We start from the raw sequence: 48,636 nt of genomic DNA, 5'->3' as shown, positions 1-48,636 counted from the left end.
GTTCCGTTCAAATTGGCGTCATCCAAGGTAATGCCACTTACCATGTCTGGAGTTCCATCCACCGTAAAAGTGAAAGGACCACCAGATAATGTTCCTGCATTAAGACCATTTCTTGTCACCATAATGGAATTGGACAAGGCGTAATTTCCATCTAAATCGGATACATTGTTGCCTGCTTCCAAGCCAGTTAACCCATCTTCGTAAGTTAAATGCCAAATAAAGCAAATACCTGCTCCGGCTCCATCAAAATCAACACCTTCTAATGCTTCCAAAGTTGGTGGCAAGCCCAAAATGTTGTTCTGGTCATCTGTGATCACATACCTTTGATTGGCTCCGTTCAGATTAGTGTCATCCAAGGTAATTCCACTTACCATGTCTGGAGTTCCATCTACCATAAAAGTGAAAGGGCCTCCGGAAAGCGTCCCTGCATTAAGGCCATTTCTGGTGACCATAATGGAATTCGACAAATCATATTCACCAGATAAACCATTGGTATTGGCACCTGTTTCCAAGCCAGAAAGTCCAGCTTCATAAACAATATGCCAAATAAAGCAAATACCTGTCCCGGCTCCATCAAAATCAACACCTTCTAGTGCTGCCAAAGTTGGTGGCAAGCCCAAAATGTTGTTCTGATCATCTGTAATTACATACCCTTGATTGGTTCCCACTACATTGGATTCGTCCAAAGTAATTCCGCTAACCATATCTGGAGTTCCATCCACGGTGAATGTGAAGGGTCCTCCCGATAGAATTCCTGCGTTTAGTGCTAATGGCGCATCATCAGATTCTGAATCACATGAAATCAAAATCAATCCAATGCCCAATAATGTCATAATAGATCGTAAGCTGCTCATTTTCTTGTTGTTTTAAATTGCACCACAAATGAAGCGGGAAGTTGTTGCGGAAGTATCACAAAAAAATAAAGATTCATTATTTACTGATTATCAGTATTTTGAATTAAAAATCAGTATATTTTGTAAAGAATCGCCTTAAAAATTGACTGTTAATAGAATACTGTGTGAAGCTTTAGGAAAAATGGTGAACTTTCTGTGATACTTTACATTTTTATTTGTTGAACCATGAAAAAAGTGCTGATTGTTGAGGATGATCTTGAGATCATTCGTCTTTTGGAAATACATCTTAAAGATTTAGGTTGTTCGGTATTGACAGCCGACCGTGGTGATGTTGGGTTACAAAAGGCCATCAATGAATATCCTGACCTTATTATTTTGGATGTGATGCTTCCCGGAATGGATGGCATTGAAATCTGTCAGAAAATCAGGGCACGCGATATTAAATCGCCTATAATGATGCTTACGGCCCGTTCTGAAGAAATAGACAAGGTGTTGGGATTAGAAGTAGGCGCTGATGATTACTTGACCAAACCTTTCAGCGTTCGAGAGTTCATCGCTAGGGTCAAAGCCATTTTTAGAAGACAGAAAATGGATATTCCTGAGCCAACTACTGACAAAAACCCAAAACTGATGGAATTCGATATCCTTTCCATCGACATTGATATGCGCAAAGTGCTTTTGGACGGCAAAAAAATTGAACTGTCCCCTAAAGAATTTGAACTTTTGGTTTTGCTATCCACCAATCCCGGAAAAAGCTATGATCGTTCCAAACTGCTCAATATGATTTGGGGTTATGACTTTAAAGGTTATGAACATACGGTGAACTCGCACATCAACAGGCTACGTTCCAAAATAGAACCAGATATGAGCAACCCTAAATTTATTCTTACCACTTGGGGCGTGGGGTATAAATTCAACGAAGAGCTAGTGGAAGCTTAACCAGACCAAACCATGAAAAACAACATTCTTTCCATACGATTCATTCTAAAACTAACGCTTTCTTTTTTGGCCATACTGTTATTGGCAGGTATTGGATATACCATCACTTCCATTTATCTGTCCAATAAATATTTTTATGAGACCACTCAGCGATTGCATGCCAATTTAGCGCAGGACCTAATTGATGAAAAATTCAGGAATACCCATCCTTTTGATTCAACAGGAGCTGTGAACAAAGAACTTTTTGGAGATTTGATGCACGATATGATGGCCGTAAACAGAGCCATTGAAGTTTATCTTTTGGACAATGACGGTTATGTTCAGTACTCCGTTGTGCTAGATCATGATGCTCCCGAGACCCAACAGAAAAAAGTGGACCTTGCTCCAATAAAAAAATTCATCAATGAAAAGGGTAGCAACTATATTTTAGGTGACGACCCCAAGGACTTATCCAAACAGACCATTTTTTCGGCAGCCCATTTTTCCAAGAATGGTCATGAAGGTTACGTGTACATTATTTTAGCAGGAGAAGACTTTTTGGCCACAAGAAGTGACCTCTTTAACAGCTATTTTATGCGATTGGGGCTAGGCGGATCTATTCTGACCTTGATTTTTGCCACGCTCTTGGGAATATTGGCCATTTGGTATCTCACCCGAAGTCTCCGAAAAATTATCTATGCGGCCAAACGTTTTCAACAAGGGGATTTGGAATATCGCATAGAAAATGCTGAAAAAACCGATCTTGCCAATGTGGCCAGCACCTACAACAGTATGGCGGATACCATTTTATCTGATATTGAAAAAATAAAATCCGTAGAACAGTTACGACAAGAGCTGATTGCCAATATTTCCCACGACCTTAGGACACCACTATCCATTATACAAGGCTATATTGAAACACTGCACATGAAGGATTCTGAGCTTTCTGCTGAAGAACGTGCCAAATACCTTCAAACGGTAACCCGAAGCAGTGAGCGAATCTCCAAATTGGTCTCACAACTTTTTGAATACTCCAAGTTGGAGGCCAACCAGATTCAACCTGAAAAAGAACCCTTCTTGATCAGTGAATTGGCCAATGACATCCACAGAAATTATTCCCTTTTGGCCGAGAAAAAGAACATTGATCTTCAATTGAGCATGAAAGAGGGCATTCCCTTGGTTTTTGCTGACATCTCTCTTGTAGAGCGTGCCATTCAAAATCTTATGGACAATGCACTTAAATTCACTCCCGAAGGTGGCAAGGTCACTGTAAAAATTGAAACTTTGGACAACGATGTACAGGTGACCATCCAAGATTCTGGCCCTGGTATAAAGAAAGACAACCAAGCATTGATTTTTGAGCGGTACCGACAAACAAAAACCGGACAGGAAAAGGCTGGAGCTGGTTTGGGCTTAGCGATTGTCAAAAAAATCATGGAGATTCACGATAGCCGAATCAGGGTGTTCAGCAAACCTGAAGAAGGTACTTCTTTCTCTTTTAGCCTTCCGGTTTACTCCATGGCCTAATCCATTATTCACTATCTTTAAAGAGTAAAGTCGTTATCATGATTCTTACCGATTCCCTATTGGATTTCTTTCTGGAAACCCGCAAACATTCAGAAATCCTTTGTGAACCTCTTGAAATTGAGGACTATGTGGTTCAACCAGTTGTGGATGTAAGTCCTCCCAAATGGCACTTAGGACATACTACTTGGTTTTTTGAGGAATTCATCCTGAAACCTCAAGCCAAAGGTTATCAGCTTTTTGACGATGACTTTTCATTTGTGTTCAATAGCTACTATGAAACTGTGGGGAAACGTATTGTTCGCTCAGATAGAGGAAATTTATCAAGACCATCGGTAAAAAAGGTGTATGAATATCGGAACTATGTAACCGAAGGCATCAAAGCACTTTTCTCACAAGCACAAAATGATGACCTCAATGCATTATTGGAAATTGGCATCCATCATGAAAAGCAACACCAAGAATTGTTGTTGTCAGACATTAAATATATTTTAGGAAACAATCCGTTGCTTCCTCCCTACTCAGACCGATTTGTAGACCATCCCGTGGAAACCCATCAACAAGATTGGATTTCCATGGAAGAGGGTATTTATCAAATCGGTCATGACTCCAAAGAATTTTGCTACGATAATGAATTGGGCAAGCACAAAGTCTATTTACAACCCTATCTTATTTCCAATAAATTGGTTACAAATGCTGAATACATGGCATTTATTGATGCTGGTGGATATAACCGTTTTGATCTTTGGCATGCTGAGGGTTGGGATTGGGTGAACCAAAATGGTATTTCTTCCCCTTTATATTGGCACCATGTTGATGAAGGATGGCATCATTACACTACATTGGGATTGACAAAAATTGACCCGTTTGCACCAATTGCCCACATTTCCTATTACGAAGCTTTCGCCTATGCACAATGGAAAGGTCTTAGACTCCCTACCGAATTTGAATGGGAGGCGGCACAGTCCTTTTTTCCTTGGGGCAAACGTTGGGAGTGGACAGAAAGTGCCTACCTTCCCTACCCTAATTATCAAAAAGCAGACGGTGCTTTAGGCGAATACAACGGTAAATTTATGGTCAATCAAAAAGTACTTCGGGGAAGTTCCGTAGCCACACCTGAAAAACATACAAGATCCACTTACAGAAATTTTTTTCATCCGCAATTAAGATGGCAATTTACCGGGATAAGGTTGGCCAAATAATTACGACATAGCGCATATGCAGGACAAAAACATACCAACCTTCACCTCAGTTTTCGAACAAGAGGTCTATGAGGGCCTAACGGCTTATCCTAAATATCTATCCTCCAAATACTTTTATGACGAAGTAGGCGATAAACTCTTTCAGGATATCATGGCCATGCCAGAATATTACCTTACAGATTGTGAGTTCAATATTTTACAGAAACACAAAGAGGATATTGTTCAACTTTTTGCAAAGAACGGACCCTTCAGCCTGTTTGAATTGGGTGCTGGAGACGGGAAAAAGACCAAAATCTTGCTGCAGCATCTTGTTGAGCAACAACTTTCTTTCGATTATCGCCCAATAGACATCAGTCAAAATGCGTTGGACAATTTAGAGACCACTATTACCCAAGAGATTCCAGCTGTTGAAGTAAATCCCATTCAGGGTACTTATTTTAACACATTGAGGGACATTAATAAGATTAATGAAAAGAGGAAAGTCATCTTGTTTTTGGGATCTAACATTGGTAATCTTTTGCATGAAAAAGCTGTAGAATTTTTGCGAAACCTACAAGATTCCATCAATGAACAGGATTATATTTTCATTGGTTTTGATATGAAAAAAAATCCGCAGACCATATTGGATGCCTACAACGACAAAACTGGCATTACTGAGGCTTTCAATAAAAATGTGTTGACCAGAATCAATAAGGAAATCGGTGGGAATTTTGATTTGGATAAGTTTCTGCATTGGGAAGTATACGACCCCGAAACAGGTACCGCTAAAAGCTATTTGGTTTCCAAGGAGGACCAAAAGGTTTCTATTTCAAGTTTGGAACTTGAGGTAACTTTTAAACGTTGGGAAACAATCCACACTGAAATTTCCCAAAAATATGACGACGAAGTAGTGGAATGGTTGGCAGGAGAGGCTGGACTCAAAATAGTACAATCCTTTTCAGATGCCCAAGAAAATTATAAAAACTATTTATTTAAAAAATAAGCTATGAAAGCCATTTGGAACAATACCGTAATTGCCGAGAGTAATAATACTGTTGTAATTGAAAACAATCATTATTTTCCACCGGAAACCATCAACAAGGAATTTTTTAAAGCAAGCGAAACACACACCACTTGTCCTTGGAAAGGTGTGGCTTCCTACTATACCATTGCAGTAGATGGCAAAGAAAACCCTAATGCAGCCTGGTTTTATCCAGAAACCAGTGAATTGGCCAAATCCATTAAAGGATATGTTGCCTTTTGGAAAGGAGTTACCATTGAGGAATAATAATTCCCCAATGGTTTTCTCAGTTTTATAGCTCTAGAACAGCGTTTTCGGCACCTGCGTAGTCATTCCATTGGTAACGATCTGCAGCTTCATCGTTGATGTAAGCCCCATCTACAATGTATCTGAACTCGTAGGTATTCTCCATTGGAAGGTCAAAAGTTCCTTTAAAGGTCCCGTTCTTTAATTTTTTAAGGGTGCTTCCTTTAGGGTTCCAGTTATTGAAATCTCCAACAACTGCTACTTTTTTTGCTTCTTCTGCAGGCACAGTAAATGTAACTTTACAAACAGGCTTGCTCTTTAAGTATTGTTTCTTTATTGCCATGACACAATTCTTTTAGAAATTATAGGGCAAAGCAATAGATAAAACGACTTATTTACAATTAGTTAAGTTCGATTTATCATATTGATAAAATGCCCATAACAATAGGATTACCTTTACAAAATTAGTGTCCTTTTTTTTTCAAAATATGATTTTTGTCAATTGGAATGTAATATTTTCACAATCGCATCTATTTCGTCCTCAGTATTATAGAAATGAAAACTCAACCGAATGCCGTCTCCGCGCATGGAACAAACAATATCTTCATCACTCAATTTTTTGAATAACTGTTGGTCACCTTTAATGTTGAAAATAGTACTGTGCTGTGCTCTGTTGACAACTTTTTGTTCCAATAGCCCCAGGGCAGAAAGTTCCGCTTTTGCTTTTTGCCCTAGTTTATCCAATTGTGCTTTAATATGATTCACACCTATACTATCCAAAAACTCCAAGGAAAATCTGAGGCTACCAAAATTTAAGGTATCCAAGTGTCCAGGTTCTAAGTGTTTGCAAAAAGGGATATTATTACGTTTAGATGCGTCCCTGTCCACGGAGCCATTCCCAATACATTTCAAATCAAAACGCTCTTTTACCTCATCTTTCACTAAAGCAAATCCATTTCCAAAGCCCGCCAACAACCATTTATAGGAGCTTGCCAATAAGATATCAATTCCAGAATCTTCAAAATTAAATGGCTCGGTTCCACAAAATTGAGTACCATCCACTATGATGGTTAGATTGGGATAGTCCTTTTTTAAATCTTTTAGAAAATCAAGACTGATTTTTATACCATTGATCCATTGTACTACACTCAAGGCCAAAACATCAAACTTTCCAGTTTTTACTTTCTCAATAATGTTTTTTTCAAAGTGCTCATTAATCTCAACATACTCCCTATTAAAATTTCGGGTTTCAAAGGGCCAATTCAGGGATGGATAATCATCTTTAAGTAGGAGTATGTGCTGATTTTTAGGCAGCCCTTCCAACAATGTATTGAATCCAAAACTAAAATTGGGGACCAAGGCCACATTTTCAGCTTTGCATTTAAAAAAACTCCCTATTACCTCCCTTATTTCGGGTATCTTCTCAAAACTCTTCATTTTCATGGTACTGCCCCCAATCAAATAATCCAAATCATGGCCTTGTCGCCATTCCATTAAATCTTCATTTAGCAATCCGGTAGCAGCGGTATTGGCATAAATGCATTGGTTGAGTACAGGGAATTTCTTTCTTAAGTTTTCCATTTCCGAAGTTTTGGAATCAATTCAATTATCTTTGCTGTTAAAGATAGCCATTCCATGTTGTCCTTCGGAAATAAGAAAAAGAGTGCGATAGATTTAGAACAGCACGAGCTTTTGGAGAATGCGCAGAAACGCATCAAACAAAAAAAACGCCTGTACACCCATCTGGTCATTTTTTTGATAGGCAGCGTGTTCTTGATATTGATCAACAAAATCTTGAAATATGGCGAGGCCTACGACTGGTTTATATGGGCTATCCTAGCTTGGTCATTTCTTTTTGTGTTACATGCTTTCAATGTATTTGTGACGCATCAGTTCATGGGTAAAGAATGGGAGCGAAAGCAACGTGAACGTCTTGTTGAGCTACAAAAAAATCGTATTTCTGAGATTCAAAAGGAGATTGAAACCGATTTTCCACTGTCCAACATCAATAAAAAAAAAAAAGAGTGAGGCGATTGATCATTATTGCCGCTGCTGGGGAAAACAACGCCCTAGGCATCAACAACGATTTGCCCTGGCACTTACCTGATGATTTCAAGCGTTTTAAATTGTTGACTTCTGGGCATAAAATTATAATGGGCAGAAAGACCTTGGAGAGTTTTCCGAAGGCGTTGCCCAACCGAGAGCACATTGCCATTACGCGTGATGACAGTTATACTCCAAAATTTCCCTGTACTATTGTACATTCTCTTCAAAGTGCCATAGATCTTGTGAAAGAAGATGAGACCGCTTTTATTATTGGAGGGGGAGAAATTTACCGCCAGGCGATGGAATTTGCCACTGATATTGAACTCACCCGAATTCATGCCAATTTTGAAGCGGACACTTTTTTTCCGGAAATTGATGATACAAAATGGATGCTGGCTGAAGAAGTATATCACTCGAAGGATGATAGGCACCAATTTGATTTCACATATCTAACTTATCAACGTCGATAATAACTAAAAGTCAAGGTTTGAAACCTCTACTTTTGGGCCATTAACCATTGAGTTGAGTACTTCTACATCCCCATTGGAATAAAATACATGTTTTGTTATGTCCTGCGGAGTCAACAATCCTTCTTTTTCCAGAACAGCTTTGGTTTGTCTGGCCACAGCCTCACCCGAATCAATTATAGTGACATGGACTGGCAAGATTTCTTGAAGCACCGGAATTAAATAAGGGTAATGGGTACAGCCCAGCACCAAACAATCTATTCCTTTTTGAAGCATGGGCCCTAAGTAGGTCTTAAGCAAGTCTTTTGTTTCTTGTACATCTATTTTTCCAGCTTCAATCAACTCAACCAAGCCTGTACCTTCCCGTTCCAAGACTTCGATTCCTTCTGCAAAAAGTTTGGAAGTATTATGAAACAAACCGCTGGAAAGCGTTCCTTTGGTGGCCAAAACCCCAACTTTTTTGGATTTGGTATGCAATGCTGCTGGTTTAATGGCAGGTTCTATACCAATAAATGGCACAGGGAAATTGGCACGCAAATGTTCAATGGCATTTGTTGTGGCAGTATTACAGGCTACAACGATAATTTTACAGCCTTTTTCTATAAGAAGTCGGGTATTTTTTTTACTCAGTTGAATGATTTCCTCTTTGGATTTTTCACCATACGGAGCATTTTTACTATCCGCCAGATAAATGGTATTTTCCTCAGGAAGTGCTTTTACAATCTCTTTCCAGATGGATGTACCCCCTACTCCCGAGTCGAAAATTCCAATAGGCTTGTGCATGCTTAAAAATAGATACTAATTTGAAAATGGCACAAAAAAACCGCTTTTCTTAAATAGAAAGCGGTTTAAATATATTGTAAGTACTATAATTTAGAAGCCCAACTCTTGTTTTACAGCTGGCAACAAATCTTTTCCTCTAGAAACAATAAGGCTCAATCCTGGGCTAGCATCAATAACATAATCAAAACCTTGTGCAGCAGCAACTTTTTCGATGGCTGCTTTTGCTTTTTCGGAAATAGGAGCAAATAACTCAGCCTGTTTTTGCTGCAACTGTTGCATGGCAGCTTGTTCAGCATTTTGAATATTTTTCTGAATTTCTTGCAATTCCAAAGCTCTCTTTTCATTTTCCTCTTGAGTTTTGGAAGTGGACTCATTTCTATATTGAGTTGCTTTATTTTGAAATTCTGTCATTGAACCCTTAATATCGGCAGAATATGTCTCTTCCAACTTCTTCAATTCAGATTGAGCAGCTTTCATCTCCGGCATTTCAGTCAATAATTGTTGCACGTTGATATGTGCAACCTTGCTCTGCGCATTTACAAATCCTGTAGCTGCTACAAATAAAACCAGTGCTACAGCAATTTTCTTTACATTTTTCATGATTCTTAGTTACTATTTTTGAATGTTAATTTTAGTGTTTCAATATTATTGTTGTATTGAATCCTTCTCCTGTTCCAGCGCTTTTTTACGTTCTTCCAATTTGGCTTGACGTTTGGCTTCGCGCTCCTCCAATAATTTTTTTCTTCGTGCTTCGTAGGCTTTCTTTCTTTCCTCTCGCAACTTCAACTGCTCTTGCCTTCTGTCTTCAGCAGCCTTGGCCTTGGCATTTTGAGCTTCCTCTGCTTTGGCCTGGCGTTCTTTCAGTGCTTCACTGATTTCTTTGTCAGCTTCTGCTTCTTCTTCCGCAAACTTATCCAGTCGACTTTGTTGTTTCTCCTTTTTGTTCGATTTGCTCACTTTTCTGGTGCGAGCTATCTCCCTTAGGACCAAGTCACTGATATCGTGTCTTTTTTCGGAGTACAACATTACAACATCTGCCGATTTATCAAAAATAAAATCGTATCTTTTATTTCCTCCTATTTTTTGAACCTCATTAAAAACTTGGTCTTGTATGGGCTGTATGAGCAGCTGTTTTTGTAAGACCAAATCTCCTTGAGGACCAAAACGATCCTGCTGATATTTCAACATTTCAGTTTCCAAAATCTGAATTTCTTCCTCACGTTCAGCAATCAGCTCGTCCGTTAGCAGTACTTTCTCGGCCATTAAATCTTTTTTCATTTGTTCAATGGAGCTCTGCTTGAGTTCAATTTCCTGTTTCCATTTTGCTGCCTTCGTATTCAATTGTTCTGTGGCATCCCTATATTCTTCAACATTCTCTAGAATATATTCCATGTCCACATAGCCAATTCTTACCCCTCTTTGGGAAAAGCCATAAAAGGAAGACATTAAAACAAGTAATGACAAAAGAACTTTGGTATTCATCTTTGATTCCGCTTTTTACGTAGAAAATATCGTGCCAAAATAACTAATTAATTTAAAATGAGTTATTTATAAGTTATTTAAGACACTATTTTCTTTAGATTAAAACTGCTGTCCGATGATGAAGTGTGTTTGCCAACCGCTCGGGCCAACTGAACTTGGTTGGGCATCTGTATCGAATCCATAACCAAAGTCAATCCCCAAGAGACCGAATGCCGGCATAAATATACGTAGCCCCACCCCGGCAGATCTTTTTAATTCAAACGGATTATACTCATTAAAATTGTTGAAAGCGTTTCCTGCCTCTAAAAACGATAGTGCATATATAGAAGCCGAAGGCTTGAGTGTAAGTGGATAACGCAGTTCTAAAGAGAATTTGTTGTATATGGTCCCTCCATCTCTTTCTTGGTTTCCAGTAATTGGATTTGTACTGTACGGAGTCAATGAACTGTTTTCGTAACCACGTAGCTGAATAACATCCCTACCATCTAAGGTAAAGTTTCCAAGTCCATCACCCCCAACAAAGAATCTTTCAAAAGGAACATCTCCAATATCCTTGTTATAATTACCTAAAAACCCAAATTCTGCATTGGTACGAAGCACTAACTTGTCCACTAAACGGGTATACCAATCTCCTTTAAATTTAATCTTGTAGAACTCCAACAATTTGAATCGCTCCTCCTCCATACTTTCCAATTCATTGCTCAATTGTTCAAACTCCAATTGCTCCTCTGGTGTGGAAGGGTTTGTCCCTATTTCCAAAAGTCTTTCTGTTGTGGAATTGATATCATCCTTAATTTGTCTATAATCCTTTGAACTGAACAAGGAGTAAGGAGGTGTAAATTTAGCCGTCAACTCAAAATTGGAACCGGTAAGTGGAAATATTCTACTGGGGCCTTGTGAGCTTCTAGAAATTCCTAATGTATAACTCAAAGAGTTGGAACTACCATTTCCAAAATTGAACAATCCATTGTTAAAATCATTAAAGTCATACAACTGATAACTCAATGCATGGGAAATGGTGAAGTAATCATCTGGCCATTGTACCCTTTTGGCCAAACCTGCAGAAATTCCAGTAATAGAAAATCCACGATCTTTATCTACATCAATCCTATTGCTATTGTTGAAACTGGTGGCAAACTGTTGGGTTCTTGATAACGAAAGATTAAACCTAACCGGTTTTTTACCTCCTAACCATGGTTCTGCAAAGTTTAAACTATAGACCCTAAATGTTCTACTGGCCTGTAAACGAAGAGCAAACGTTTGTCCATCTCCCATAGGAACAGGTTTATAAGCTTCTCCATTAAAAATGTTCTTCAAAGAGAAGTTACTAAAGGAAAGCCCCAGAGTACCAATGAAACCTCCTCCACCAAAACCTCCTTGTAATTCTATTTGGCTAGAACCTGCTTCAACAAGACTATATTGTACATCTACCGTACCAGCATTAGGATCGGGGTTCTGAATGTCCGGAACTATCTGTTCCGCATCAAAGAATCCAAGTTGACCTAATTCACGAATACTTCTTACAATATTATCCTTGCTATATTTTTGACCAGGTCTTGTGCGCAATTCCCTAAAAATCACATGGTCATTGGTCTTGTCATTACCTACCACAGTAACATGGTCCAAGAAAGTCTCCTTCCCTTCAATAATACGTATCTCAAAGTCTATTGTATCATTAACTGCCGAAACTTCTACCGGATTTATACTGGAAAATAAGTACCCATTATTTTGATAAAGATTCGTCAAGTCCTCTGCGTCCGGTTTGGAATCATCCGCAACACGTTTTTTCAATAATACCCCATTATAGGTAGACCCTTTTCTAATTCCTAAAACTTGCGCCAATTGTCTATCTGTGTAGACTGAGTTACCCACAAAATTGATATCTCCAAAATAATATTTGTTCCCCTCCTCAACCTTAATTTTTAGGTCGATGTTGTTTTCATTGACCTTTACAAAAGTATCTGAAAGGACTCTGGCATCCCTATATCCTCTTTCCGCATAGGTGTCCACCAAATTAGAAAGGTCTTCCTTGTAATCTGCTTCAATATATTTGGACTTCTTCCAAAAACGGTAAAATTTCTTCTTCTTGGTCTTTTTCAAAGATTTCCTAAGACGTTTACTGGAAAGCTGCTCATTGCCCTCAAAGACAATACTTCTAATTTTCACCTTATCCCCTTTGTTCACATTAATGACCATATTCTGGGTATTGGTTCCAGAAGTGTCTGCTGCCGTGGCAATATTTACGGTTGCATTTAAATAACCTTGCTTCTTGTATTTGTTCTGAAGGTAATTTTTGGTGTTGGCGATAAGGCTTTCAGTGATTTTTTTGCCTTTTTTAAGATCTGTATCGTTTAGGATATCCTCTACTTTTCTTTTCTTAACACCATATACAGTGACATTGGCCAATGTAGGGCGTTCCAAAATATTCAATTCTAGAAATATCTTCTCGCCTTCAATTTTGGTATAAAAGAATTCCACATTACTGAACAATTCCAGCCCCCATAATTTTTTTATCACGCCACTAATCTCATCTCCAGGTATGGTAATGGGCTGACCTATACGCAATCCTGTGTATGTTTTTACGGTCTGTGCATTGTAGCTTTGAAGTCCAGTGACTTCAAGTCCTCCCAATATATATTGCTTACCATCTTCAAAGGAAGTTTCCTGGGCAAATGCCTGGCCTGTGAAAAGTAGTAAAGGAAGGAGTAGTTTTAGGTATGGTCGATTGAAGTTTTGAATACCCTTAATTAAGTTGTTCGCTTGTTTTTCCAAATCGTCGTTCTCTATTTTGGTAACTTAATATTGCTTCTACCAAATGATGCTCACTAAAATCAGGCCAAAATATATCTATAAAATACAATTCGGCGTACGCTATTTGCCAAAGTAAAAAATTGCTTATCCTATGTTCCCCGCTGGTACGAATAAGCAAGTCCACATCTGGCATGCGATGCGTGTAAAGATGAGTATTAATAACGGCTTCGTCAATATTTTGAGGTGAAATTATGTTATTTTTAACTTTGAGCGCTATCTCTTGCACGGCTGATTTTATCTCTTCGCGTGACCCATAACTCAAAGCTAATGTGAGTGTCATTCCTGTATTTTTTGAAGTTTTTGAAATGACCTCGGATAGTTCTTTTTGGGCCTTTGATGGCAATGCTTCTATTTTTCCAATGGCCTCTAGTTTAATATTGTTCTTATTCAGTGTTTCCAATTCCTTACGTAATGAAGCCACCAAAAGCTTCATTAAAGTCTCCACTTCCAATTTGGGCCTGTTCCAGTTTTCGGTTGAAAAAGCGTAAAGGGTCAAATATTCAATTTGGAGTTTTGCACAGCTCTCCACAGTCCTTCGAACGGACTCCACACCATTTTCATGACCAAAAATTCTGAGTTTGCCACGTTGCTTGGCCCATCTTCCGTTACCATCCATGATAACGGCTATATGTTTTGGAAGATTATCCTTGTTTACGTTCTCTAAAGTGTACATTTTATTGAAAACAATCCTGGCAGGGCCTGCGTCCAAAGGTATACGTTAAAGTAAAACCTGTAAAGACATACCAGTCATCGCTCAATATATTACCGAATCTAAATTGCTCAAAATTGGAACCTTCAGGATTGCTTGCATCCAAATTATCCGTAAAGGTATATCTAGCCCCAATTTCGGCACCAAGAATCAAGAATTGATTTAACCGATATTTAGCCCCAACCGTCATTGGAATTGCAAAACTACCTTCTTTTTGGTTAATATCCTGCAATTGAAGGGCATCAAAATAATTGAAATCGTACCTAAAATACGTTAAACCCGTGTAAAGATAAGGGGTAAAAGCTGGTCCGAGTTTGTGAAGATTATATTCAACATAGTTGAATTCTATCCCTAAAGAGGTCTCCAAAATGGAATTATCGACCACATAACCTCTTTGTTGTCTGGAAGATTTGCTTGATTTGGAATCGTCTGCAGTAAAATTACCATATAAAACACTGGCACGCCAAGCATACCTTTTACTCTTGTTCCATTTAAAAATTCCTCCGAAGGCAGGACCTGAGGGTAGGATAAAATTGGTTCGGCCTACATCACCTATCATATTGGTTCCACCAGCAAAAATGCCAATTTCATAAGTCTGGGCACCAACTTTGAACACACAACACAGAAAAATAGCCAAAACTATCCGCATATTATCCAAAAATTACACAAGTTTAGAGTAAAGGAAGGTCTATAGATGTACTGTTATGCATGTTCTCCTTTGTTAAACAGTTTTTAGTCCTTTTTATTGTTTTGAAAAGTTTAATTGCGCATATCTTCACCCCAAAGCAATTTATTACGAAGCGTTTTCAAGAAACTTTCTGATTTATATTCTATCATTTTAATGGTAAAGTCAGATTTTCTTATTTTGATTTCCTTACCATTAGGTATAGCAGCAATTCTTGAATCCAAAGAAACCAAATGTGTCTGCTCCCTTCCGGAAACTTTTAATCGTATTTGGGTATCATCGGCAATGACCAACGGACGTGCATTTAAGTTATGTGGTGCAATTGGGGTCAACACCAGAGATTTTGCTGTAGGAGCTATTACCGGCCCACCACAACTTAACGAATAACCAGTAGATCCTGTGGGCGTAGATACTATAAGACCATCTGCCCAATAAGACGTCAAATACTCATCATTCAAATAAGTTTCCACTGTAATCATGGAAGTAGTATCTTTTCTGCTCACTGTAATTTCATTCAAGGCAAAGTTCAAATCTTCAAATTCATCCAAATCAGAATTTAGTTCTACCTCTACCAGTGTCCGCTCCTCTACTTTGTAATGCCCTGCTTTAAACTCAGTAACCAATTTACGCACATCCTCTTTTTTAAAAGTGGACAAAAAACCTAACCTTCCCGTATTTACACCAACTATGGGAATCCCTAAATCCTTTACATAGGTAACCGCCCTCAACATAGTACCATCTCCTCCAAAGCTCACAAACATCCCAAACGAAGAATCCAAGCCTTCGCTTTGGGTAAAAGTACCATGTTTGTATTCTGGAATGTACTGTGAAACTTTGTTGCTGAACTCATTTTCCAAAAAGATAACGGCACCAACATGTTTAAACTCATCCAAGAGCTCTTTTAAATATCTAGTGTCCTCTTCTTGAAAAGCGAGGCCGTAAATGGCAACTTTCATGCTAAACGTTAAGGTATTTTTCCAAGTAGTCGGATCGTTGTTTCAAATCTTCCAAGAATTGGTCATCACTATTACCAAAAACAATGGTGTAGTTATACCTTCTGAAGGTTTGAGCAACCTCATTTAGGCTTTGTGTGCCTATTTTTAGGGTAATCTGGACCACATCATTTTGGGAATCTGTGATAAATGCGCCCAATAATCTTGCGTTGTTGCTTTCTACAATTTGAGCGATCTCACTGAATGAGTAATCTTTTATCCCAGTAGAAATTACAAGAATGGCCCCTGGTTCTTTAAAAAATGGAGTATCTATAAAAACACTTACAATATCTTCCAAATCATAATATCCAACAAGAACATGATTCTCGTCTATAATCGGCAGAATATTGGCCTCATTTCTAGAAAACATTTCAAGCACATCCAACCAAGAAGTTTCTTTGGTCACAAAAAAGGCTTCTAGTTCAAATCTAAAATCCTCGATTTTCTTTTCCGGTTCAAAACAGGCCAAATCATTCTCAGAGAGCAATCCTATATATATGCCATTTTCTGTGACACCTACATGGGAAAAAGTGGTCTCCTCAAAAAAACGAATTACCTCTTCCAAGGTTTCCGAAACCTCAAAAACAGGTACTGTTGTTATGATTTGATTCTGAATCTGCATAATCTAACTAATGGGTGCAAAATACTAATTTTAAATCGCAAAAGGCGTGCCTAATTCCTATTTTTGCCTTTCTAAAATTAACTTCATGACAAAACTGAGTGTTAATATTAACAAATTGGCAACCCTAAGAAATTCAAGGGGCGGCAATATGCCAAACTTAATCACTTCATCCAGAGATATAGAATCATTTGGAGCCCAAGGCATAACCATTCACCCAAGGCCAGATGAGCGACATATTCGCTATCAAGATGCTCGGGATTTGAAAAATGTTGTCACTACTGAATTCAATATAGAAGGAAATCCGATTCCCAAATTCATTGACTTAGTACTGGAAGTTAAACCTACCCAGGTAACTTTAGTCCCGGACGCTGAGGATGCCATTACCTCAAACGCAGGCTGGGATACCGTAAAACATAAAGTTTTTTTGATTGATGTCATCCAAACCTTTAAAGACAACGGAATACGAACTTCCATATTTGTAGACCCAGATGTAGCAATGGTAGAAGCAGCTGCCCTAACCGGAACCGATAGAATTGAATTATATACCGAAAGTTTTGCGCAAAAATTTGCCCAAGGAGAAAAAGAAACCAGCATCCAACCTTTTATTGATGCAGCCAAAAAGGCTTCAGAATTAGGATTGGGCATAAACGCAGGACATGATTTAAGCTTGGAAAACATCAAATACTTCAAGGAAAACATTCCAAATCTTCTGGAGGTGTCCATTGGCCATGCGCTTATCTGTGAATCCATTTATCTTGGATTGGAAAATGTAATCAACATGTACAGACACCGATTGAAATAATGGAACTACTACATTCAAAAATTATTGGAGAAGGTCAACCATTGCTCATACTACATGGATTTTTAGGGATGTCGGACAACTGGAAGACATTAGGCTCCCAATTTGCGGCGAATGGGCTTCAAGTCCATCTTATTGATCAACGTAATCACGGTAAAAGTTTTCACACCGTAGATTTTGACTATGATTTTCTGAGCGAAGACATTGTGCATTATACGCATCATTACAATCTTAAAAACGTATTTGTCTTGGGTCACTCCATGGGTGGAAAAACTGCAATGCAACTATCCACCTCTCATCCAGAGCTGATCAAGAAACTCATAGTTGCAGATATAGCCCCTAAATTTTATCCTCCACATCATCAATCTATTATTGATGCTTTGTTACAATTGGATTTCGACCAAATCAACAGCAGAAAACAGGCAGACGAAATACTTTCCCAACACCTCAACAACTTTGGTATACGTCAGTTCTTGTTGAAAAACCTTTTTTGGGTGGAAACTGGAAAGTTGGGATTGCGATTCAATTTGGATGTATTGAAGGACAAAATGGAAGAAATCGGGGAAAATATTCAAGCTAATGCTACATATGATGGCCCTACCCTATTCTTACGTGGCGACCGGTCTGAATATATTATGGAAAATGACTATCCAAATATCAAAAAACATTTTCCCAGCGCACAGATTGAAACAGTGGATAATGCCGGACATTGGCTACACGCAGAAAATCCAAAACAGTTTTTTGAAAAAGCACTTCACTTTCTAAATTCATAATTTTAGGGTTATTTTATTATGCATGCATAATTTTTTTACCCATTTTATTGTCTGAATGACAAATTTGACCTAGTTTTGGTTAATACTGGTTTAACTATAAATTTAACTTAAACTAACTCAAATAGATTTCAGATATGAAAAAGTTGTATGCCTTACTTCCATTTTTAGGCTTATTCTTGATTGCATGCGAAGAAGATGATACCCCAATTGACACCACCCCAGACCCGGACCCCATAGTATATACTTCAGGAACTGCGGATTTTACAAAATATGTAGCTATAGGAAACTCCTTAACGGCAGGGTTTTCAGACAATGCGCTCTTTATTGCCGGACAAGAAGCCTCTTTTCCAAATATGCTGGCATCCAACTTTGCCCTAGCTGGTGGGGGAGCTTTTGAAATACCTTTTATGGCAGATAATTTAGGAGGCGCCACCCTTCAAGGAAACCCTGTTCTTGGGAATAGGCTTTTCTTGGCCTTTACGGCAGATGGCCCAGCACCTACTCCTGTTTCTGGTGAAGGAACCACAGAAATTTCAACAAAACTATCTGGCCCTTTTAACAATATGGGAGTCCCAGGATCTAAAAGTTATGAGCTATTGGCCCCAGGTTACGGTAGCGTTGCTGGTGTTGCATTAGGTACGGCCAATCCATACTTTGCAAGGTTTTCCTCCTCCGAAACCGCAACTGTAATCGGAGATGCAGCTGGTCAAGGAGCTAGTTTCTTTTCCCTTTGGGCAGGAGCCAACGATATTCTACTATACGCCACCAATGGTGGGTCAGGTGTGGATCAGACAGGCAACATAGATCCCGCTTCCTACTCTAGAAATGATATTACCGACCCCAATGTTTTTGCAGGCTCTTTAGATGCCATCTTACAGACAATGACTGCTAATGGTGCTGATGGTGTTATTGCAAACATTCCAGATGTGAAGGATATCCCTTATTTCACAACTGTTCCACATAACCCAGTACCTCTTGATGAAGCAACCGCCACTCTTGTCAACGGAGCCTACGCGGCTTACAACCAAGGGTTATTGCTTGCACAAAGTTTCAGCCTTATAGATGCGGATGAAGTGGCAAAAAGAACTATTTCTTTTGCTGCTGGAGATACCAACGCTGTGGTTATTTTGGATGAAGATTTAACGGATTTGACCGGGGTTGACCCAGGATTGATCAACATGAGACAGGCCACCGCTGATGATTTAATGGTATTGACCTCAAGTTCTTTTATCGGCACATTGGCCAATCCATTGGATCCCACCTCCATAAATGGAGTCGCGATACCTTTGGCAGATCAGTGGGTACTTACACCCGAAGAACAAACTGCTGTTGAGAATGCACTCACAGCATATAATCAAACCATTGAAGCATTGGCAACAACGTACGACTTGGCTTTTGTAGATGCCAATGCACTATTGAATGAACTAAGAACAACTGGTTTTCAGCAAACTGATGGAAGTGTGGTAACCGCAACCTTCGCTACCGGAGGTGGTTTCTCATTGGATGGTGTACATCCAGCTCCTAGAGGATATGCCATATTGGCCAATGCATTTGTTGCAGCCATAAACGCTAAGTACGGATCCAACCTTCCAGGGGTAAATCCTTTGGATTATACTGGATTGTACATTAACTAAACAAACATTATTTCCTATCTTGAAGGCACCTTAATGGTGCCTTTCTTTATTATCAAAAACTCAACCTATGAAATTAATCTTAAGACTTTTGCTGAATGCCCTTGCAGTAATTATCCTATCCTACTTATTGCCAGGGGTTGGTGTGGATACCATGGTAACTGCCATAATTGTTGCAGTTGTATTGAGCTTGCTCAACTTTTTGGTCAAACCCATCTTGGTCATTTTAACCTTGCCTATTACCATACTTAGTTTAGGGCTTTTCTTGTTGGTCATCAATGCGATCATCATTCTTATTGCCGCACACTTTATTTCAGGTTTTGAAGTAACAAGTATATGGTGGGCCATACTTTTCAGCCTTTTATTATCCATTTTGCAATCCATTCTCCATAGCATTTTGAAACAGGATGAGTAGATTCTATTATTGTTGACATTCAACACTTTAAAAAGTTGCTGTCAAACATAAAATACATTACTTTTGCCACCCATTTTTGAATAGCAAATAGGTTAAGATGAATATTACCAAAGAGCAGATTGATGAGTTAAATGCAGTGGTAAAAGTTGCCATCAGCAAAGAAGATTACCAAGAGAAGGTTGACAATATCCTAAAGGATTACAGAAAACAAGCCAATATTCCTGGATTTAGAAAAGGACAGGTTCCCATGGGCCTTATTAAAAAACAGTATGGAAAAGCTGTTTTAGTAGATGAAGTAAACAAGCTGTTGCAGGACAACTTAAACAAATATCTAACCGAAGAAAAATTAGATGTTTTGGGCAATCCACTACCAAAACAACAGGAAAATTTTGATTGGGACAGCGATATCCTTGATTTTGAGTTTGAATTGGGCCTCGCTCCAAATTTTGATGTCAAGCTAAAGACTAAAAAAGCTGTAACCCAATATAAAATTGTTGCAGACAAAAAAATGGTTGATGAACAAGTGGAACGCATCCAAAAACAGTATGGGAAATTGGTTTCCAAAACTGAAGTTGGAAAATTGGATGAAATTACTGGTTTCTTTGCTGACGAATCAGAAGAAATAGACCACAAAACCACAATAGAGCTTGAGAAAATCAAAAGCAAAAAAGCTTTGGATATTTTGGCGGGCAAAAAAGTTGGGGAATCCGTGACATTGAAGACCAAAGGTCTTTTCAAAGAAGATTACCTACTTTCAAGTGCTTTGGGCATTGATCGCGAAAAAGCTGAAAAATTGAATATCGACGTAACTTTCACCATTGAAGAAATCAATGAGCGCCAACCTGCAACTTTAGATCAAGAGTTATTCGATAAATTATTCGGAAAAGACAATGTTTCTTCAGAAAAAGAATTGAAAGACAAAATCAAGGAAGACTCTGAAAAGCAATTTGAGCAACAATCTGATCAAAAATTGCTGAATGACATTACAGAAAGGTTGATTGACGAAACCAAGTTCCAACTTCCTTCAGAATTCCTAAAAAAATGGATTCAAATAAGTGGTGAAAAAATGTTGTCTGATGATGAGGCCAGCGAAGAGTTTGAAAAATCCGAAAAAGGACTTCGTTACCAACTTATTGAAGGTAAAATCATCAGAGAAAATGACCTTCAGGTACAATTGGATGAATTGAAAGAGTTTGCCAAAGGTTTTATCAAATCGCAAATGGCCCAATACGGTCATCTTGACCCCAAAGAGGAAGAGTTGGAAAACATTGCAAACCGAGTTCTGGGCAATCAGGATGAAGTAAAAAGACTTTCTGAACAATTGATGAGTCAAAAATTGCTGGATCTTTATAAAGAAAAAGCTAACCTTAAGGTAAAAGAAGTCAATTACGAAGACTTTGTTAAGGAAGCATACAGCTAATTGAGCTAAAAGAAAATTAAGTATCTTTACGGTGCCGAAAAGCTAAGTTTTCGGCACCTTTTTTTTAAGCTAAATCGAAAGAAATCCTATGGATTACGGAAAAGAATTTAAAAAATACGCCACCCAACACCATGGTATAAACAGTATGTACTACGACCAGATCATGAGTAGTATGTATCCCATGAATATGACTCCCAATATTATAGAAGAAAGACAATTGAATGCCATTGCCATGGATGTCTTTTCCAGATTGATGATGGATCGTATCATCTTTTTGGGAACCGGAATCAATGACCAAGTGGCGAATATTGTACAGGCCCAGTTGCTTTTTCTAGAGAGCGCGGACGCATCCAAGGATATCCAAATCTATATCAATTCTCCAGGTGGTAGTGTTTATGCTGGACTGGGAATCTATGACACCATGCAGTTCATCAAACCGGATGTGGCAACAATATGTACTGGAATTGCTGCTTCCATGGCCGCAGTGCTATTATGTGCAGGACAAGAAGGCAAAAGAAGTGGATTGACCCATTCAAGAGTTATGATCCATCAGCCTCTTTCTGGTGCGCAAGGTCAGGCCAGTGATATAGAAATTGCTGCCAAAGAAGTTCTAAAAATCAAGGATGAGTTGTATCAAATCATAGCAAAACACTCTGGACAACCTTTTGATAAGGTATATGAAGACAGTGATCGTGATTACTGGATGAAAGCCGATGAGGCCAAAAAATATGGTATGATCGATGAAATTTTAACTCGGGATAACTCATAAATCCCTACAAAAGAGCTAAAAACAAAGGTTTTATATAAACCAAATCCTTTTTTTTTTCGTTATTAGTGGTTGAATAATGTTGATATATGGCTAAGGAAAACTTGGAATGTTCATTTTGTGGCAGAAAAAAACCGGAAACCAATCTCTTGATTGCCGGTCTAGATGCACATATATGTGATAGATGTATAGAACAGGCCTATAGTATAGTTGCAGAGGAATCCAAACAATCCAAAAACCAAGATCTTTCATCGGAGCTTGTATTAAAGAAGCCGATGGAAATCAGGGATTTTCTGGACACATTTGTTATTGGACAAAATCGTACCAAAAAGGTCATGTCCGTAGCTGTTTACAATCATTACAAAAGATTGTTGCAACCTAAGGGAAAGGATGACGAAGTAGAAATACAGAAGAGCAACATTGTCATGGTGGGTCAGACAGGAACAGGTAAGACCTTAATTGCCAAAACCATAGCAAGAATGCTCAATGTTCCGCTAGCCATTGTGGATGCCACAGTACTTACCGAAGCTGGTTATGTTGGTGAGGATGTAGAAAGTATTTTGACAAGATTGCTACAAGCTGCCGATTACAATCTGGAAAAAGCAGAAAGAGGAATCGTCTTCATTGATGAAATAGACAAAATTGCCCGAAAAAGTGATAACCCGTCCATTACCAGAGATGTTTCCGGTGAAGGGGTTCAACAAGGTTTATTAAAATTACTTGAGGGTACGGTTGTCAATGTTCCACCTAAAGGTGGCCGTAAACATCCTGACCAAAAATTCATTGAGGTCAATACAGAAAATATCTTGTTTGTTGCCGGTGGCGCCTTTGATGGTATTGAGCGCATCATTACCAAACGTTTGAACATGCAGGCGGTGGGCTACAGTGCATCCAAAGCAGAAGACAGACTGGACAATGAAAATATCCTGCAATATATTATCCCAAAAGATCTAAAGGAGTTCGGTCTCATTCCAGAAATTATCGGAAGGCTCCCCGTGCTCACTCACATGAATCCTTTGGATGCCAAAACGTTGCGAGCTATTTTAACGGAACCTAAAAATGCTATCATTAAGCAATATGAAAAGCTTTTTGCAATGGATGGTATTACCTTTACCATTACAGAACAGGCTTTGACCTACATTGTAGAAAAAGCTGTGGAGTACAAATTAGGTGCAAGAGGGCTTCGCTCCCTTTGTGAAGCTGTATTTACGGATGCCATGTTCTCCTTACCAAGTAGTGATGACAAAGAGTTTAAGGTAACCAAGGCTTACGCAGAGGAAAAACTATCGTACGAGACTATCAAAAAACTGAAAGCAGTTTCTTAAGTTAAACTGTTTTTTTGGTCACCTCTTCCAAAAGGTTCAAACAAACCTCAGCGATAATCTTTTCATCTGTATATAAGCGGTGTCCAAAATTGGGGACAACATTTAAGTCTACTCCCACTTTCTCTGCCCACTTTAAGCTTGGCTTGTAGGCATCACACTCTCCAAAAACCATGTTGGTTGGAATATTGGGACTTTCCTCTTCCATTCTTACCCGAGTTGCTGAAATAGCAGTTAAAGATTTTACGGGCAATCCTTTCAAGGCAGCTTTCCAAGCAATGGTACCCCCAGTACTGAATGCCAGATAATGGGCCGGTTCTACTTCTTTTTTGAGCAACTGATTCACTGCACTATCTATCCCGCCCTCTACAAAGGCTTTATGGATGTTTTCTTCTGTGGAAATAGGAACATCTATATTTCCCAGTTGTTGACAATCATGAAAGGAAATAGTATAGTATTGCTGTAAGTATCCAAAATAGGATGCAATCCAAAGTCCTTTTTTTGCTCCCCACATATCGGAGATAACAACGAGTTTTTCTGCCATAATTAATGGTTTGTGTAGTGCAGCGTTTAGTTTTGCTTGGGGGAAATTATAGTATTAAACGCATAAAACTCTTTTTTATTTGCCCAAAAGAAAATTTGGTCGATGAACGGCAACAACTTTACGCAAACGTTTTCGTAAAATAAAGGTAAGTGTACTTTTTACACACTGTCAGCATGAGATTTAGCATTCATGATAAGTAACTCTTCAATATAAACCCGTTCGTTGCTAAGTCTTGGAATTTTATGCTGTCCTCCTAATTTATTTTTGGATTTTAGCCAATCGTGAAATAAATTTTTTCGGGCCACATGCACTTTTGGCATACGCAAAGTCATATTATTATAACGCTTTGCTTCATAATCAGAATTCAACGATTTTAGGGCATTGTCCAAAAATTCAGTGAAATAGTTGATGTCCTTGGGTGCCTTACGGAACTCAATGATCCACTCATGCGTTCCTTTTTCAGTACCGTTCATGAAAATAGGAGCCGCAGTATAGTCCATAATTTCAGCATCCGTCTTTAGACATATCTGTTTTAAGGCCTCCTCTGCATTTTCAATGATCAGTTCTTCACCAAAAGCATTGATATGGTGCTTGGTGCGACCCGTAATGCGGATTCTATACGGGTTTTTTGAAGTAAATCGGACGGTATCCCCAATCTTGTATCGCCATAGTCCGGCATTGGTGGTAATGACCATGGCATAGTTCACCCCAGTTTGTACCTCCCAAAGCGGAATGGCCTTTTCCCCCACTCCAAGGGAATCCACCGGAATAAATTCATAGAAAATACCATAATCCAACATCAACAGAAGATCTTCTGAATTGTTCCGATCCTGAATGGCAAAAAATCCCTCCGAAGCATTATACGTTTCGTAGTAGTTGAAGTTTTTTCGGGGCAAAATCTTCTTATACTGATTTTTATAAGGGGTAAAACTCACTCCTCCATGAAAATAGACTTCCAGATTTTCCCAAATTTCAAAAAGGTGGTTTTTACCCGTTTTCTCCAACACTTCATTCAACAACACCAACATCCAAGAAGGTACTCCTGCCAAACTGGTCACATTTTCATGGATACTTTCCTCAATGATCGCCTCTAATTTGGACTCCCACTCCCCCATCAACGAAACTTTGTTGCTTGGGGTACTGCTATATTCGGCCCATAAAGGCATATTATCAATCAAAATAGCGGAAAGGTCGCCGAAAAAAGTACCATTATCTTCGTAAAGCTCCTTACTTCCTCCCAAGCGCAAACTCTTGCCATTGAACAATTGGGAATTTTCATTGTTGTTCAAATAGAGGCAAAGAAAATCCTTGCTGGATTTATAATGGCAATCCTCCAAGGCTTCTGAACTTACCGGAATAAACTTGCTCTTCGCGTTGGTGGTACCACTGCTCTTGGCAAACCATTTTATGGAAGTGGGCCAAAATATATTTTGTTCGCCCCTTCGGGTGCGTTCAATCATGCCAGCAATATCTTCATAACTGACAATGGGCACCCTGTCCGCAAAATCTTCATATTTAGACAAGTCTCCAAAACCATACTGTTTCCCCACCTCGGTATCTCTTGAAAAATCTACCAAATACCGAAGTACCTCATTTTGAACATCCAAAGGATATTTTAGAAAAAGCTCAATTTGATGGTATCTTTTTCTCAGTAACCAAGAAGCAATGGAATTGAATAATGGTATTGGCATTTTGGGTATCTTTAACCAAGAATTTAGTTGGGCGTATCAGCTAAAATAGCTTTTCTCCCAGTCATTATCAAATCACTAAACCACTATTGGATTGAAAATCCATAGGTTTAAAAGAATGAATGAAATTCATTTTGAAGCATATGTCATTCCGACAGAACGAAGTGACGAGGAATCCCATAATTTTGAATTTATAATGAGATTTCTCGCTGCGCTCGAAATGACAACTGCCTTAAGTGTTTATGGAAACTAAAGCAACTACAGTGAAATTGCAGGGTTATAACCTTTAACTAGATAATAAAATATGCTTTACGAAGGAGTGTTACAAAAGATGCAAACCGAAAATGGAAGCCCTATCCAGTACTTTTTGGTCTTTGAGAACGATTTTTTGAACATGAACCAAGCCTTGAACAAGGAAGTACAGATAGATTTCATCAAATTTCAATGCTTGAACTGCGGAAAGGACCTGCCCATATACCGACAAGGGTTCTGCAAATCGTGCTTTTTTGAAACCCCCGCAGCTGGGGATTGGATCATGAAACCGGAATTGAGCACCGCCCATTTGAATCAAGAGGATAGGGATTTGGAGTATGAAAAAAGGGTGCAATTACAACCCCATATTGTTTATTTGGCCAATTCCAGCAATGTAAAAGTGGGGGTTACCCGAAAGACACAGGTGCCTACACGTTGGATTGATCAAGGGGCCCACGAAGCCATTGAAATTGTGGAAGTCCCCAATCGGTATTTGGCGGGAATCACCGAAGTGGCCCTAAAAGAACATGTGAGTGACAAAACCAGTTGGCAAAAAATGTTGACCAACCGCATTGAAGATGTCAATTTGGTGGAATGGCGCAGCAAACTCAAATCCAGCATTCCCGAAGAAGTGTCCAGTTATTTTCTGGACTCCAATGGGGAGACGCATTTGGAGTTTCCGGTATTGCAATATCCTGAGAAAGTGAAAAGTCTTAATTTGGATAAAACTCCCAGCTACAAAGGTGTGTTGAAAGGTATTAAAGGGCAATACCTCATTTTTGAGGACAACACCGTATTCAATGTCCGCGCCAATGAAGGCTATTATGTGGGCATCAACATCAATTAGCTTCTTGTTCCTTGTTAAGCATTTAACATGATCAAATTCTTCCGAAAAATCCGAAAACAGCTGCTGTCCGAAAAAAAGTTCGGGAATTACCTGTTGTATGCCGTTGGGGAAATTGTTTTGGTGGTTATTGGGATATTGATCGCCCTCGCCATTGACAATAGCAACGATAACCGCATCAAGCGGGAAAAAGAACAGGTGTATTTGACCGGGTTGCAGCAAGAGTTTAACATCAGCAAGCACAAATTACAGGAATTGATCAAGGTGAACCGAGAGAGCTACGAAAGTGCCAAACGCATTGTAGGTTTTATGGATGCAACGACCCAACCTTCTGAAAAAGAACTGTCCCAGTTGTTCGGGCGTGCTTTCTCCTTTGATATATTTTTTAATCCCAACAATTCTTTGCTCAACGAAATGATCAATTCTGGAAGTTTAAAGGATATTTCCAATGATCTGTTGCGGATTCGACTTACCAATTGGATTGCCACTATTGATGATATTGCAAAACAGGAGAAAATGTTGGATAATCAACGTACTAATGTCATCGATTTGTTCACTCAGCAAGGCTATAGTATCCGAACCGTATTGGATACTATGGGTACCTCAGCCGATTTAGGGATTCCTGTGGCCGAAAATCCCGATAGCAACTTGACTATTCTGGACTCCAAAAGCTTTGAAAACAATTTGCTGTTGTTCATTATTACCAGCCAAGCCACCGAAACCGAACATTACACGCCATTACTACAGCAATTGGACGCTATTTTAGAGCTTTTGGAGGGGGAAATAAAGGGATGAAAAACAAAAATATAAGCTCAATAAAACTCTTTTAAAGAGTGAACCTAACAGTTTTGTGTTTGATGCATTATCTTCCTGACTTTTAAATTTTGATTTTTCAAGTAGTTCAACTACAATGATTTATTAGTCTCACGAACTAAAAATACTTTTTTGTGGTTTTTTGCCTTGATTGCTATCGTCATATAAATATAATTTCAAATTAAGATTAAGCATTATTACTAATAAATGTTTTAATGTATTTGTAAGGCTATATTATTTCATATGAATAATCCAATTACTAAACCTATAACTCCAATTAGAATCATTAAAATTCCCAATTCTATTTTACGGTCATGATAATTAAGCCAATTTCTAGAGTCTGGTTCGGCAACAATAAGATTAGTTGAGTTTTTAGATTTTTTAGAGCTCCTATATTCTAAATTTGCCCGTCCAAATTCTATCCAAAATAAATTGAAGTCAAATTCTTCCGGTTTAACTTTAACTAAATATTCAATTGCAGATTCAACTCTTTTCCGTTGGTTCATATGCAGTGTAGTGTGCTCTACCAATCCCCAAAAAATAGGTATATATCCAATAATTGTTAATATACCAAAAATCATAAACCATTGAGGGGAATTGGAGACAGCATCCTTTAATAATGGGATTTGATTCTTAAGAAAGAGAGCTATGAGAACTGTAGATATAGTTCCTCCAAAAGAATAGAAGAATTTAACCGCTACATTATGAGGATGTGAAAAATGATGATTTCGGTCATCTATCAATATCTTTACTAATTCTATTCTTGTTGGCCTTTCAGACATGTTTTCTGTATTACCAAAAACCGTTATTACTTATACACAAAGAAATGATAGTAGTTCCTACTTTTATATTTCAAAGTCATCATCTAAATCATCAGTAAGCTGTGCAAAATGTAATTCCTCATCATTTATTTTATTTCCATACTTATAATCAGCAATTACTTCCTCCATTGCCACTGTATATGCTCTCATCATTGGTTTAAACTCTTTATCCATAAATAAAAATGGTTTTTTAATTTTAGAAAGACCAATTAATGGTGTAATACCTTCTTCTGTGATGACCTTATATCCAGTAGATTGCTGTTTGCTTATTTTTAACCCTAGTGATGCTTCAGCCAAATCAATCACAGGAACTTCTGCATCTGCTTCAAGTTTAATTGAAAAATCAGAAGAAGTCGAGACTAAAATCAAAGCCCTTTTTGTTAGAACTCTATCAGTGACAACAACAAATTCTTTTCTCCATCTTTCCTTCGATTTTTTATGTATTTTCAAAAGTTCTTGACCTAATTGATATTTATTTTCTATCAATTCAAACACGCATTCAGCTCCATTAAAAAAGACAGCATTTTCCTTAGAAAATTTTATTTCTATAGAGGCATTTCCTTCAATGCCATTTACTGTTGCATCTGCCTTTGAACCAAGTTCAAATTGAACGCCTTTCTTTGAAGTAAAGGTTTTTTCATCCTGAGTATCGTCTTTTCTAATTTTGAGGCCAAAGTTTTTTAGTTCTTCAAATTCCGAAATATTTCCTAATTGTGTAAAAATATTTCCTTTCATAACACCATAATCCCCAAGTTGAACTGGAAAACCAGGTTCCCACACTCCATAAAGGATTCTTTGGTTTCTTTTGACTGTGTTTGCGTATACTTTTGCGATTGATTTTGACACTTTTTTAGTTTTTATGATTAATCTGATTCTTGGATTCCGGACTGCTAACTGGTTATATACTCAAATTTTCTCATCATACATCACTTATTTCAACGACTATGTGAACTTTTACGTTTTTATTGAATATATTTTCGGGGGAGCTATCTAACTATCCTTTGTCAATTATTGAAGGAATAAGACCACATAAATATAAAGATATTTTCTTTTGCCCTAACAGTAAAAAAGTCAGTGTTAACATTAAAATAACGGTAGGTCGAGCGCAGTCGAGACCTTTAAGATCTTTCGACTGAGCTCGAGGTGACATTGTTAGACCTATATATAACTAAGTCAACATAGCAGCGCGCACTCTAAGTAACATTTTTAGACCTCTCGACTGCGCTCGAGGTGACATAATACGTTTCTACTGTATTTCAACTTGGCTGTGCAACAATGCTCGTGGTGACAGTTTTGTATTGTTGGCAAACCGCTAGTTCACCGTATCTTTTTTCTTTTTGCCCAATAGGCCACCTAAAATGTTTTTAGCCGTGTTCTTTACCGGGTCTTCTTTGGTCTCGGTAGTATCCTCTTCGGTTTTGTTGCCACCCAATAAACTTCCCAAAGCTTCTTTTACCCCGCCAGAGCTGGTTTCGGTAGAATCGCCGTCTTGTTTGAACACATCGGCAATTAAATCTTTGGCTTTATCCTTTCCTTGGTTCACCAATTTTTGCTTCTGTATTTCCCCCAGTTGGTTGGTGAGTTTGGTCACCCCAGAGGTTAAATCCGTATTCACCGTTGGGCTAGTATAGCTACCACCAATATTGGCTGTTACTGGGATGGTCAAATCCTGTAGGCTGGGGTCGTCCATTTTGGCAATAAGGTTATTGACCTCACTCCCGAGATATTTGGCAGGCACATCCAAAGTGGCCTTGTACTGCATTTGGCTGTCAAACGTATGGTTCCCATCCACACTAATATCGATATCCTTATATTTTAGGGAGAAGGGCTTTACCTGTACCGAGCCATTGTCAAAACTTAGTGCGGTCTTCAAATTGCTCAAATCCAGCTCTTCCGTTTTCAAAAAATGCAATTTGCTATCCAAAGCGGAAAGCATGGGTGCTTTTTCCACATCCACTTTAGTGGACAACAGTTCTGCCAGCAAATCGCCAGAAAGTGTTGTCAAACTTGGGGTCAAATCATCCTTGAGGTTTCCAGAAATTTTAATATCCGAATTCAACTTTCCTTGCAGCGCACTCGCCAATGGCGCCAATACCTTAAACAATTCCAAAGAGGCAAAAGATTCCGTGATATTGAAATCGGCTATGCCCAAATCCATATCAAAAGTGGAGGTTTCACCTTTGGTGGACACCTCTCCGGCAACGCCCAACGTTCCACCGAACAAATCTGAGGTCAAGTTTTGCAAGGTGGCTGTTTCATCTTTGATGATCAATGTTCCCTTGACATTTTTCAAATTCAAATTGTCATAGAGCACCGTGTTCGCCGAAGCCGCAATGGTACAATCCAAAAATGATGGAATCTTGATGCGTTCTTCCGTATCGGTCGGGGTGTCAGCTTCAGAGGTTTCTTCTGGGGTTTCCTCCACCATAAAGTCGTTCAAAGCAAAAGTGTTCGAAGCCAAGGTGAAATTCCCTTCCACATTTTCATCATTAAAGAGAAATCCGAGCAGATTGTCCAAAGTTCCCGAAGCTTTAAAATCCGTACCCCCGGTTTTTCCTTCAAAAGCATCCAAACTTACGGTATTGGGGGTAAAACTTACGGCAGCCGCATTGATCGCAACCGGATTTTTCATCTCGTCAGAATCGTACTCAAAACCCGTAAGCTCTGCTGTTCCTTCGGTCTTTGTGTTCTGATATTGCTTGTTTTCCAAAGATGCCATATCAAAACGGGTGGTGACATCGGCATTTAAAATACCTTTGAGGTTATACTCTTCTGGAACCGGGTAGGCTTGCGAAATGTTGGCCAAATTGATTTTGCCATCCATGTGGGCATTCACCTTGGTATTGCCCATTAAATCCCTGATCTGTGAATTCAGGTTGAATTTGTCTTGATCTATGGTAAAGGACAATCTTTTGATGTCCACATAAGTATCTTCGGTAATGCCCGTTGTATTGTTGATTTCGGTATCGATATGCACATTTTGAACGGATTTGGGCAAATCTGGATACTTGAAAGAAGCATTTTCAGAGTTTATCTTAATGTTGAACTTGGGGATATGTTCTTCGTCCACAATTCCCTTAAATTCCCCATTCACTTCAAAATTTCCTGTGGTCTGCACCGTTTCAATGTTCTTGGAATATTCCTCCGGAATCACAGCCAAAAAGTTTTTAAAATCTGAAGAAGGGGTCTTAAAAGTGATATCCACCTCCTGATTTTCTTCATTTACCTTCACAAAACCATCAAAGACCAAATCCAATTGGTTGACCAACGCTTTGTTCTCCAAAAACGAATATTTGCCCTCAACTAAATCTATCCCGATAAGGGCATCCAAAAACAGTTTGTTGTTGTTGAGATATTTGGTGCTGTCCATCTCAAAAGTGACCAAAGCATCGGTGAGGGTCTTCAATTCTGATTTTTCCAAAGACAAATCTCCCGTACCGGAATGGTTCATTTCAGTTAGGGCCAATCGCATACCGCTGGACCGATCATCATAGATGATTTCCGTATCGGTTATGGCGTAGGAATTTAAAGCCAGTGTAAAATTACTGGAGGATTCTTCCTCAGTTTCTAATGTGCCACCCTCCTCTTCTATGGCGATATCGTAATTGGCATTCCCATCTTCATCCGTCAAAATATGCAGCTTGGCAGCATCAATATTGAGACTTTTTATACCGATGGGATCCTCGGCAGATTTGAAGAGTTCAGAAATGCCCATTTTTAAAGCAATATGTCCGGAAGCAAACAGCGTATCCCCTTCAAAAGGGGCTTTGTTCACCAAGGAAACATTCTCGAGTTCCACGTAGGCATTGGGAAAACTTTTAATCAGGCTAAGGCTGGCGTCTTCAAAATCCAGCGTAGCATTGATACTGTTATTGACCTTATTTTTGATGATTTCTGCAATCTTGCCTTCCAAGAACATCGGTAAAGCAATGATAAGAGCAACGAGAACAAGCAGGACTATTCCCGTAATTTTCAGGAGTTTTTTGTTCATAATTTGGGATTTTAAGGCAAATTAATCAGAAGGAATCAATCCAAGGAAATTTCCTCCCCTAATTTTAGGTTAAATCTTTTTCGCAATAGATATACGAAAAAATAGAGCAAAGGGGTGTCGAACAGGGCAATCATTATTTTGAAAAGGAACCCACTAAGGACCAATCCGTAGAATTTATCCCAGGGCAATACCCCAAATAGGCACAATAAGGCCACCACGGTGAAGGTGTCTATAAACTGGGAAGAGAAAGTGGAAAAATTATTCCTGAGCCACAACATTTTACCTTTGGTCAATCGTTTCCAAAAGTGGTAAATGGAAATATCAATATACTGCGCCAAAAGATAGGCCAGCATGGAAGCCAATACACCCAATGGCGACAACCCAAAAACCTTGGTGAAGGTTTCATCACCAACCGGTGATGAATCTATGGCGGGCACACCGTTGGCAATAAAAATAATGAGCATGGAGAAAAAGGAGGCAAAAATACCCGTGGTCACCACCTGATTGGCCTTCTTCTTTCCATAGATTTCTGATATCAAATCAGTGATCAAAAAGGTAAGTGGATAGGGCAAAATTCCAACGGAGAGCTCAAAAAGTGGAGCTCCAAAAACCGTGATATCCCCAAAGGGCTGCCAATAAAAAAACTTTTGAAAGATAAGATTGGATACCACCAAAGAGGTGATAAAAAGCCCCCCGAGGTACAAATAGATGGAAAACGCTACTTTCTTATCTTTTGGCGCCATCCTCTTATTTAATGTTCAAACTAAATGGCATTTTGGCCTGGATTCCTTTTTGTTGTGTGAGTTGTTTCAATTCTTTCAGTAGCTGGAAAGCTTCTGTACCCAACTCTTCCTGAATCATTTTTCCTCCAATTTTGGCCTTGGCACCGTTCATGTTCTCCATAAACTGCTCAAAATTCGATTTGTACTTTGGGTATTTTCGGATGCCGTAAGCACCTAATTCCGCTAGTTCAGCCGCAGCATCAATGGCATCATCCAAACTTCCAAGTTCATCCACCAGGCCATTTTCCACCGCATCCAAACCACTCCAGACCCTGCCCTGGGCCAATGAATCTACTTGGGCAATGCTCATGCCTCTTCCTTGGGATACCCGTTCCAAAAAGGTTTGATAGGTATCCTCGATACCTTCTTGAACGGTATTTCGGAATGCATCACTCATAGGCTCAAATACGGAATAATCCACGGATTTTTTGTTGGTGCCTACCTGCTCAGCGTTAATTCCGATATCACCGGCCAATTCACTGATATTGGGAATGGTGCCAAAAACTCCAATAGACCCCGTGATGGTGGTAGGTTCAGCAAAAATCTTATCCCCACCTACGCCAATATAGTATCCTCCAGAAGCGGCGATGTTGCCAAAAGAGACCACCACAGGTTTTTGTTTTTTGGCCAATTCCACTTCTCTCCAAATAATATCGGACACCAAGGCGCTTCCGCCCGGAGAATCAATTCGCAGGACAATGGCTTTAACAAGCTCACTTTCCACTGCTTTTTGAAGGGCCCTAACCACCAATCCCTGACCAATGTAATCTTTACCTCCCTCTCCATAATAAATCTCTCCTTGGGCATAAACCACCGCAATCTTGTCCTTACCTGTTCGCAATCGTTTCTTCTCGACTTTTTGAGCATACTCATCAAAATCCACATAATTCAATTCCTTTTCTTCGGATATACCCATTTTTTCTCTGAGCAAGGTCTCATATTCATCAAAATGAAGCACGCCATCAATCAAACCAGAAGCTACTGCATAATTTGGGGTTCTTCCTCCCAAGGTATCTGCAATAGCATTCAAGTTGGCCGAACTTATTTGTCTAGACTCGCCAATATCATCAATAATATTACCCCAAAGGGAATTGATCAATTCCTGAATCTGGGAACGGTTCTCCTCGCTCATGGTGTTGGATAAAAAGGGTTCAACTGCACTTTTATACTTTCCATGACGCACCACTTCCATTTTGACCCCTATTTTTTCCTGCAGATCTTTTAGGTAAAGTACTTCGGCAGAAAGTCCTTTAAAGTCCATAGCTCCCACTGGATTCAAATACAGTTTATCCGCAATACTTGCTAAATAATAATCTTTTTGGGTGTAAAAATCGGAATGGGCATAAATAAACTTCCCCTCCGATTTAAAATCCATCAAGGCATTTCTAATTTCCTGTGTTTGTGCCATTCCAGCTTGCAAAAAACCAGTGGTCAGACTAATTCCTTCAATGTTTGTATCGTTCTTGGCCATTTTAATGGCATGTATTATTTCATCCAACCCGATTTCATCGTCCCAAAGTCCCGCAAAAGGGTCAGTTTCGTCCTTGCCCGTATAATCTCTAATGGGTTCTACAAAACTCAATTCCAAAATGGAGTTCTTTTGAACGACTATTCCATCATCAGCCTGACTCATCAAGGCCGCAAATATGAAAAACATTCCCATGAGCAATCCGAATGCAATCAAGCATCCCAAAATTGCGGCCAATAGATTTCTCAAAAACTTCATCCACATAAATTTTATTCGGCACCAAAGATAACCATTGTTATATTGTTTTACTTACTTTGCCCATTCAGTATGGCACTAAAACAAACCGCATATCTTTCTTTAGGCAGTAATTTGGGAAATAGGCATATCTATTTGCAGAAAGCTGTCTTTCAGTTGCAAAAAGTTGCCGGAGAAATCAAGGCAATTTCTTCCGTTTATGAAACTCCTGCGATGGGTTTTGAAGGAGATGATTTTTTGAATGCATGTGTTGCCGTGGAAACCGAATTGCCCCCAGCAGAATTGCTCCAAACGATTTTACAGATTGAGCAGGATTTTGGTCGTGAAAGATGGGCCACTGGCGAGTATAGATCTAGAACATTGGATGTTGATATTATATTTTATGCCAATGAAACTATCAATACCGATGATTTGGTGGTGCCTCACCCTCATATGCAAAACCGTAATTTTGTATTGAAACCTTTGGCCGATATTGCTCCGCAATATTATCACCCCGTCCTTAATAAAGATGTTCGTAACCTATTGCAACAATGCAAGGACAGGGGAAAATTGAAAAAAACGAAATACAAGCTTTTTAAAACCCGATTGGAGCTCTTTTCCAAATTGCAATTCATTGCTATTGAAGGTAATATTGGTGCTGGGAAAAGTACCTTATGTAAAATGATCGCGAACGATTTTAATGCAAAACTCATTTTGGAACGTTTTGCGGACAATCCTTTTCTTCCCAAATTTTATAAGGACCAGGCACGATATTCATTTCCTTTGGAAATGTCCTTTTTAGCGGACCGTTACCAACAGTTTACGGATGACACTTCACAGTTTGATCTCTTCAAGAATTTTATGGTCAGCGATTACGACATTTTCAAGTCGTTGATTTTTGCCAAAATCACATTGCAAGCTGATGAATTTGAGCTTTATAGAAAAGTGTTCAACTTCATGTACAAAGAGGTTAAAAAGCCAGAAATCTATCTATATCTCTATCAAAATACGGAGCGACTCTTACAAAACATCAAAAAGAGAGGAAGGGAATATGAGCAAGATATTAGTCCGGACTATCTGGAGAAAATCAACAGAGGGTATATGGATTTTATGAAAAGCCACCCTAATCAAAATAGCATGATTTTGGATTTGAGCGATATGGACTTTGTCAATAATCCAAAAGACTATGATACAATTTTAGAAAAGCTCGAGGACAGGCTACTTTTGTCAATTTTTTAAGAGAATTTTCTGAAAATGTTTGCATATAACGAATGGTTTTATTTTATTAGACCTCTCTAATTAAGAGACTAACTAACTCAAACTATATATCTGGCCCTGATTTTTCAGGGCTTTTTATTTTGTATATGGTTTATTTTTGACCAGACATCCCAGACCACAACTCCAGCACTTACCGAAATATTTAAGGAATGTTTGGTACCAAATTGGGGAATTTCCAAAACCTCATCACAAGCCGTGACCACCTCTTGCAATACTCCCTTGACTTCGTTGCCAAATACCAAGGCTAATGTTTGATTTTCCGAAACTTTAAAATCGTTGAGCATTGTTGCCTCCTCAGCTTGCTCCACCGCAATGGTTCGTATTCCAGATTTTTTGAGTTCATTGATCAAATCCAAGGTGCTCTCCCTATATGCCCAATCGACACTTTCGGTAGCCCCCAAAGCGGTTTTCCGGATATCCTTGTGGGGTGGAGTCGCCGTAATCCCACAAAGAAAAATTTTTTGGATCAAAAATGCATCCGCAGTGCGAAAGACCGAGCCAATATTGTTGAGACTACGGATATTGTCCAGCACCAAAATGATCGGGGATTTTTCAGTTTTCTTGAATGAAGCCACATCCAAGCGCTCCAATTCGCTGTTTTCTAGCTTACGTTTCATATTTTTTCAACCATTGTCACCAAAATATCAACAAAAATTTTTGAAGTTTCTGGAAAGAGGTATTTTCGTCTCAACCTCATTTTTGACAAAAATAAAGGAATCCCATCGCTTTGGCCGCCAATAAAAAAATAAAGAAGGTAACCCCATTGATGCAGCAGTACAATGCTATCAAGACCAAACATCCTGATGCGCTGTTATTGTTCCGTGTTGGGGACTTTTACGAAACCTTTGGAGAGGATGCCATTAAGGCAGCTAAAATTCTGGGCATCATCCTAACCCACAGAAACAATGGTGGTGACAAAACTGAACTGGCCGGATTTCCACACCATTCGCTGAACACTTATTTGCCAAAATTGGTAAAAGCAGGACAGCGAGTAGCCATTTGTGACCAATTGGAGGATCCCAAAATGACCAAAAGCATTGTAAAACGTGGGGTAACGGAACTGGTCACGCCCGGGGTTGCCCTCAATGATGATATTTTGTCCTCTAAAAGCAATAATTTTTTATGTGCGCTTCATTTTGGCAGGAACAAACTTGGAATTTCTTTTCTGGATATTTCAACTGGGGAATTTTTGACTGCTGAAGGTTCTGTGGAACAAATGGACAAGCTGTTACAGAATTTTTCACCTAATGAAGTTTTGGTTTCCAAAAACCACAAAAAGGAATTTACTGAACTTTTTGGAACACATTTCCATAGTTTTTTTCTGGAAGATTGGATTTTTCAGGAGGACTATGCCTTAGAAAGTCTCACCAACCATTTTAAGACCAAAACCCTAAAGGGTTTTGGCATAGAGCATTTGAGCCATGGGATTATTGCCTCTGGCGCAGTAATGCACTACCTGTCCGAAACACAGCATAGTCGTTTACAGCACATCAACAAGATTCAACGTATTGCGGAGGAAGAATATGTGTGGATGGATCGATTTACCATTCGAAATCTGGAACTCTACCATTCCACCAACCTCAATGCGGTTACTTTGCTTGACATTATCGACAAAACTTTGTCGCCTATGGGCGGTAGGCTTTTAAAACGATGGTTGGCCCTACCCTTAAAAGACATTGAAAAAATACAGCAACGGCATCAGGTTGTTTCACATTTAAAAACCGAAGAGGAACAGCTTGATAAGATGCAACATTGGATCAAACAGATGGGCGATCTGGAACGACTTATTTCCAAATTGGCCACGGGTAAGATCAATCCGAAGGAGGTGGTCCAGCTCAAAAATTCGTTGGAGGCCATTGTCCCCATCAAAATACTGGCTCAGGAAAGTTCCAATACATCGCTTCAAAATATTGGAGAACAATTGGATGGTTGCGATGTGCTGCGTTCCAAAATCAAGGAAGTACTCAACGAAGAGGCTCCCATCAACATTGCCAAAGGCAATACTATAGCCGAGGGGTATTCCAAAGAGTTGGACGAGCTCCGAAACTTGGCTTTTTCCAGCAAAGACTATCTGGATAAAATGTTGGAACGGGAAACGGAAGCCACGGGGATCACCTCTCTAAAAATCGCGTCCAACAATGTTTTTGGGTATTATATTGAAGTACGGAACACCCATAAGGACAAAGTTCCGGAAGATTGGATCCGCAAACAGACCTTGGTAAATGCAGAACGCTACATTACCGAGGAACTCAAAGAATACGAAGCCAAAATCCTTGGGGCCGAGGAACGCATCTACTCCTTGGAGCAGCAATTGTTCGAGCAGCTTTTAATGTGGATGCAGGAATACATTGCCCCAGTACAGCAAAATGCCCACTTGATCGCGCAATTGGATTGTCTTTGTGGATTTGCGCAATTGGCCAAAGAAAACAATTACGTGGAACCCACGGTCAACAAATCCACCGACCTCAACATTAAGGACGGAAGGCACCCTGTTATTGAAAAGCAGTTGCCCTTGGGCGAAAGCTACGTGACCAACGATGTACTTCTGAACAGGGATGACCAACAGATCATTATGATCACGGGACCCAATATGAGTGGTAAATCGGCCATTTTACGACAAACTGCCCTTATTGTGCTGTTGGCACAGATGGGAAGCTTTGTACCTGCTTCGGAAGCCACTATTGGTATGGTGGATAAGATTTTCACCCGTGTGGGCGCCAGCGATAACATTTCCATGGGCGAATCCACTTTTATGGTGGAAATGAACGAAACAGCCTCTATCCTCAACAATTTATCTGAGCGTAGTTTAGTGCTTTTGGATGAAATTGGCAGGGGAACAAGCACTTATGATGGAATTTCCATTGCTTGGGCGATATCAGAATATCTACATGAACATCCTTCGCATGCCAAAACGCTTTTTGCCACACACTACCATGAACTCAACGAAATGACCAACACTTTTGCCCGAATCAAAAACTACAATGTTTCGGTAAAGGAGTTGAAAGACAATGTACTTTTCCTTCGGAAATTGGTGCCCGGTGGTAGCGAGCATAGCTTTGGAATCCATGTGGCAAAAATGGCCGGAATGCCCCAACAAGTCATTCAAAAGGCCAACAAAATCCTGAAAAAATTGGAAAAAAGCCATTCCAGTGAAGAAATGGCAGATACTTTGCAAACCGCTCAAAACGAAATGCAGTTGAGTTTCTTCAACTTAGATGACCCATTGCTTGAAGAAATCAAAGAGGAAATTTTACATTTGGACATTGATACACTTACCCCTGTGGAGGCCTTGATGAAATTAAATGAAATCAAAAGACTGCTGAGCAAGAAAAAGAAAGCTTCTTCTTAAAAAATTCTTTCTTATTTACAGAAATGTTTTAAATTTGCATCCGCACTTAAAAAAAGTGTTTTGTTCTTTAAAATGCGAAAATAGCTCAGTTGGTAGAGCATCACCTTGCCAAGGTGGAGGTCGCGGGTTCGAATCCCGTTTTTCGCTCAAACGCTGCTTGCAGCGTTTTTTTATTTAAGTCCTGCTCGAGTGGTGGAATTGGTAGACACGCCGGACTTAAAATCCTGTGGGCATTTTGCCCGTGCGGGTTCAAGTCCCGCCTCGAGTACTTTTAAACCCTGTAAACATAATGTTTATGGGGTTTTTTTATTTTATTTTCCTTGCAACTTTTGAAAATCCTAAGAATTCTTGATTCTGATTCTTCTCCGGGAGGGCATAGATAGCCTGACAGGTATTGTACTCGTTATTTTTTATTTTTCAACGGAAATGTAATTCCAACCGCAAATGCTCCAGCAAACTGTTCAACTGATGGCTGAAAATAATAAGCTAATCCCAAATCAACATTATTATTTTTTCCTAATTCAAGTCCTATTGAGAATGGAATATGGTAAATAATTCCACTTTTGTCTATGTTATCAAATACTGTAAATGTTTCAAATCTCCCAATTGAAGTTCCAATTCCAATTTCTACATAAGGTGCGACCCAAGGAATTGGCGCTCTAACTCTTGCTTTTCCTCCAAGCAAGAAGGCTTTTGTTTCCGCTTTTTCATTAGTAGGATTACCATTGAGGTCTTCTCCATTTGAACTCGTCAAGATAAAGCCTGCATATGGTCTGAATTCAATCCACGATTTTACTTTGAGAACTAATTCTCCTTGTGCAAAAAATCCATCGTCTGCAACTTCATCAACGCTATTGTATGGCACGCTTAATCCATATCCAATTTGAGCATTTATTGATTTTTCTTTAATGAATTGTGCTTCAACAAAATTTGAAGTCAAAACGGTTATTAATATTATCAGAGTTTTTTTCATAATGTGTTACAGTTTTAGGGAAGGCTACATTTTTATATCTCCTTTTTTACCGTTGTAAAAACAATTCTATGATGCACGTTGTGAAGTTGGGAAAGTCATCTAGTGACCAAAATTCTTAGCATTTTTTAACAAACTACATGGCAATGGCTTCTTCTATCTGAATTGGAATCGAATCCAACGTTTTCATTTCTTTCAAACTCAAAATTTCCTCCAAAAAACTTTCTGTTTCACTCCGTACAGATTCCAAATCTTTAGAAGTAATATAGGAGGTCATCACATGATCGCCAGCATCTGGAAAGGCCACTTTTCGTTTCTCTTCCTTGGGGGTTCCCAAATTATCAAACATCTCCAACATGGCCGGCACCGATACTACTTGATCTTGAATGGAGTCATTTTTATAAAAATAGCCTAAAAAAACGGGCTGTTCTACTTTATTGAAAGTTTCAGGAAGCATGGTATTATCCACCAAGGCTTGAAGGTGCGTCAATGCCTCCACCCTATATTTTGTGGTCCAGTATTTTTGTTTTTCCTCATTGGCCTCCTCAAATTCGTGATAATCACTCTTCTTCACGGCCTTGGCCAATTGAAGTCCCCATGGGCCTGCAAGTAATTTTGCATTTTTATCATAAATTTCAATATTGGGAGAGTACAACAGTAGTGCAGCAATATCCGTATCTCCTCCCGCCAAGTGCAATGCTAAAGTGCCTCCCGTTGACGTCGCCATTACAATCACCTTATCACCCAATTCTTTCGCGATGGCAATTGCTTCTTTTGCTGAGGCCAAAACTTTATCGGCCGTTAACTCCAACATTGCCTCTTTTTCATCCAATCCATGACCTGCCAATCTTGGCAAGTAAAGGTTGCAACCATATTTTTTGGCAACATCTATATGTAGCGGGTGCCCTTCCATTTGACTAGCCGACCATCCATGCAAATAAACAATACTGTATGCTGTTTTTGTTGGGATACTATCAAACCAAATAATACGTGCCTCATTATTGGGTTTAATATTGCTTACAGCACTTTCTTTGGACTTCACCCATTGGTCTAATTCTTTCAAATTTGAACTAACCTCCGGTAACTTTTTATCAAGATTTGGCTTTTCTACTTTAGGCCCTAAGAAATAGACAAGTGCCATAAGGACAACCAGTACAAATAGGCCTTTAAATATTTTGATTAGAAATTTCATATAGGTTTGTCTGTTAATTATCCCGTAAGTGATTTTTAAGGAGTGCTATAAATATACTATTTTAGGCAACGTACTTCTTAACTATCAATGACAAAACTAACTACCCTTCTAAAAGTACTCGGCCCTGGGCTATTGTTTGCCAGCATGGCCATAGGCACCTCCCATTTGGTATTATCCACAAAAGCGGGTGCCCAATATGGTTGGGTAATGGTTATCCCCATTCTATTGGCCAATATTTTCAAATATCCTTTTTTTGAGTTTGGTGTGCGCTATACTACGGTCACCGAAAAGAGTTTAGTGCAAGGGTATCTGAATTTGGGCAAAAAATACCTATGGGTGTATGCCTTTGTCACCTTAATCTCCACCTTTACCATTTTGGCTGCACTCTATGTAGTCACTGCAGGACTTTTTATGAACCTTTTCAATATTTCAGGTATTGATATAAGTATGGTGGCACTTGTTCTTTTTGCATTCATCAGCCTATTGCTCATTGTTGGAAAATATCGGTTTCTGGAAGACTCCTTAAAGGCTGTGATAACCATCCTGTTTATCGCTCTATTAATTACTACAGTTATGGTGATAGAAAAAGGTAGCGTGCCCCGTTCCACTACTTTTCAAAAACCAGAAATTTTTAATGAAGTTGGTATACTTTTCTTGATTGGATTAATGGGATGGATGCCAACTGCAGTTGAAGCCTCAGGATGGGTGAGTATGTGGAGCATTGAAAACTTCAAGACCATGAAAAACAAACCTTCCCTTAAACTGGCGTTACAGGAATTCAATTTAGGTTATATTTTAACTGCACTTTTGGCAGTTTTCTTTATGGTTATTGGATGTATGACCTTATATGGTACAGGTACAGAATTAAGTGGCAGTGCTGTAGTTTTTGCTGATCAGCTGGTATCTCTTTTTACAGCCCACATAGGCAACTGGGCCTATTTCTTGATAGCTGTTGCTGCTTTTGCCACTATGTTCAGTACATGTATGACGGCCCATGATGCTATATCACGTGTAAGTATTGATGTACTTCAAAAGCTTTTTCCAAAAAAGAAAGCTTTCAAGAGTAAAAATACTTTTACCATCACGGTTTTGTTCATGGCTGTAGTAAACTGGATTATGATTGACCAATTCAGTGCCAATATGGCCAATCTTGTGGCCTTGGCCACATTTGTTTCCTTTGTCTTGGCTCCGTTGTTGGGCTGGATGAATCTAAAAACTGTAGTTGGAAAAGATATGCCTACAGAATTCCAACCTAAAATTGGATTAAGAATCCTCACGTATTCGGGAATTGTATTTCTCTCCCTTTTTGCACTTTATTATTGTTGGATGCTATTGTTGTAATTAATCAAAAAGTATATTGTCATTTAGCACAACAATCAATGATCGTTGATTCTGTTGATGCAACATTTCCAGACAGAATACTCCATTGGTACAATTGTTCAGAATTTTATCCTCTCCATATCCAATTGAGTATAAGATATTTGTATTCGGAACACCTCGCTCCAACAGATAAGCTTTTATAGCATCCGATCTACTTTGGGTTAATCTAAAATTGGTACTGCTACCTCCCCTACTATCGGTATACGTTTCTATTCGCAATTGCGCTACCGGAAACTGTTCTACAAAAGTGACTGCTTTGTCCAATTCCTTTTTAATCTCGTCAGTCAGCGTTGTTTGCGATTTTCCAAAGACAAATTTTTTCATTTTCACAACCATCTGACCTTCTTTCTCCTCTACCAAATCATCGTATAAAAAAAGTTCAACGTTATTTGCGGAATTTTCCAAAGTGTTTAGTTCTTCTTCAGTATAGCTTTTGTTATAAGTAGAATATCGTTCCTTTGAAGATTCTAAAACCACCTCATTTTCCCAAGGGACTTCCAATCTATAATTTCCCGCATCATCAGAATAAGTTTCCGCCAATAGAGTTCCATCTTTCTTCCGTAATCTAACAGCAGCTTTTGCTATTACTTTGGAATCGCCGTAAGGTTTTAATACCTTCCCTTTGAATGTCAAGGTCTTCAGACCTGGCTTTTCATCGACTTTAAAACCATACAGGTCATCCTTTCCCTTTCCCCCTGGGCGATTGGAGGCAAAATAGCCCAAAAGTCCATCACCTTCATTCCTTATAATCAAACCAAAATCATCTTCCATAGAATTTATTCCCTCTCCTAAATTTATCGGAATACTGAAAGATTCCCCTTCTACATTGGACTTATAAATATCCATCCCGCCCAATCCATAAAACGCATCCGACGAAAAATAGAAACTGTCTTCAAAAATGAATGGTGCTATTTCATTACCCGGAGAATTGATTCGAGGTCCCAAATTAATTGGAGCTGACATGATCTGGCCATTATTGGTGTAGACATAATAGATGTCTGTTCCACCATAACCATCATCAAAATTGGCAGAAAAATAGAGTTTACCACTTTTTTCATCATAGAAGGGATAGTAAAACGAGGTACTTAAATCCTTTAGTAACAAACGAAACGGACCATCAAAAATTTGCATGCCAATAGCCAAAGCATTTTTTCCGTTAGCATCAAAAGCCAACTCACCTCCAGAAGTGTTGGAGAGCACATATAATATACTGTTCAATCCTGAAGAAAAATAAGGTGTTGCTTTATGATATTTTGAATTTGGAACGCCAGTAAAGTTCAACACATCTGATATTTGACCATCGGGTTGCAAATCAGCTTCATAAATGCTAAGGTAACCTTCTCCTGCAGGCTCGTATCTATTCTTTTTACTGTGCGACCTGCCACTAGAGAATAACAGTTTTTCTTTGTAGAATGAAGGTGAAAAATCAGATTGCGGACTATTATTCTCTAAATTAAAAACCTGAAAATCAAGACTTGCTTGGCCAACGCTATTTTGTAGAATCTGATTATTGAATTCAACATTCTCCAAAAACTCTTTTGTAAATTTTTTGGACAACGAATCTATAACAGCATTCTTGTTTTCAACATTAGATGTTTTTGATAGGCTTTGCAACATTTTATTAAAATGATGGTTGCCCATCTTGAATCCCTTTTCATATAACTCCAAATATACTTCTGAAGCTTTCTCGAAGTTATTCGTCTTAAAATAGGAGTCTGCTAAGTTTAAAAATTGTTGCTCTGTTAAAGTTGCTTCACGCAATTCGGATTCGTATGCAGTTACGGCTTGTTGGTATTGATATTGAAAAAAATAGTTGTCTCCTTTTGACTTTTTCCCTTGTGCAAAGCAAAAAACCATTCCCAAAAGGAACGTAAAGAAGATGAAGATCAATTTTTTTGTTGCATTCATTTTAGAAAAATCTTGGGGAATCTATTTGTTTTGGTTTTCCTTTTAAATTTTTATTCTTATTACTCTTATTCCTGTTGCCACTTGAACCAAAACCACCGCGACCAATATAAAATTTTAAAATAGCTTCATGGGAACCACCACTATACTCACCTAACCCATTGGTGTTATAATCGTAGGAATATCCCAAAAACAAGGCATTGGACACTTGAAATCCAGCCAAAGCACTTACAGCATTATCAAATCGATAGGAAGCTCCTACGGTCAGAGCATCAATAAATTGAAAATTGGCAGATAGGTTCACATTAGCTGGAGCGCCCGACAGGTAATTGATCAACAATGCAGGTTTAAACTTTGTCCTATCTGCAATTTGAAACACATACCCTCCTATTAAGTTAAACTGCATGCTATCTTCCACAATGGTAGCCACTTCATCATTGTACAATCCATTGGTTAAAAAGTTGGGTACTGAAAGTCCCAGATACCAATCCTCATCTCCATACAAAAAGAGACCTGCTCCTACCGTTGGGTAAAAGTTACTGAGATTTTCTTCAGTAATGGTTGGTTCTCCAGGATTTTGAAGAAAGCCTTCAGAGTAATCCAAACTCAACATAGAACCACCTGCTGAAAGGCCAAAAGACAACTTAGTATCTTCAGAAAGGTTGATTTGATAGGAGTAAGAAACGTCTATATAGGTTTGATTGGAAGGGCCCAATTCGTCGTTCACAATGTTTAAACCCAAACCAGTCTTATCATCAGCAAAAGGAACATTCGCACCAAATCTAATGGTAGTCGGCGCACCAGGAACATCTATCCATTGTGCCCTATACAATCCAGCTGCCTCGGGAGTTTCCACCGTGCCCACATAAGCGGGATTAAAACTACCAATATTGTACATGTATTGCGTGTATTGTGGTTCTTTCTGTGCATTGGAGATTCCAAGACCCACCAAGAACAACAACAGCACTAATCGATATGTTTTTAAACCAATATTTTCTGGCATTTTAGTTTATCTAATAATTTGAATCCATCCTTTCACCACATCATCACTATTATCCGTTGTGTCTAGATCCAAGATATAATAATAAGTCCCTTTGGGGAGGTCACCACTGTTTCCTGTCCCTTCCCAAGAACTGTTATAATTATCCATTTCAAATACGCTATTCCCGTAGCGGTCAAAAACTTCCAATCTATTGCTGGAAAATTGTTCATGCCCCACTAAAATTAACCTATCATTAATACCATCTCCATTCGGTGAAAATATATTACAAATAGTTCCTGGGTCTTCGCATTGACTACGATTGACCGTAATAGTAACCGTAGCTGAATTATTATCTATTATTGTGGCATCCGAAGGTAGTGATGAAACCAATGTTGCTGTATTTTGAAATGTTCCCGTTGTATTTACATTGACCGTAATGACCAAAGTTTCTATTTGGGGCATATTTGGGTCATCCACAATCCATTCGTCAATGGACCATTCCCCAGTAAGCTGATTATAGGTGCCTATAGACGCTTCATGTGAAACATATAAGAAAGCTTCATCCAATATATCGGATACAACAATATCCAATACTCTAACCCTATCCACATTTTCCAAAGTGATAGTAAAGGTTATTTCATCTGCCAACAGTGGTTGTTCTTCATTTACCTCTTTGGTAATGGCCAAATCTATATCCTCCGGATTACAATCAGGTGTTAGGAAAGGATCGCAAGGATCTAATGGATTGGATTCCCCTTCAGGAATTTCAGTGGTGGTAGAGTCATCAACTCCCGAAAATTCTTCATTATCCGTTAAACCATCATCATCAGTATCAGGGTTATTAGGATCAGTTCCTAAAGTATTCTCTTCTCCATCCGTAAGACCATCCCCATCCGTATCCACAATACAATCGCTTACCGTTATGGTAACCTGAACAGCACTATCCGTACATGGGGCAACGGCACCTGAGGTTGTATATTCAAATACATAATTACCATCAGGCAAACCTTCAAAATCTACATTATTTTCCGCTCCGATAACAAGGCTTCCATTAGATGGATCGGTTACCACAGCCCACGTCCCTGGGTCTTGTCCAGACAATGTAGTATCCAAGTCAATTACCGACGGCCCTCCATTACCTGAGGTACTACATGCCACAGTATTGGTCGGTGTCCCTGCAGAGGGCACATCATTTACAGTAGCAACAACTTCTATCCGACCTGAACTACATCCATTGCCTTCTGCCTCTACATAAAAGGAGGTTGTTGTTGTAATTGATGGGGTTTCAAAACTACTTCCAGAACCCAAAATGGTCCCGCCTGTAGGATTCGCGTACCAATTTAGTGTACTACCATCGCTTACAGAAGCTGTTAAGGTTACCGTTCCCTCCCCACACCGAAAATCTCCCGCAGTACTGTCTACCGTTGGCGTAGCATTTCGAACGAGTGTAACCGTTAGTGTTGGGCTAGCACAATTATTGGCAGTATCATAAAAGAAGCCAAAATAAGCTCCAGGAGCATTCACCAAACTATTTCTATGCGCATCAGTTTGAAGTGGATCTGGATTGGTACTCCAAGTCAGCACACTTCCTGTTGGTGCAGTACTGGTTACATAATCATCCAAATCGGCTAGAACAGCATCACAAAACTCCGTTGGTTCTGAAGTATCCAGCACAGGTGCCGTATTTCCAGCATCACAAGGTACAGAACAATCCTGAACGGTTACCGTCAAATCCACACTTTGGTCAACACAAGGTAAATTTGCTGTATTGGTAGTATAGGTAAAAGTGTAATCTCCTTCAGGTTGCCCATTAAAATTAATAATATTGTTTGCATTGATGGTAATGGATGCCCCGCCTGGACTACTTGTGAGCAACCAAGTTCCTGCATCCTCACCCGTAATCTGATCATCCAGATCAACTACAGTGCCTCCATCGCCAGAGTTGCTACATGTTGCAATGTTTGTAGTAGTTCCAGCGGAAGGAGTGGTATTCTGCTCTATGGTCACCTCCAAAGTTGAACTCGCACAACCATTTAAGGCATCATAGAAAAACCCATAATAAGTTCCTGATGTAGTGACGGTACTTGTTAATAAGTAATCTTCTGTACTATTAGTATTCGAATTGGTACTCCATTGTAAAGCCGAACCCGCAGGAGGCAAACTGTTGGTATAATCATTCAAGTTTTGCGTAAAGCCATCACAAAAAGCAACGATTGAACCATCCACAAAAGTTGGCGCTGTATTTCCTGCCGCACAGGTATCGTCATTATTTATAGTAACCGTAGCAGTATCTGTAATATTCACTGGTAAAGAGGTTCCTGCCAAATTATTCATTGTAACTGTCAATGTTTCATTCCCCTCGATAATAGCATCAGCAGTTGGTATGACTGAAAATATTTCTGTTTCTCCAGCTGTCCCATCAAAATTAAGAGTTTGAGTCAGACTAGTGTAATCGTTGTCTGTCAAAGTAGCGGAACCATTATTTGTGGAAACCTGTACCGTAAATCCACCGTTCACTGTGTTGTTTAAAATAGCTGAAAGTTGGATAGCTCCATCGTCTTCATTACCACTAGCGTTAGCTATTGTTACCGAGGCTGTATCGTCGTTGTTGATCGTATAGGTCGTAGAGGCCTGACCGCCAAGGGTCACATCGCCAGTGGCACTGCCCAGGGTCAG

General features: G+C 39.1%; 42 protein-coding genes, 2 tRNA genes and 1 pseudogene. 21 read left to right on the top strand and 24 right to left on the bottom strand.

Annotated features, from left to right (window positions below; all coding sequences use genetic code 11):
* A pseudogene (locus HJC33_RS06565) lies at positions 1 to 854 on the bottom strand (hypothetical protein); the annotation flags it as partial.
* 225 nt (positions 855 to 1,079) lie between these two features.
* Between HJC33_RS06565 and HJC33_RS06560 the strand changes: the two are divergent.
* From HJC33_RS06560 to HJC33_RS06540, 5 genes are read left to right on the top strand one after another with little or no spacing between them, the layout of a single operon-like run.
* The gene (locus HJC33_RS06560; protein WP_171658013.1) at positions 1,080 to 1,793 is read left to right on the top strand and encodes a response regulator transcription factor; all 714 of its coding nucleotides are present in this window, start codon (positions 1,080 to 1,082) and stop codon (positions 1,791 to 1,793) included.
* Between the two features lie 12 nt (positions 1,794 to 1,805).
* Positions 1,806 to 3,299 carry a sensor histidine kinase gene (locus tag HJC33_RS06555; protein WP_171658012.1) on the top strand — a complete coding sequence of 498 codons (1,494 nt, stop codon included), beginning with the start codon at positions 1,806 to 1,808 and terminating at the stop codon, positions 3,297 to 3,299.
* Positions 3,300 to 3,337: 38 nt separating this feature from the next.
* Complete coding sequence (gene egtB, locus HJC33_RS06550; protein WP_171658011.1) at positions 3,338 to 4,498, top strand: ergothioneine biosynthesis protein EgtB; 1,161 nt, start codon at positions 3,338 to 3,340, stop codon at positions 4,496 to 4,498.
* Positions 4,499 to 4,514: 16 nt separating this feature from the next.
* Positions 4,515 to 5,480: an L-histidine N(alpha)-methyltransferase gene (gene egtD, locus HJC33_RS06545; RefSeq protein WP_171658010.1), complete on the top strand. Its 966-nt coding sequence runs from the start codon at positions 4,515 to 4,517 to the stop codon at positions 5,478 to 5,480.
* A gap of 3 nt (positions 5,481 to 5,483) precedes the next feature.
* Entirely contained in the window at positions 5,484 to 5,765 is a 282-nt protein-coding gene (locus HJC33_RS06540) for a DUF427 domain-containing protein (RefSeq protein WP_171658009.1), read from the top strand.
* Positions 5,766 to 5,790: 25 nt separating this feature from the next.
* Here HJC33_RS06540 and HJC33_RS06535 read toward each other — a convergent pair whose 3' ends face one another.
* Positions 5,791 to 6,087: an isoamylase early set domain-containing protein gene (locus tag HJC33_RS06535; RefSeq protein WP_171658008.1), complete on the bottom strand. Its 297-nt coding sequence runs from the start codon at positions 6,085 to 6,087 to the stop codon at positions 5,791 to 5,793.
* Between the two features lie 155 nt (positions 6,088 to 6,242).
* On the bottom strand, positions 6,243 to 7,325 hold the full coding sequence (locus tag HJC33_RS06530) for an aminotransferase class V-fold PLP-dependent enzyme (RefSeq protein WP_171658007.1): 1,083 nt from the start codon (positions 7,323 to 7,325) through the stop codon (positions 6,243 to 6,245).
* 54 nt (positions 7,326 to 7,379) lie between these two features.
* Between HJC33_RS06530 and HJC33_RS06525 the strand changes: the two genes are divergently transcribed.
* Positions 7,380 to 7,772 (top strand): 2TM domain-containing protein, encoded by a 393-nt coding sequence (locus tag HJC33_RS06525; protein WP_171658006.1) that lies wholly within the window; start codon positions 7,380 to 7,382, stop codon positions 7,770 to 7,772.
* Positions 7,769 to 8,260 (top strand): dihydrofolate reductase, encoded by a 492-nt coding sequence (locus HJC33_RS06520; RefSeq protein ID WP_171658005.1) that lies wholly within the window; start codon positions 7,769 to 7,771, stop codon positions 8,258 to 8,260. The genes HJC33_RS06525 and HJC33_RS06520 overlap by 4 nt, the downstream gene beginning before the upstream one ends.
* A 3-nt stretch (positions 8,261 to 8,263) precedes the next feature.
* On the opposite strand, the gene murI is transcribed toward HJC33_RS06520, so the two are convergent.
* The 8 genes from murI to HJC33_RS06480 form a co-directional block, all read right to left on the bottom strand.
* Entirely contained in the window at positions 8,264 to 9,040 is a 777-nt protein-coding gene (gene murI, locus HJC33_RS06515; protein WP_171658004.1) for a glutamate racemase, read from the bottom strand.
* Between the two features lie 90 nt (positions 9,041 to 9,130).
* Positions 9,131 to 9,640 (bottom strand): OmpH/Skp family outer membrane protein, encoded by a 510-nt coding sequence (locus HJC33_RS06510; protein ID WP_171658003.1) that lies wholly within the window; start codon positions 9,638 to 9,640, stop codon positions 9,131 to 9,133.
* A gap of 45 nt (positions 9,641 to 9,685) precedes the next feature.
* Complete coding sequence (locus tag HJC33_RS06505) at positions 9,686 to 10,522, bottom strand: OmpH/Skp family outer membrane protein (RefSeq protein ID WP_171658002.1); 837 nt, start codon at positions 10,520 to 10,522, stop codon at positions 9,686 to 9,688.
* 99 nt (positions 10,523 to 10,621) lie between these two features.
* Positions 10,622 to 13,294, bottom strand: coding sequence for a BamA/OMP85 family outer membrane protein (locus tag HJC33_RS06500; protein ID WP_171658001.1), 2,673 nt, complete (start codon positions 13,292 to 13,294; stop codon positions 10,622 to 10,624).
* The gene (locus tag HJC33_RS06495; protein ID WP_171658000.1) at positions 13,266 to 14,006 is read right to left on the bottom strand and encodes an isoprenyl transferase; all 741 of its coding nucleotides are present in this window, start codon (positions 14,004 to 14,006) and stop codon (positions 13,266 to 13,268) included. Before HJC33_RS06495 ends, HJC33_RS06500 begins: the two co-directional genes overlap by 29 nt.
* Position 14,007: 1 nt before the next feature.
* Positions 14,008 to 14,691: a type IX secretion system protein PorG gene (gene porG, locus HJC33_RS06490; protein ID WP_171657999.1), complete on the bottom strand. Its 684-nt coding sequence runs from the start codon at positions 14,689 to 14,691 to the stop codon at positions 14,008 to 14,010.
* Positions 14,692 to 14,801: 110 nt separating this feature from the next.
* Positions 14,802 to 15,683 (bottom strand): NAD kinase, encoded by an 882-nt coding sequence (locus tag HJC33_RS06485; protein ID WP_171657998.1) that lies wholly within the window; start codon positions 15,681 to 15,683, stop codon positions 14,802 to 14,804.
* A 1-nt stretch (position 15,684) separates the two neighbouring features.
* Entirely contained in the window at positions 15,685 to 16,341 is a 657-nt protein-coding gene (locus HJC33_RS06480) for a CBS domain-containing protein (protein ID WP_171657997.1), read from the bottom strand.
* A gap of 85 nt (positions 16,342 to 16,426) precedes the next feature.
* Between HJC33_RS06480 and HJC33_RS06475 the strand changes: the two genes are divergently transcribed.
* The 7 genes from HJC33_RS06475 to clpX all read left to right on the top strand — a co-directional run bounded on the left by HJC33_RS06475 (position 16,427) and on the right by clpX (position 23,470).
* Positions 16,427 to 17,143, top strand: a complete 717-nt coding sequence (locus HJC33_RS06475; RefSeq protein WP_171657996.1) for a pyridoxine 5'-phosphate synthase — start codon at positions 16,427 to 16,429, stop codon at positions 17,141 to 17,143.
* Positions 17,143 to 17,913 (top strand): alpha/beta fold hydrolase, encoded by a 771-nt coding sequence (locus HJC33_RS06470; protein WP_171657995.1) that lies wholly within the window; start codon positions 17,143 to 17,145, stop codon positions 17,911 to 17,913. Before HJC33_RS06475 ends, HJC33_RS06470 begins: the two co-directional genes overlap by 1 nt.
* 134 nt (positions 17,914 to 18,047) lie before the next feature.
* Positions 18,048 to 19,547 (top strand): SGNH/GDSL hydrolase family protein, encoded by a 1,500-nt coding sequence (locus tag HJC33_RS06465; RefSeq protein WP_171657994.1) that lies wholly within the window; start codon positions 18,048 to 18,050, stop codon positions 19,545 to 19,547.
* 67 nt (positions 19,548 to 19,614) lie between these two features.
* Positions 19,615 to 19,959, top strand: coding sequence for a phage holin family protein (locus tag HJC33_RS06460; protein ID WP_171657993.1), 345 nt, complete (start codon positions 19,615 to 19,617; stop codon positions 19,957 to 19,959).
* 97 nt (positions 19,960 to 20,056) lie between these two features.
* Positions 20,057 to 21,379: a trigger factor gene (gene tig / locus HJC33_RS06455; RefSeq protein ID WP_171657992.1), complete on the top strand. Its 1,323-nt coding sequence runs from the start codon at positions 20,057 to 20,059 to the stop codon at positions 21,377 to 21,379.
* 88 nt (positions 21,380 to 21,467) lie between these two features.
* A complete protein-coding gene (gene clpP, locus HJC33_RS06450; RefSeq protein WP_171657991.1) occupies positions 21,468 to 22,148 on the top strand; it encodes an ATP-dependent Clp endopeptidase proteolytic subunit ClpP in 681 nt (226 codons plus the stop codon).
* A gap of 86 nt (positions 22,149 to 22,234) precedes the next feature.
* Positions 22,235 to 23,470: an ATP-dependent Clp protease ATP-binding subunit ClpX gene (gene clpX, locus HJC33_RS06445; RefSeq protein ID WP_171657990.1), complete on the top strand. Its 1,236-nt coding sequence runs from the start codon at positions 22,235 to 22,237 to the stop codon at positions 23,468 to 23,470.
* Between the two features lies 1 nt (position 23,471).
* On the opposite strand, the gene HJC33_RS06440 is transcribed toward clpX, so the two are convergent.
* Together HJC33_RS06440 and HJC33_RS06435 are read right to left on the bottom strand one after the other, a co-directional pair.
* A complete protein-coding gene (locus tag HJC33_RS06440) occupies positions 23,472 to 24,011 on the bottom strand; it encodes a hypothetical protein (RefSeq protein ID WP_171657989.1) in 540 nt (179 codons plus the stop codon).
* Between the two features lie 158 nt (positions 24,012 to 24,169).
* A complete protein-coding gene (locus HJC33_RS06435) occupies positions 24,170 to 25,702 on the bottom strand; it encodes a GH3 auxin-responsive promoter family protein (protein WP_171657988.1) in 1,533 nt (510 codons plus the stop codon).
* Positions 25,703 to 26,003: 301 nt separating this feature from the next.
* Between HJC33_RS06435 and HJC33_RS06430 the strand changes: the two genes are divergently transcribed.
* The gene (locus tag HJC33_RS06430) at positions 26,004 to 26,798 is read left to right on the top strand and encodes a DUF2797 domain-containing protein (protein WP_171657987.1); all 795 of its coding nucleotides are present in this window, start codon (positions 26,004 to 26,006) and stop codon (positions 26,796 to 26,798) included.
* A 27-nt stretch (positions 26,799 to 26,825) separates the two neighbouring features.
* Complete coding sequence (locus HJC33_RS06425) at positions 26,826 to 27,590, top strand: DUF6090 family protein (protein ID WP_171657986.1); 765 nt, start codon at positions 26,826 to 26,828, stop codon at positions 27,588 to 27,590.
* Between the two features lie 257 nt (positions 27,591 to 27,847).
* On the opposite strand, the gene HJC33_RS06420 is transcribed toward HJC33_RS06425, so the two are convergent.
* The 5 genes from HJC33_RS06420 to sppA all read right to left on the bottom strand — a co-directional run bounded on the left by HJC33_RS06420 (position 27,848) and on the right by sppA (position 34,928).
* Positions 27,848 to 28,390 (bottom strand): hypothetical protein, encoded by a 543-nt coding sequence (locus tag HJC33_RS06420; protein WP_171657985.1) that lies wholly within the window; start codon positions 28,388 to 28,390, stop codon positions 27,848 to 27,850.
* A 63-nt stretch (positions 28,391 to 28,453) separates the two neighbouring features.
* Complete coding sequence (locus HJC33_RS06415) at positions 28,454 to 29,275, bottom strand: hypothetical protein (protein ID WP_171657984.1); 822 nt, start codon at positions 29,273 to 29,275, stop codon at positions 28,454 to 28,456.
* A 466-nt stretch (positions 29,276 to 29,741) separates the two neighbouring features.
* Entirely contained in the window at positions 29,742 to 32,420 is a 2,679-nt protein-coding gene (locus tag HJC33_RS06410; RefSeq protein ID WP_171657983.1) for an AsmA-like C-terminal region-containing protein, read from the bottom strand.
* Positions 32,421 to 32,455: 35 nt separating this feature from the next.
* Positions 32,456 to 33,163 carry a queuosine precursor transporter gene (locus HJC33_RS06405; protein ID WP_171657982.1) on the bottom strand — a complete coding sequence of 236 codons (708 nt, stop codon included), beginning with the start codon at positions 33,161 to 33,163 and terminating at the stop codon, positions 32,456 to 32,458.
* A gap of 4 nt (positions 33,164 to 33,167) precedes the next feature.
* The gene (sppA, locus tag HJC33_RS06400; RefSeq protein ID WP_171657981.1) at positions 33,168 to 34,928 is read right to left on the bottom strand and encodes a signal peptide peptidase SppA; all 1,761 of its coding nucleotides are present in this window, start codon (positions 34,926 to 34,928) and stop codon (positions 33,168 to 33,170) included.
* A gap of 69 nt (positions 34,929 to 34,997) precedes the next feature.
* Here sppA and folK point away from each other — a divergent pair, with 69 nt between their 5' ends.
* Complete coding sequence (folK, locus tag HJC33_RS06395; RefSeq protein ID WP_171657980.1) at positions 34,998 to 36,143, top strand: 2-amino-4-hydroxy-6-hydroxymethyldihydropteridine diphosphokinase; 1,146 nt, start codon at positions 34,998 to 35,000, stop codon at positions 36,141 to 36,143.
* 104 nt (positions 36,144 to 36,247) lie between these two features.
* Here the strand turns inward: folK and HJC33_RS06390 are convergent, their stop codons facing one another.
* Entirely contained in the window at positions 36,248 to 36,799 is a 552-nt protein-coding gene (locus HJC33_RS06390) for an RNA methyltransferase (protein WP_171657979.1), read from the bottom strand.
* A gap of 149 nt (positions 36,800 to 36,948) precedes the next feature.
* Between HJC33_RS06390 and mutS the strand changes: the two genes are divergently transcribed.
* The 3 genes from mutS to HJC33_RS06375 all read left to right on the top strand — a co-directional run bounded on the left by mutS (position 36,949) and on the right by HJC33_RS06375 (position 39,799).
* On the top strand, positions 36,949 to 39,531 hold the full coding sequence (mutS, locus tag HJC33_RS06385; protein ID WP_171657978.1) for a DNA mismatch repair protein MutS: 2,583 nt from the start codon (positions 36,949 to 36,951) through the stop codon (positions 39,529 to 39,531).
* A gap of 74 nt (positions 39,532 to 39,605) precedes the next feature.
* Positions 39,606 to 39,678: transfer RNA gene (locus HJC33_RS06380), tRNA-Gly, on the top strand.
* Between the two features lie 36 nt (positions 39,679 to 39,714).
* A tRNA-Leu gene (locus HJC33_RS06375) sits at positions 39,715 to 39,799 on the top strand.
* Positions 39,800 to 39,934: 135 nt separating this feature from the next.
* On the opposite strand, the gene HJC33_RS06370 is transcribed toward HJC33_RS06375, so the two are convergent.
* On the bottom strand, positions 39,935 to 40,504 hold the full coding sequence (locus tag HJC33_RS06370) for a hypothetical protein (protein WP_171657977.1): 570 nt from the start codon (positions 40,502 to 40,504) through the stop codon (positions 39,935 to 39,937).
* A 133-nt stretch (positions 40,505 to 40,637) separates the two neighbouring features.
* Complete coding sequence (locus HJC33_RS06365; protein ID WP_171657976.1) at positions 40,638 to 41,693, bottom strand: alpha/beta hydrolase; 1,056 nt, start codon at positions 41,691 to 41,693, stop codon at positions 40,638 to 40,640.
* Between the two features lie 87 nt (positions 41,694 to 41,780).
* Between HJC33_RS06365 and HJC33_RS06360 the strand changes: the two genes are divergently transcribed.
* Positions 41,781 to 43,034, top strand: a complete 1,254-nt coding sequence (locus tag HJC33_RS06360; RefSeq protein ID WP_171657975.1) for an NRAMP family divalent metal transporter — start codon at positions 41,781 to 41,783, stop codon at positions 43,032 to 43,034.
* Here HJC33_RS06360 and HJC33_RS06355 read toward each other — a convergent pair whose 3' ends face one another.
* The 3 genes from HJC33_RS06355 to HJC33_RS06345 form a co-directional block, all read right to left on the bottom strand.
* Positions 43,035 to 44,981 (bottom strand): OmpA family protein, encoded by a 1,947-nt coding sequence (locus tag HJC33_RS06355; RefSeq protein WP_171657974.1) that lies wholly within the window; start codon positions 44,979 to 44,981, stop codon positions 43,035 to 43,037.
* A gap of 1 nt (position 44,982) precedes the next feature.
* Positions 44,983 to 45,981 (bottom strand): PorP/SprF family type IX secretion system membrane protein, encoded by a 999-nt coding sequence (locus tag HJC33_RS06350; RefSeq protein ID WP_171657973.1) that lies wholly within the window; start codon positions 45,979 to 45,981, stop codon positions 44,983 to 44,985.
* 6 nt (positions 45,982 to 45,987) lie between these two features.
* Positions 45,988 to 48,636 (bottom strand): T9SS type B sorting domain-containing protein (locus HJC33_RS06345; RefSeq protein ID WP_171657972.1); only part of this gene is annotated, 2,649 nt, incomplete at its 5' end.

The sequence above is a fragment of the Flagellimonas amphidinii genome (assembly GCF_013090115.1).
Lineage (GTDB): Bacteria > Bacteroidota > Bacteroidia > Flavobacteriales > Flavobacteriaceae > Flagellimonas > Flagellimonas amphidinii.
The sequence above is the reverse complement of the archived record's forward strand: the minus strand, read 5'-3'. Positions and strand labels throughout refer to the sequence as shown.

Coding starts and splice junctions, on each gene's coding strand:
- HJC33_RS06355 (WP_171657974.1), bottom strand. CDS start 44,981: ATGAATGCAACAAAAAAATTGATCTTCATCTTCTTTACGTTCCTTTTG.
- HJC33_RS06525 (WP_171658006.1), top strand. CDS start 7,380: ATGTTGTCCTTCGGAAATAAGAAAAAGAGTGCGATAGATTTAGAACAG.
- HJC33_RS06435 (WP_171657988.1), bottom strand. CDS start 25,702: ATGCCAATACCATTATTCAATTCCATTGCTTCTTGGTTACTGAGAAAA.
- HJC33_RS06485 (WP_171657998.1), bottom strand. CDS start 15,683: ATGAAAGTTGCCATTTACGGCCTCGCTTTTCAAGAAGAGGACACTAGA.
- tig (WP_171657992.1), top strand. CDS start 20,057: ATGAATATTACCAAAGAGCAGATTGATGAGTTAAATGCAGTGGTAAAA.
- HJC33_RS06360 (WP_171657975.1), top strand. CDS start 41,781: ATGACAAAACTAACTACCCTTCTAAAAGTACTCGGCCCTGGGCTATTG.
- HJC33_RS06430 (WP_171657987.1), top strand. CDS start 26,004: ATGCTTTACGAAGGAGTGTTACAAAAGATGCAAACCGAAAATGGAAGC.
- mutS (WP_171657978.1), top strand. CDS start 36,949: ATGCAGCAGTACAATGCTATCAAGACCAAACATCCTGATGCGCTGTTA.
- murI (WP_171658004.1), bottom strand. CDS start 9,040: ATGCACAAGCCTATTGGAATTTTCGACTCGGGAGTAGGGGGTACATCC.
- HJC33_RS06555 (WP_171658012.1), top strand. CDS start 1,806: ATGAAAAACAACATTCTTTCCATACGATTCATTCTAAAACTAACGCTT.
- HJC33_RS06470 (WP_171657995.1), top strand. CDS start 17,143: ATGGAACTACTACATTCAAAAATTATTGGAGAAGGTCAACCATTGCTC.
- HJC33_RS06370 (WP_171657977.1), bottom strand. CDS start 40,504: ATGAAAAAAACTCTGATAATATTAATAACCGTTTTGACTTCAAATTTT.
- HJC33_RS06425 (WP_171657986.1), top strand. CDS start 26,826: ATGATCAAATTCTTCCGAAAAATCCGAAAACAGCTGCTGTCCGAAAAA.
- HJC33_RS06535 (WP_171658008.1), bottom strand. CDS start 6,087: ATGGCAATAAAGAAACAATACTTAAAGAGCAAGCCTGTTTGTAAAGTT.
- HJC33_RS06440 (WP_171657989.1), bottom strand. CDS start 24,011: ATGGCAGAAAAACTCGTTGTTATCTCCGATATGTGGGGAGCAAAAAAA.
- folK (WP_171657980.1), top strand. CDS start 34,998: ATGGCACTAAAACAAACCGCATATCTTTCTTTAGGCAGTAATTTGGGA.
- sppA (WP_171657981.1), bottom strand. CDS start 34,928: ATGAAGTTTTTGAGAAATCTATTGGCCGCAATTTTGGGATGCTTGATT.
- HJC33_RS06420 (WP_171657985.1), bottom strand. CDS start 28,390: ATGTCTGAAAGGCCAACAAGAATAGAATTAGTAAAGATATTGATAGAT.
- HJC33_RS06365 (WP_171657976.1), bottom strand. CDS start 41,693: ATGAAATTTCTAATCAAAATATTTAAAGGCCTATTTGTACTGGTTGTC.
- clpX (WP_171657990.1), top strand. CDS start 22,235: ATGGCTAAGGAAAACTTGGAATGTTCATTTTGTGGCAGAAAAAAACCG.
- HJC33_RS06505 (WP_171658002.1), bottom strand. CDS start 10,522: ATGAATACCAAAGTTCTTTTGTCATTACTTGTTTTAATGTCTTCCTTT.
- HJC33_RS06510 (WP_171658003.1), bottom strand. CDS start 9,640: ATGAAAAATGTAAAGAAAATTGCTGTAGCACTGGTTTTATTTGTAGCA.
- HJC33_RS06460 (WP_171657993.1), top strand. CDS start 19,615: ATGAAATTAATCTTAAGACTTTTGCTGAATGCCCTTGCAGTAATTATC.
- HJC33_RS06530 (WP_171658007.1), bottom strand. CDS start 7,325: ATGGAAAACTTAAGAAAGAAATTCCCTGTACTCAACCAATGCATTTAT.
- HJC33_RS06390 (WP_171657979.1), bottom strand. CDS start 36,799: ATGAAACGTAAGCTAGAAAACAGCGAATTGGAGCGCTTGGATGTGGCT.
- HJC33_RS06540 (WP_171658009.1), top strand. CDS start 5,484: ATGAAAGCCATTTGGAACAATACCGTAATTGCCGAGAGTAATAATACT.
- clpP (WP_171657991.1), top strand. CDS start 21,468: ATGGATTACGGAAAAGAATTTAAAAAATACGCCACCCAACACCATGGT.
- HJC33_RS06480 (WP_171657997.1), bottom strand. CDS start 16,341: ATGCAGATTCAGAATCAAATCATAACAACAGTACCTGTTTTTGAGGTT.
- HJC33_RS06495 (WP_171658000.1), bottom strand. CDS start 14,006: ATGTACACTTTAGAGAACGTAAACAAGGATAATCTTCCAAAACATATA.
- egtD (WP_171658010.1), top strand. CDS start 4,515: ATGCAGGACAAAAACATACCAACCTTCACCTCAGTTTTCGAACAAGAG.
- porG (WP_171657999.1), bottom strand. CDS start 14,691: ATGCGGATAGTTTTGGCTATTTTTCTGTGTTGTGTGTTCAAAGTTGGT.
- egtB (WP_171658011.1), top strand. CDS start 3,338: ATGATTCTTACCGATTCCCTATTGGATTTCTTTCTGGAAACCCGCAAA.
- HJC33_RS06475 (WP_171657996.1), top strand. CDS start 16,427: ATGACAAAACTGAGTGTTAATATTAACAAATTGGCAACCCTAAGAAAT.
- HJC33_RS06560 (WP_171658013.1), top strand. CDS start 1,080: ATGAAAAAAGTGCTGATTGTTGAGGATGATCTTGAGATCATTCGTCTT.
- HJC33_RS06465 (WP_171657994.1), top strand. CDS start 18,048: ATGAAAAAGTTGTATGCCTTACTTCCATTTTTAGGCTTATTCTTGATT.
- HJC33_RS06410 (WP_171657983.1), bottom strand. CDS start 32,420: ATGAACAAAAAACTCCTGAAAATTACGGGAATAGTCCTGCTTGTTCTC.
- HJC33_RS06405 (WP_171657982.1), bottom strand. CDS start 33,163: ATGGCGCCAAAAGATAAGAAAGTAGCGTTTTCCATCTATTTGTACCTC.
- HJC33_RS06350 (WP_171657973.1), bottom strand. CDS start 45,981: ATGCCAGAAAATATTGGTTTAAAAACATATCGATTAGTGCTGTTGTTG.